Raw genomic sequence first — 57,671 nt, 5'->3', positions numbered from 1 at the left:
GCCTTTTTGTTTTTTTCAGAGCCGTCATCTTTCAGCTCTTCCAGTTTAACATCTATTTCACGTCTGCGTTCTTCAAGCCGGATCCGTAAACTGTCCCGCTGTGCTTCCATATATTCCCCGGCTTTTTCCGCCGCTTCCCTGACATCCTGTCCAATTTTCTCCACACCTTCCTTCAGCTCTTCTTTTTTTTCTTCCGTCCGGCTGTTTTCCTGACATGCCAGGAAAGCCAGTGCTGTCAACAGCAGCAGTATTCTTTTCATAAGTAGGCTTTTAAAGTGAATTTTTTGTATCCGAACCCGTCAACCACCCCTTTTTTACAAATGCCATTCCAGTTTTACCTGGGGCAGCTACTCACCGTTTACCACAGACCGTATGGCGCTTATTAAAAAAATAGCTAGGTTTGAGCCTGCTTTTTAAAAACGATACCAATTATGAAGAAAAATCTCCTGATCCTTCTGTTACTGCTGGCGGCACAATTCGCCAAAGCAGATGAAGGAATGTGGCTGCCCTATTTATTGGGACAGCAAGTGTACAATGACATGGTGAAGAAAGGCCTGAAGCTGACGAAAGAACAATTGTACAGTATTAACAAAGCGTCTCTGAAAGACGCCATTATCATTTTCGGTGGTGGTTGCACGGGAGAAATAGTGAGCAACCAGGGGTTGATCTTTACCAACCACCACTGTGGCTATGATGCCATTGCTACCGCCAGCTCAGTAGAGCACAACTATCTTAAAAACGGCTTTTACGCCCTCGACAAACAGCAGGAGATCCCTGCCAAAGGCCTATCCATACAGTTCCTCGTACGGGTGGACGATGTCACCAAACAGGTACAGGACGCACTGAAAGGCATGAGCGGTCAGGAAAGACAGCAGCAACAGCAGAAAACTGTTGCCGAAATCGTAACCCAGGCCATCAATGGCACTAATTACGAAGCAAAAGTATTACCTATGTTCAAAGGCAACCAATACCTGCTTTTTGTCTATGAACGTTACAAAGATATCCGCCTGGTAGGCGCCCCGCCGGAAAGCATCGGTAAATTCGGTGGCGATACCGACAACTGGGAATGGCCGCGTCATACCGGCGACTTCTCCATTTTCCGTGTATATGCCGACAAGGACGGAAAACCGGCTGAATATGCTGCCGGCAACGTGCCTTTAAAGCCCAAACACTTCCTGCCGGTATCCATCAAAGGCATTAAGGAGAACGATTATGCCATGATATTCGGCTATCCCGGCGGCACTAACCGCTACGAGAGCTCTGAAGGCGTAAAGCTGAAAATAAATGTGGAAAACCCTTCCATTGTAGCGCTGCGCAGCGTACGTCTGAAATATATGTTCGAACAGATGAAGAAAGATCCTGCTATCAAGCTGAAACTGGCCTCTTCCTATGCCGGTATCGCTAATTATTGGAAATTCTTCGACGGGGAAACCAAACAGCTCGTGAAATACAACGTGCTGGACGAAAAGCAAAAACAGGAAGCCGCCTTTGAAAAATGGGCGCAGGGTAAAGAAGAATATGCCAATATCTTCCCTGATTATGCCGCATCTTACAAAGCCTGGACTCCATATGCCAAACACCGTATCTATATCAATGAAGGCATCATGGGTTCTCCCCTGGCCGCTTTTGCAGGTAGCCTGATGGCGGTGGAAAAAGCCCTGGTACAATCCGGAGGTTCTGCCGACATGATCAAACAGAGCATCCAGGCGGCAGATAAAGCGCGTACCGCCTTCCTGGAAGAGGAAGATAAAACCAGCGACCAGAAAATACTGGCAGCTACCTGCCACCTGTTCTACACAGATATTCCCCTGGCGCAACATCCAATTGGATTTTATGATGCGATCAAAGCGAAATTCGGTAACCTGGAAGACGATAACACCTACCGCCTCTGGGCCTCTGCGCTGATGTCTGGTTCTATGATCCTGAACGATGCCCGCTGGAAAGCGTTCATCGCCAACCCTGACGCTGTAACCCTGCAGACAGACCCCGCATTCGCTTATTCCAGTGCTTTCATCAAGAATTTCACTACCAAATACCAACCGCTGTACAACCAGTTCGTTACCAAAAACAACGACCTGGGCCGCGCTTACCTGAAAGGAAGAATGGAAATGGAACCAACCAAGAAATGGTATCCTGATGCTAATTTCTCTATGCGTGTTACCTACGGTCAGGTAAAACCATATGCCCCCCGCGATGCTGTTGCATACGACTATGTATGTACGATGAAAGGTGTAATGGAAAAATATGTACCGGGCGACTACGAATTTGACCTGCCGCAGAATTATGTTTCTCTGTACAACAAAAAAGATTTCGGTCAGTACAAAGACCTCAGAAAGAATGATATCGTTACCTGCTTTATCACTACCAACGACATCACCGGTGGTAACTCCGGCTCTCCTGTGCTGAATGCAAACGGAGAACTGATAGGTCTTGCTTTTGACGGCAACTATGAAGCATTGAGCCACAAGATCCAGTTTGATGCTGTATACAACCGCACTATCTGTGTGGATATACGCTACGTACTGTGGTGCGTTGATAAATTGGGAGGTGCAAGTAATATTATCAATGAACTGAAACTGATTAAATAAATTAATTATCCAAATAAAAAAAGGGTTGGTCAACGAAATGATCAACCCTTTTTTTATTTGGATACCAGTTACCGCTCAACGCTCCACGGACGCCTTCTTCCAACGTTTTCTACTCATTTTTTCATTCGGTATCAATACTCAATTTTCATTTTCAGGTATTAATACGCATTGTTAATCCACGAGTACTCCTTATCTTTGCGTCCGATTTATTTGAAATACCAACAGTCGCCGTTAGCTCCATACACTACCACGCGCTGTTTTTAAACCCTGAACCCCAAAAAGAATAATTTTTATGTTTTACAGGAAAATGAGTCTGGCTCTTGCAGCCATGATGATGTGCTGTCTGTACAGTTGTCATGTAAACCCTTCTGCTGAAAAAACATCCTTGCGTATACAGGATACTCTTCCCGCAGGCACTACTGATATAGTATTGACCATTACGGGAAAAGGCTTCAGCAATGTTACAACTGACAACAAAGTAATAGTAGATGACGTAGAAGCGTCAATTATCAGTGCATCAGACAACCAGTTAGTAGTACGCATTCCCGCAAGGAAAGCAGCTAAATTAGCCGTTACCGTAAAGGTAGGTAATGAAGTATCTGATACTGTTTTCGTAGACAATCAGATCGTTATGCTGGCTGGTAGATAATAGAAAAATGTGGCGCATGTCCGGAAAAGCAACAGCCTCTTTCCGGTATGCGCCACATTTATTTTTAAGCATTACTCTTTTGTAACTGCTGCTTTTTTATAGCCATCAAACATCATCGCAATTCTTCCGCTATCACGGAACTGCAATTGCCTTTCTTCAAATTTTATTGTGTAAGTCCGGTCGCTAAGCATGCGCAGGAACGCACTTTCTCTTTCATTAGCCTGTGCGTCGATACATGCCATACGTGTGCTTATTACCTTGCCAAAAGTGATCTCATTGCCATCCAGTTGATACTCGCCGGCTACTTTGTTACAGCCTCCGTTACCACTGAAGCGATGTGTAGCCGTATCAAACTCCAGCCATATAGGCGACTTTTCCTGAACAGTCCCGCCCATATTGACAAGGCTCCATCTTTTGTCCTGGATGCTGCCAATCTGTTGCTTGACCGCCTTTTGCTGATTACAGGTATTGGCAAGCAGTACAAGGAGCATAGCTGTTAATCTGACCATGATCTAGTGATTTTTGGGTGTTATGATACCAGGTCAAGAACAAAAACCACTCCATATCATTTACAGCTTCCTGATCCTGCGCAATACTTCTTCATAATAAGCCCGTTTATCTGACGCCGAAATTTCTATCACCTTTACATCGTTGGCTACCAGCATCTCCAGCTTGAATTTTGCGCCCGGCACAAATTCCGCCGGAATGTAGTAATACAATGCATTCTTCACGGGGATAGTATTCTTCTGGAACTTCTGCCTGGCTCTGTAAGTCAACAGCCACCACAGGTCTGTTTCTACAAAGTCGAGCGACAGGCCGAATATGTGAATATCCTGCATAAAGAAAAGGTCCAGCCAGGAATCCTCATTTACCGGCAAGTGCTGACTAATACGCTGTACCAGCGATTGGCGGGGTGCCTGCGGACTTGTATACGTCGTGCCGGACACAACATAGTTCCGCATTTGCTGCAACTGGCCGCCATAATGCTCAAACCCAAGATTAATGCTCAGCGGGTTCAGGCAATCGCCATGAATATGCCAGTAATCTGTATTACCTACTTTATATTTTCTGAAGATGCTGAATATCCTTTCCAGGATCAATCCATCGTTCTGGGAGGGAATTTCTCCTTCCAGCGTGAACTCATAATTCGTGGTCAGAATATGCGCGGGCGCCAGGTCGCGGATGGCGGCATGAATATCATTCTCTTCTATTTTGAGCGTCTTCTCTGCAATAAATGATTTCAATTGCACTTCTCTGATATGTTCCTGGCGAATAGCGGTCAGGAAGATCTCTTCATACAATAAGGGGAATGGCTTTCTTTCGTCAAGTTGTATACAACCGTCCGGAAGACAGAATTTAACAATGTCATTAAGAAGGTCTTTCCAGCTCTGGCCCTTCGACATGTTATTAATATCGTTGCCAATCAACAAGATGGGATTTTTCATAATCAATGTCTTCGTAGGTTATCTATTGCACGCTCTGTATCACCCTGAATGTGAGGTTAATTCTCTCTCCTGATACTTTGGTTGTTTTCGGCACCTGGTGTTGCCAGTGATGTTGCAGGGCGCCTTTCATGATCAGCAATGAACCATGCTGTAACTCCAGTTCATACTTCAATCCGGCCTGCGGGTGACGTAACATAAAACGCCTGGAAGCGCCAAGGTTAACGGAAGCTATGACAGGATTCAGCCCAAGTTCCGGCTCGTCATCTGCATGCCATCCCATGGAGTCTTTGCCGTTACGGTAACGGTTCAGCAGCACGCTGTTAAAACGTACACCAGCTTCGGGTTCTATCCGCTTTTTTATTTGTAACAGCTCTTCTGTCCACTCCTGCGGCGTATAAGTATTACCGGAAAAAGCATAGGTGCTGCCAGCATCTCCATACCATGCCATCAGGCGGGGAAACAACACTTCTTTGCCATACATCTTCATACGCTCCTGCTGCCACATGATCTTTTCTATCAGTACCTGCAAATATGATGTAGCCTCCTGCAGGGAAAAGAACTGCGGATAATAAACCAGTTCGCCATCTTTCAGGGTAATATGCTGACTGGCGGGATCACTGAATAATGGTATTTGCGGCTCCATCAATACAAAGATACAAAGGGGCTGCGCATCCAACATGCGCGCAGGTACAACAAAAAAGCCGCCCCGTGCATCACGGAGCGGCTTATATCTTAAGAACAGTCATGCTTACGCATCTGCTTTCATTGATTTAGAAAGTCTCTTTCTTTCTTCTTCATCCAGGTGCACTTTACGCATACGGATGTTGTTTGGCGTTACCTCGATACACTCATCGTGCTGGATGTACTCCATACACTCTTCCAGTGTCATCAGGGTCTTAGGCGCAATGCTGGTTGCAGCATCACTACCGCTCGCACGCATGTTGGTCAGTTTCTTACCTTCATTCGGATTCACTACCAGGTCACCAGGTTTGTTGTTTTCACCGATGATCATGCCTTTGTACACTTCTTCTCCCGGATCTACGAAGAAGAAACCTCTATCCTGCAGTTTATCCAGGGAGTAAGCAGTGGTAGTACCCGCTTCTTTAGCCAGCAGTACACCGTTGTTACGACCAGGGATAGCACCTTTCCATGCTTTATAATCATTGAAACGGTGTGCCATTACAGCCTCACCTGCAGTATTGGTCAGCATCTGCGTACGCAGACCGATCAGACCACGGGAAGGAATTTCGAATTCCAGGTGTTGCATATCACCTTTGGTTTCCATGATCAGCATTTCGCCCTTACGACGGGTTACCAGGTCGATCACTTTACTTGCAAATTCCTGAGGAACGTCAACTACCAGTGTTTCGTATGGCTCACATTTTTTACCATCTATATTTTTCAGGATCACCTGAGGCTGACCTACGGTCAACTCAAATCCTTCACGACGCATGGTTTCAATCAATACACCTAAGTGCAGGATACCACGGCCATATACCAGGAAGCTATCAGCGCTGTCTGTATCAACTACGCGCAGTGCCAGGTTCTTTTCAGTTTCTTTTACCAGACGGTCACGCAGGTGACGGGAGGTAACGAACTTACCGTCTTTACCAAAGAACGGAGAGTTGTTGATGCTGAACAGCATGTTCATGGTTGGCTCATCCACGCTGATAACAGGCAATGCTTCAGGAGCATCGAAGTCAGCGATGGTGTCACCGATATTGAAATCTTCGAGACCAACTACAGCACAGATATCACCTGGCTGTACTTCAGTCACTTTCTTTTTACCCAGTGCTTCAAAGGTGTACAGTTCACGTACACGGGACTTTTTAATAGTACCATCTGTCTGCACCAGAGAGATAGGTTGACCTTCTTTAATGGTACCACGCGCTACACGTCCTACAGCAATACGGCCAAGGAAAGTAGAGTAATCCAGGGAAGTGATCTGCAGCTGCAGGTTACCCTCAGGGATCTTTGGTTCTGGTACATGCGTCAGGATACCATCCAACAGTGGAGTGATATCTTCACACTGCGTCAATGAATCGTTGAACCAGCCATTCTTACCGGAACCGTAATAGGTTGGGAAGTTCAGCTGATCTTCAGTGGCATCCAGGTTGAAGAACAGTTCGAATACCGCATCATGCACTTCGTCAGGACGGCAGTTCGCCTTGTCAACTTTGTTGATCACCACAATTGGTTTCAGGTTCAGCTGCAGCGCTTTTTGCAGTACGAAACGGGTCTGAGGCATCGGACCTTCAAAGGCGTCTACCAGCAGGATCACACCGTCCGCCATTTTCAACACCCTTTCCACTTCTCCACCGAAGTCGGCGTGGCCTGGAGTATCGATCACGTTAATTTTCACCCCTTTGTACTCAACAGAGACGTTCTTACTCAGGATGGTGATACCACGTTCCTTTTCCAGGTCGTTATTGTCCATGATCAACTCACCTGTTTCCTGGTTTGCCCTGAAAACGTTGGTGTGATGCAGGATTTTATCAACCAGGGTAGTTTTACCGTGGTCTACGTGCGCAATGATTGCTATGTTACGGATATTCATAAATCTTGTTCAATTTGTTCTGGCTGGTTGACACAGGTCGGCCAAAGAAGGCGCAAAGTTACAATAAAATGTGGAAAAAGTGGGGATACGCTTTTAAATAATTGTGATCATTTCTCCAAATGATTCACTAAAAATCTAAGCATTCAGGTGGTAAGGCTTTCTACTGCAATACTTTACATCGGAAACAGGGCAGATTAATCTTCTGTTAATTATGATAAAAAAACCAGGCGGGTACAGATTTGATTTTTTATTATTTATAGTCCCGTCCGGTGTCTGAGGGGTTTTTATGATGCTCCTCTGTCAGCAGCGGTCGGCCCACCATATTCATCACACTGTCAAATGATGCCTGGTTGGTAGGATTATCCAGCGCGCCTGCAATGTCGATCTTTTCACGGGAGGTCAGGTGCCAGCTTAATGCTGCCGCTTTATCTTCTTTCTGAGGCACATATTGGAAGATCACCCGGTGGAATTTTCCAGGGAAGTATCCTTCTAGATAGGTTAGTTCATTGTCCTGTACAAAGTCCTGCATAGCACTCCAGTGCGCCTGCATAGTGAACAAAGGATCAAACATCATGTCGTTCAGCTTCATGGACTGTTTGATAGACTTAATATCGTTCTTACGGGTATCTCTCACCTGGATGTAAACAATACCATCTGTATTTTCATTGACCCAGTTACGGAAAGTATGCAGGAAACGCATGGAGGATTCCTGTCCGAAGTTGTCCCTGATACCCGCATCCATTACGTCCACAATAGGTCTGCTGGGCAGAAATACGTTGGGTAATACGTATGGGAATGTAGCACACATCCTGATCGCACTGGTGATACGCAGGTTTGCTGCATCCTGGTTAGCGAAGTACTGCGAGAAGTCCACCCCATCTATATCCCGCACGCTTCTTACCAGCGGTGAATACTCCGGAGCACACAGGTAACTGATCGGCTGTGGGGAAATGATCAGGCGGCGGCCATCTGCATTGATCGTAGCATTCCATATCAGCATAGGGATCAGCGCATTCTGTTCCGGTTCCCGGTAATCCTTAATGGTGCCGGCCAATACATTTCCCGTATTACTGTTCAACTGCATTTCAAAGGCAAATCCCCTGTCTTTCGCGTACCGGTTATCCTCAATTTTAAACGAGCGGAACGGCGTAATAAAATCGTTCACCGCCAAAGAAGTGAACACACAGTTCAGCAGGTCGCGGGAAATGCGTTCCGTGTAGCTGCTATCCTGCATATTGACAGGCTTTCCCTCCTGCTTTTCCATGTATAAGGCCCGGAAATACGACGCCCCGATCATGCCACCGGAAGCGCCCGTCATCAGGAACGTGTTGTTCATCAGCTGCCCTTTCATCATAGCGTCCAGCCGCTGCAAGACATTCATGCTCCAGGTAGCGGCTCTTAAACCGCCTCCGCTGAAATTGATAACGATCATCTTCGGCTTACCTGGACCTTTATATTTCGCCTTCCAGTTTTCCAGGATCTTCAACGTATGTTGCTTATCCTGCTCCGCCCGCTCCCAGGTAAAGAATTGCTGTAGCGCTGTTACACTATACTCGGGCCTTTCCTTTCTTTCACCATAGTCAAGTCCGTAGGCCTTGTTACGGTTGTCGATCAGGTCTTGTTCCACCAGCCAGTTCAGTCCAAACAACATTACCAGCACCATGGGAATGGCCCAGCTTTGCAACAGGTAGGCATAGGCGCCTGCTATCCCTATCAGGAAAGCGAAAAAGATCATTACACTTGCGCCCGCAGGTATCCTGAATACAGGATAGTCCATCAGGAAGGCCAGTATAACCAGAAAGATGAGCGCACACCCTACTGTGATCATTGCGGCAAAGTGGTGCTGTTTCAATATGCTGTCCAGGTAATGCTTATTGTAGTGGTCTACATTCCTGGCCCGCCTGATCTTCCAGGGTGAAGTGAAATAGTTGTGTACAGGCAATGCATTTTCGTCTTTTTCCTGCGTAGGCTTTAGCACCAGGCGCAGGAAATTGCGGGGATTGCCAAACTTCTTTTCGAGCCTGCGGCCAATATTTTTGTCGGCGTTAAAAAAGTAAAAGAAACTGAAAAAGACAATAAAGAGATATCCGCAGATAAACCCTTCTGTCAGCAATAATATTTCAGGCACTGAGCTCAACTGCTGATAACGCTGGTATTCCCAGCCACGGAACAGCAGGTTCAACATAAAGGTTATCGGGAAAATGGAATTGTTGAGGCAGTATTTAAAAAAGGGCTGAGAGGTAGTAGCAAGAAATTTAAAACGGCCGGTATGTAAAATAAAAGTGGTTATGTTCCAGCTCATTGCAAACAAACCGGTTGCCAGCCCCAGGATGGATGTGCTGTAAAAACTCACGTCACCCAGGTATTCCGGGGCGAGAAATAAAGCGTCGCCACCAAATACCTTGGCAAATTCCCCATTTATAGTGCTGAAAAGTATAGCCCAGAACACCAGTAACACCTGGTACTTGCGGAAATGAAGCAAGAACAGTTGTATAGGGAACGAGTAAAAGATCCTGACCAACAAAGATTTCACTTTCATCCGTTACGCTAATTACAATAAACTTACGAAAAAGTTTAACATGTTACCGGCCGGATATTCGATCTTCTATACTTTGACTGTCTTATTTCTGCTTAGGTATAAAGTCCATACCAGAGAAAGTAATAATAGCATGCCTACTCCCTGGTGAAGTATCCCCTGCAGCAATGGGATCTTCACCTGACTGCCAAGCAGCGTAAGCACTCCCAGCATTACCTGCAGTAATACCAGCAGTAAAGGCAGATAGCGGATGCGGTGCAGCAGGCTGTTCTCAGGAGCTTCCGAAGCTTTCCACCACCAGATTACCACCAGGATAGTAATGAGATAGGCCAGTCCGCGGTGAATGAACTGTATCGTGATCGCATTGTGCGTGATATCTGTCAGCAGGCTACCCTTGGTAAACATGCCCATTGGCCACCACATGCCGTTAATATCGGGCCAGGTATTGGCAACAAGGGCAGCGTGCAGCCCCGCCATGAAAGCGCCAAAAATCAGCTGTAATGTCAATATTCCCAGCAGCCAGCCGTTCAGCTTACGCAGGCCGGGCATCACTAATAGCTCCCGTTTATCAGTACTCAGTTTCAGAGCAAACCAGAATGTATAACACAACAATACCAATGCAGCGATGAAATGCACTGCCAGTCTTATATGACTTACATACAGGTCTTCCGTATTCAGGCCGCTCTGTACCATGATCCATCCTATAGCGCCCTGTAAGCCGCCCAGAATGAACAGGATGATCATTGGCTTTACCATGGAAGCATCCAGCTTCTTTTTAATAAGGAAATAGATAAAGGGGATCGCAAAAACCACCCCGATGAGACGTGCCCAGTTACGGTGCAGCCATTCCCAAAAGAAAATGGCTTTAAAATCGGACAACGTAAAATGCCGGTTCATATATTGGTACTGGGCAATTTTCTGGTATTTTTCAAATGCCACCTGCCAGGCGTCCTGCGTCATAGGCGGTAAGGCTCCCATAATGGGTTTCCATTCTGTAATTGACAGTCCGGATCCGGTCAGCCTGGTGATTCCACCCAGCAAAACCTGGACGATGATCATTCCCACCCCTATATATAGCCAGATAGCCACCGGCCGCTGCTGTTGTAATCTCGATTTTTCCATAAACGCCAGCAAAGGTAGCTATCAATTAACAATTAAGAATGACATTCGTCATCTCTTCCTGCCCGTTTCATAATCCTATGTTAACCTACCCGTAACTTTCTGTTAATGTATCCCACCGATCTTTGCGGCGATTTAAGGAACCATGTATTAGCTAATACAAACAGACAACATCATCTAAACAAAAACAAACATTTTTGTATGAAACGCATATCGTTTTTATTAGCCGCTATCCTCGTAAACGTATCTTTTTCGAAAGCCCAGGAGACTACCTATGCATACAACGACACCAGGGTAAGCATGGTAGCGAACAATGATGAAACCCCTGCTCCCGTAACGGCCTTCAAACTGAAAGTTGCTCAGCTCGAACCTGAAGCACTTGTATTTAAGATCACTGTTGAGAATCCCGGCGTTGAAAAAGTAACACTGAGCATCAAAGATGCCAACAACTACGTACTGCATCAGGAATCATTACCTGTTACCATGCTGTATGTGGCCAAATTCAACATGCAGGAACTGCAGGACGGCGCTTATACTTTCGAGATCAGAAGAGGCAGGAACAGACTCGCAGAAAAGATCGTGAACATCAGGACAGAAACAAGCATCAACAGAACAGTATCAGTACAATAAACTATCCGTACGAAAGATATTGCTATCCATAAAAAAGATAGTGCCAGATGAATGGCCATTAAGGCATACTTCACCTGGCACTATTGCCTATTTATCCCGCTTCTATACCTATTTCTTTCCTCCCATTGCCTCGTACAGCACTTCCATGATATTCTCCCGCACGTGATGGGTCATCAGCTTTTTATTATCTCCGCCGGCAGGACATACCCGGTTGCTCAGGAAGATGAACACCAGTTGCGACTGTGGGTCGACCCATATGCAGGTGCCCGTAAAGCCGGTATGGCCATATGTAAGCGGTGAAGCGCTTTTACATGGATACGCTTCTCCGTGGCGGCCATTGTCTTTCTCCGGTTTATCAAATCCCAGTCCACGCCGGCTCAAATTGCTGCTGTAACCAGTAAACAATTGCAGCGTCTCAGGTTTGATATATTCTTTTCCATCGTATTTACCACCGTTCAGGAACATCTGCATGAGAATAGCCAGGTCTCCGGCGTTGGAGAACAATCCGGCATGCCCCGCCACACCGCCAAACATGGCTGCGCCCGGATCATGTACATCTCCACGGATCCACTGGCGACGGAAGATAGGTTCGCTCTCTGTAGGCGCCAGTTGCGACAACTGGAAGCGTTCCCGCGGACGGAAGCCTGTATTTGCCATACCCAACGGCTCATAAAACGTTTCCCGCACATATCGGTTCAGTTTTTTGCCTGTCAGCTGCTCAACGATCTCTCCCAGGAAGATGAAGTCATTGTCGCTATATACATATCCCTGTTGTGGTTTTAGCGGACTGTCCAGGATGCGACGGTACATGGTATCCACGTAGTCGCTTCGCATATACAGGTGTTCTGCCACACGCACTGAATACACCGAATCTGCATAGGTATGGAATAATGCCGTATCCGGAATGCCTTTTGCATCTATCACTTCCCTGAAGAAAGGAATAAAGGACACCAGGCCTGCCTGGTGGAGTAGCACATCACGGATGCGCAGACCAGCTTTGTTCGTACCTTTCACCCAAGGCAGGTAATCTCCCAGGGTAGCATCGAGGCTGAGCTTTCCTTCATCGTACAGGCGCATCACAGAAAGCGTGGTAGCACAGATCTTGGTCACCGAGGCAAGGTCGTAAACAGCATTGGCTGTAACTGGTTCACGCGTGCTGTAATCGAAATGTCCGAAGTTCTTATCGTACACGATCTTACCGTCTTTCATGGCCAGTATCTGGCAACCTGGTGCGGCGCCTTTGGCGATCATATCTCTTGCCAGCACATCGATCTTCTGTAATACCTGGCTGCTCATACCCACTGTTTCGGGTTTAACATGCTGCAGCTCCGCTTTCATCACAGGTGGCGGTGGTGTCTGTATAATACCGGTGCCATATGGGAAGTTAGGGCATACCGTTACCGGCAGTTTACCCTTCGCTGCCTGCTGGCCAAATAAGATAGCAGCCGCTGTCCGCTGGGTAATATCATCATCCTCATAAGCTGCGATAATAGTTGGCGCATCGCAGAAGTACTGGATAGCATAAGGATTACCAAATACGACAGTAGCCGAAGGCATTTCCTGTTGCAGCTGCTGGATAAGCAGACGCTCTGCCGTACTGATACCGAAACTGTTGGCCGGACGTCGGCCATAATTATGCAGGCTGATGATAACTGCCTGGTAGTCCCGCTTCAGACGTTCTACCACCTGCGATACCTGTGTTTCCGATTGACGGGAAGTGAATATGAAAGGATCCACATCCGGCCGGAGCACCTTCACCGTTTGCAGGAAAGCATTATTTACATCCGCTCCTACCGCAATAACGGCTAGCTTACCAGGCGTATGCACGGTGAACGGAATAAGATTGTTATCGTTCTTCAGTAAGGTAATAGCGTGCTCTCCAATGCTCTTAGTAAGAGAATCTGTTGCCGCATTCAGATCACTGGTCAGATTGTTCACATCTATGACCTGCGGCTTGTTCAATCCCAGTTTATATTTCGCCAGCAACACCTTCTTTACCCGCTGGTATACTTCCTCCCTGGAGATCTGTCCTCTCCTGATCGCCCGTTTGATGGCATCTACACTTCCTGCAGCTGTGGAAGGCAGCATCATCATATCATTTCCTGCCAGTAATGACTGGGCAGCCTCTTCGCCACCGGAATAAAACTTAGCAATTCCTTTCATCTCCAGCGCATCAGTGATGACGATGCCTTTATAACCGAGCTCTCCCTTCAGGAAATCGGTGATAGCTTTATGTGAAATGGAAGTAGGCGTATTAGGTGTACTGTCAAGTGCCGGGATGTAAAGATGGGCCATCATGATACTCTGTACGCCGGCTTCTATTGCCCTCCGAAAAGGATAGAGCTCCAGCGAGTCCAGCTGCTCCCTTGTTTTACGGATTACAGGCATATCCAAGTGGGAATCTACGTCAGTGTCGCCGTGGCCGGGAAAGTGTTTGGCCACCGCCATCACGTTCTGTTCCTGCATGCCTTTGATGATCTGCACACCCATGCGGGCCACTTGAAATTTATCCTGACCGAAAGAACGGTCATTGATCACCGGATTGTTAGGATTGTTATTCACATCCATATCAGGCGCATAATCCACATGGATACCCAGACGCCGGCATTGCATAGCCAGTACCTGACCATACCTGTAGGCCAGCGAGCTGTCCTGCATGGCGCCGAGCATCAGCTGACGCGGCAGTGGTGTTACACTGTCCAGGCGCATACCCAGCCCCCATTCCCCGTCTATCGCGATCATGAGCGGGGTCTTCGAGATGGATTGGTAATAGTTGGTTAGATTAGCCTGTCGTACCGGGCCTCCCTGAAAAAAGATGAGTCCCCCTACTTTATTCTCCTGAATGTCTTTCGCTACTTTTCTAACATGGTCTGCCCCTAAGTTGGAATGCGCCCTGATCATGATCAGCTGGGCGATGCGTTCGTCATCATCCAGCGATTCGAACACACTGTCCACCCAGCGGGCGGCGTCATCATCCTGCTTTACCTTTACTGGTTTGCTGCTTTTTGCTTCCTTTAGCACCTGTTGTTTTGGTGTTCCGGGCCCTGGTTCCTTTCCCGGCGTTGTCCGGGGCACACCCCCTCCTATCATACATAGAGAAGAGAGACCTAAAATCATTAATTGCTTCATCATCATCGACTAAACTTACAAATTATTACTCCATAGTACATAGCATTCCGACCATGGATCCGAACATTTTTATGTTTAAACAACTAAATTTTTTTACTTGACAATTTGATCGTGGACATCATACGGCAGTAGAATTGTTTATATTTACGTTAACCTGTGATATGATTTATTTACATAATGCCTGTAAAAGCGATGCGTTAACCATTACACATCAACAGTGAACTTCTTAAAAATAATCCATTATTTACAGCAAATCATTAAAACATATCTAGGAAATTTCTTAAATATTTTACGTTATTCAAGCAATTGCAATTTTAGTTACCAATACATTCAATTGTTTGCTATATTTGCATTCTTGCTAAAGCATTTTTTAAAACATGGTCAACATCATTTTATTTGGCCCTCCCGGTAGCGGAAAGGGCACTCAGAGTGCTAACCTGATTAATAAATTTGGGCTCATTCACCTGTCCACCGGCGATTTGCTGCGCAGTGAGATTGAAGCCAAAACACCACTTGGCCTGGAAGCCAAAAAAGTGATGGACCAGGGTATACTGGTGCCAGATGAGGTGGTGATCGGCATGATCAGCTCCAAACTGGATGCCAACCCGGATGCAAGAGGTTTTATTTTCGACGGGTTCCCCCGCACTACCGCCCAGGCAGAAGCACTGGATAAATTACTGGCACTGAAGAAGACTTCCATCTCCGTTGTACTGGCACTGGAAGTACCTGAGCATGAGCTGATCAGCCGCCTGTTAGGCAGAGGCGCTACCTCCGGACGTCCGGACGATGCAAATGAGGACGTGATCAGGGCCCGTATTGTGGAATATCATAACAAGACCGCTCCTGTAGCTGACCACTATGCCAAATATGGCAAGTTCAAGAAGATCAAGGGAGAAGGCTCCGTTGAGGAAATCTTTGAGCGCCTGAGCAAGGAGATCGACAGCCTGGTAGTAGAGGAAAAAGTATAACAGACTACTCCGATATATTTTAAACGCAAAGATTGTAAGTAAGCATTTTAGCGCCTTATGCGTAGTTAAAATGCCCGAACTTAACGATCTTTGCGTTTTTATATTTACGCGTTACCCACTGAGATGGGAACGCGTGGCATTAAGCATAAATCAAATACTTTGGAAAGAGGCAACTTTGTTGATTACATAAGGATCTACGCCAAATCTGGTAAAGGTGGCGCAGGTAGTGCACACTTCATGCGTACCAAATACAACCCGGAAGCCGGTCCCGACGGTGGTGACGGTGGCCGTGGCGGACACATTATCCTGAAAGGGAACTCCCAGTTGTGGACGCTGCTGCACCTGCGCTGGTACAAGAACGTGGTGGCAGAAGATGGCGGTAATGGCCGCGATAATAACAGTACCGGTAAGAACGGAGAGGATATCATCATTGAAGTGCCCCTCGGTACCCAGGCATTTGATGAGGAAACGGGGGATATGGAGGCGGAGATCCTGCACGATGGAGAAGAAGTGATCTGGATCCCCGGCGGACAAGGCGGACGAGGAAACAGCTTCTTTAAGTCAGCCACCAACCAGGCTCCTGATTATGCACAGCCCGGCATGCCTAGTATTGAAGGCTGGAAAGTGCTGGAGCTGAAAATATTGGCCGACGTAGGGCTGGTAGGATTCCCCAATGCCGGAAAGTCTACCCTGCTGTCAACCATCACGGCCGCCAGACCTAAAATAGCAGATTACGCATTTACTACCCTTACCCCCAACCTGGGTATGGTGCCTTACCGTAATGACCGCTCATTTGCCATAGCCGACCTTCCGGGTATCATTGAAGGGGCACATGAAGGGAAAGGCCTGGGACACCGTTTCCTCCGTCATATTGAAAGGAATTCCGTGCTGCTGTTCCTGATCCCGGCGGATAGTCAGGATCATAAAAAAGACTTCGAGATACTAGTCAATGAGCTGGAACAATACAATCCTGAATTGTTAGATAAACAGTTCCTGCTGGCTATCAGCAAAAGCGACATGCTGGACGATGAGCTGAGAGAAGCGATCACCGAAGAGCTTCCTGATAATGTGCCGCATGTCTTTATCTCTTCCGTAACCCAGCAAGGCCTGTCTGAACTGAAGGATATGCTGTGGCAGGCGTTGAACAATAACACAGAGAAATAAATAAAAAAGGAATCAGGAATTGAATAAGGCGAACTTGTCGCTGTGTTCAATTCCTGATTCCTTTTTTTATCGTTTAGTCAATTTCCGTTAGATAAATCGTGTATACTAAACAACATTACATTTCTGGTTATTTAGTTTAGTCCTTCAACCCCAGGTACTTCTGCACTTCTCTATAATTGTTCCAGTCAATCTGCGCTTTACGTGCAGCAGTTCCTCCCGGTATCAACACATACCTGTACTGCCATACCTGAACACCACCCTGAGCCGGTCCGCTACTAGCGTCAATAGTGGCATAAAGGTCGATCGTGTTCAGATAGAATGCCGGACTGATATTCCAAAACGTGTAGGGATCGAAATATGGTAGCGGAAATATAACCGGTTGCTCTGCACTGCCGCGGTTCCAATATACCTTGATCTCACCATTAGTCAGCATTTCCTGATCAATTTTAGGTGCATCAATTGTTGCAAAATAACCAAGAGTATCAATGGTGCCGTCCGTGTTATGAACGGTATCTACCTCGTAGGTTACATCCAGCCAGTCTGAATAGATCACATTGGCAGTACCAGCGGGACCGGCAGGGCCAGCGGGACCACCAGGACCGGCAGGACCAGCAGGGCCAGCGGGACCGGCAGGACCAGTATCTCCATCTTTACCGCACGATGCGGCAAATAATGCGAAGGCCAGCAAAAAGCAGGAAAGGATGTTGAAAGACATTCGTTTCATGAAGTAAAATTTTGGTTGTTATCAAATTTGGGTAAATACTACTGTACTACTATGCTCGAAAGAACAGATAATGCAGGCGATACAGGGGCCGCAAAAACTACGTTGCTTACAGAATTATTACTTCACTAAATATACAAAAGAAACGGTGAGTTTTGAATATCTTGTAAATAGAAATTATTCATGTCATGAATGAACGTTCTATGAAAAATACCCTGCAGGAAACTACCCTGTTAAATACCCGCCTGCGTGAAAAACTTGAAAAGACCGGCAGCCTCAAAGGCCGGCTGAAAGCGGAATTTACGTCTACCCTCCTACTCTCTTTAAGTTGTATCAGGACCCGGGATAATAAATCCATGTTAGTATGGGATTTCGATTATCCGTTACAGAAAGCCATCAGGGATTATATGGAAATATGCGCCCCGGATACTGCTGTCCTCGAAGTGGATATAGATCTGACTACAGATACTTTTCATTACTCCTACCTCACTATAGCACAACAACAGCAACGCAAACAGGAGGCCGCCATGGAAGCAGAACAGGAAGAACTGCTACGGAGACAGGCCCTCAAAGAGCAACTGGCAGCTGACACTATACCTGTAGGCATAGCACTTGCCACTAAAGTAGCCGATGCGCTGCTGCATGGCCGTATCGGGCACAGCCACCGGGATTTCTGCGGAATGGGGCTGGAATACGAGAATGGACGCTACAACTATGGCGCTGTATGGGACGGAGGAATGGACAAGCCGGAGCAATCCTTCAGCGACCGGCACGCGTTCATCGACTGGCTGAGCAAACAATCCAATGCGTCCCTGGCTAATATTCAAACGGAGGAGGCTTTTTACTGGGGTAACCAGGTGATCACACGTAAGCGGCTGGAACAATTTCTCATTGATGGTCATGCATAAATCTGCATTTATTAGTTACTTTACAAAAAAATACCCTGTGAAATATATTATAACAGCATTCATTGGTGCATGTTTTATCAGCGCATGCCAGCCATCTACCCCGACCAATACTGCTACAACTGATAGTACAGCGACTACGACAACCACAGCGGAGGTGCCACCCCTGGAAGCCAGGATCATGGGAACCTATAAGGGCGATTTTGGCGGCAGCCCCATTTACATTACGATCAACTACTGTAGCGGCAATAAAATAGCCGGTTATAATACACACAAAGGTCTCAGAAGAAATGTGAGCGGCAGCATCACCAACAAAGGAGACAACCTGGATATCCAGCTTTTCGAACCCGGCGATCATGAGTTTGACGGTGTTTTCTCTCTGATGATGGATACCTCACTTACCAAAGCTACCGGCGCCTGGAAACCGGTGAACAACAAATCGCTGAGCGAAAAACAACTGGCACTCACCAGACTCATAAAGGATGCTGAATCCCTTGGCTACATGACTGGAGACCACAGCGATATTTCCTTTAACTCCGACGGCAGTTGTACGCTGAACTACTATGAGAAGATAAACGATTCTACCTTTTCTCAGCAAATGAACACCCTGAGAGGCACCTGGGAAAAGCAATCAGATACAGTAGTAGTCGTGAACTGGCAACCTAACCCGGTTTATCAGCAGCGGTCCACGGCGTTTGTCGTCAAATACCCGTCCGAAGAAGGGTCATCTATTGAGCTTACGGAGGCTAACGGAGGTTTTTTCAGTTTTTGGGAGAATGACCTTTGATCTATGCCTTCTCTTGCAAGACGTATAGCCTATTACCTGTTTGCTGCCATCATCCTGTATACTTCCTGGCTGATGCTGTTATTGAGTCTTCCCTATACCTCCTTTGACCGGTATGTGGACTTTCTCATGACGAAACAGCTGGTATATCATATCCGGCACTGGCGGATCAGCTTTTATGTGCATGTTTTTACGAGCGTTATCGTACTGGTAGCGGGGCTTTTACAATTCAGTAACTATTTGCTAAAAAAATATCCCGGCCTGCACCGCAGGTCCGGGAAAATATATGCAATAGTCATCTTGTTATTCAGTGGTCCTGGTGGGCTGGTCATGGGCTTTTACGCCAATGGCGGATTACCTGCCCGTATCAGTTTTGTGTTGCTGGGATCCTTATGGCTGCTCACTACCTTCCTCGGCTGGCGCTATGCCCTGCAACGCAGGTGGCGTTTACACACGGGCATGATGATCCGGAGTTATGCGCTCACCTTATCTGCCATTTCATTACGCCTGTACGCTTTTCTGATCGGCACATTTAACTTGCCACTGCACCCGGTGCAGGCTTATATACTGATCTCTTGGCTCAGCTGGACATTGAACCTGCTGATAGCAGAAATGATTATCCGCAAAGGACTGGGATATCTTAATGATTCATTCCCAGCAGATTCTCCTTCCTTACAAAATGGCCATCGGGTGTGATGTTATACAGTTGCTTTTCCAGCAATTTCACATCCACCAGTTCATTGTCTTCATAACCATGATTTTCAGGATCACGTTTGTACTCCTGTTTGAACAACCCGATCTCAATATTGCCGTTTTCCGTTAATGTGGCGACACGGAAAGGATCCGCCAGCTTCTCATGTCCTCCTATCAGCAACTTGTCCACCAGCTTTCCAACATGATCAAAGCTAACAATATAGTACTCAGGAGGAGCGTCTCCACCCATGATCACATTCTTCACTGCATAAATAAGCGTCTTAACACTATCCGTTGCTTTGGCCAGGCCTACATGATAGAATTCATATCCCACTTCCCGGGAGAATTTTTCATTGTTACGCATTTCCGCCACAAAACGTTCATACTCGTACGATATATAGTCTTCTCCCAGCGTCTTACCATACCTCTCATCCAGTACCACGGGGTACGAAACTGGTTTGAACTCATGCCAGAAAAGGTTCCATTGTAGTTTATCGGGATCTGTAGCACCGCTCAGGGCGATAGCAACTGTGCCCTTGAAATCCCACATGTTATCTCTCAGGTATTGAAGATCTTTATCCTCAAAAATGTTTTTAGCATTGCTATACCCAAACTCAATAGCAGAAATAAGATAATAACGGGCAGACTTGTCATCCTCCGCCCTGGAATATACACAGGCAAGGTTATACAATACTTTTGAAGTCGGCTTGTAATCCAACGCTTCTGCAATCTGATATGCAGACACCGCATCCTTCAGATAATTCATGTCTGCAAGCGCATTTCCCAGCTCAAAATAAGCCCTGGCTTGTGGCTGCTCCATAATGGACTGCTTGAACAGTTTCATCCCCTCTTCCAGGTTCTTCTGATTTCTGTATGCATCCACTCCCTTCAGGAAATATTTGTCGGAGATCTTACTCTTTCCTTCAGTGATAGAGACTGCTCTCAGGATCACCTGTTTGTCGAATATCTGGTCTTCGCTGATCACAGCGGTGAATTGTCCCTGCTCCGGATGTTGGGGATCTGCTTTTGTTTTAGCGTCCGGGGTGCTTGGGGCATTGCAGGCAAACAGGGACATACCTGCTGCCAGCAGTAATACATAGCGCATAGGAAGTTCTTTAATCATATAAAGATAATAACAAGTATTAAAATAATACGTCAGCCGTACGCTCTTTCTTCAAAGGGTAAAATCATGTTCTTATCAGGCTTCTGTGATTACTGCATCTCATACTTAACCCATCTTCTACTCACATATAACCCATATATAACCCATACCTTTTAGATATGGGTTATATATGGGTCATATATGGCTTGTATATGGGTTATATATGGGTTATATCCGGGAGCAAGCCATAGTAGCGACATTACAAGGAATATTTAAAATCTTTTGACTGTAAAATATTGGAAATGAGCAGTATTCATCTTAGCCCGACCTTGTATAAGTAGCAAAAAAAACCACTGGCAATAAAAATTACCAGTGGTTTTAACGATGTTGCTATGGAGCCAACCATGGGATTCGAACCCACGACCTACAATTTACGAAACTGTTGCTCTACCGGCTGAGCTAGGTTGGCATACAGTCCAAGCAATTTAAGCCATTCAGCTGCAAGGGAGCAGCATTACGATTAAAACAGACCGCCTAAAGGTCCCAGCATACCACCAGCGATTCCTTTCATTTCAGCTTCCCAGGCATTTTCTGCGTTCTTCAGTGCCCTGTTCAGTGCTGTGATCATCAGATCTTCCAGCTCTTCTTTGTTGTCTTTTTCGAGCAGGCGTTCTGCTATGTCAATACTTTTTACCTCCCTGTTTCCGGTCACAACTACCTTTACAGCGCCGTCTCCAGCCTCGCCGTCAACAGTGATCAGGGACAGGCGTTCTTTAGTTTCTTTCATTTTAGACTGCGCTTCCTGCAGCTTTCCAAATAGATCTCCGAACATGGTTAATTGATTTTAGGCCGCGAATATATTCCTCTTTTCTTTATCTTAACAGCTTAAACGTACAGGATGTTGGAAACTAAAGTATGTATTGTTGGAGCTGGCCCCGCCGGAGCTGCGGCGGCCCTTCAACTGGCACAACTCGGTATTGAGTGTATCGTAGTGGATAAAGCAGTTTTCCCGAGGGATAAGGTTTGTGGCGACGGCCTGAGCGGAAAAGTCATCACTGCGCTAAACCGTATCGATCCTGCCATCGCAACACGGCTCAAAGAAGCCAATTTCAAAGTGAACAGCTGGGGCGTGACATTCGTTTCACCCGGCAGGCACAGCCTGGATGTGGGTTACAGGCCTGACTATAACAGCAATAATAACGGCCATAAAGAAACGCCTATTGGTTATGTGTGCAAACGCATAGACTTTGATAATTTTCTGGTAGATGAGATTAAACGCAGGCCTGAAATAAAGCTGCTGGAAGGCGTTACTGTGGATAAGTATGAGCTGAAGGAAGACGGTTACATTGTAACCGGCAGCAACGGTTTCCAGGCGAAGGCGCAGCTGCTCATCATTGCCAATGGCGCTCATTCTTCTTTTACAAAGGAAGTGGCGAAGATCAGTATGGAGCCGAAGCACTATGTGGCCGGTATCCGCGCTTATTACAAAAACGTTAGTGGCAACAACGCCGACAACTTCATAGAACTGCACTTCCTGAAAGATCTGTTACCTGGTTACTTCTGGATCTTCCCGCTGCCTAACGGAGAAGCCAATGTAGGCGTAGGCGTGCTCAGCGAAGATGTACGTAAAAAGAAGATGAACCTGAAGAAGTCAATGCTGGAGATCATCGCCAATGACCCCGTGTTTAAAGAGCGTTTCAAAAATGCAGAACTGATCAGCAACATTGAAGGGTATGGTCTGCCGTTGGGCAGTAAAGTAAGGGTCATTTCCGGCGAGCGTTATATGCTGGTCGGAGATGCTGCCTACCTCATTGATCCATTCACCGGTGAAGGTATCGGCAATGGTCTTTACTCCGGTCGTATTGCCGCTTTAAAGGCTGCAGATGCACTTAAGGCTAATAACTTCTCAGCTGCGCAACTGGCGGCTTATGACGCCGAGGTATACCGCGTAATGGGCCCTGAACTGAAACTGAGTCACCGGCTGCAAAAGCTGATCAAATACCAATGGCTGTTCAATACCCTCATGAAGGTGAGCAGTCGTAACAAGCAACTGCAGGAACTGTTGTCCTGCATGTTCTATGAGGTAGATCTGCGTAAGAAGCTGGCCAAACCTTCATTCTATGTAAAACTGTTATTCAATCGCCAGTAGTGAAGAAAACATTTATTCTGATATCCCTGATAACCGGTTCCCTGATGCCAACTGCGTCTGCACAACAGGCATTTTACACACGCAAGAGCAATGGTTTGCTGGATCTTACGCCGGCAGGGGCAACGCATCTTGCAGAATTGCCCTTGCGCTGCATGCAGCAGGAATTCCCTTATAAGACCGGGATTGTCTTCTCAGACACGTCCCTTGTAACTGCGCCGAAAGCCTATCATCCGGCGTTCTACGGCTGTTTTGACTGGCACAGCAGCGTACACGGTCACTGGATGCTGGTACGCCTGTTGAAGTCATTTCCTGATCTGTCAAAGAAACAGGAGATCGTTACAAAATTGTCGCAAAACCTGACAGCGGCCAACATCGCGCAGGAACAACGGCTGTTTCAGAATAAGGAAAACAAAAGCTTTGAACGCATCTACGGATGGAGCTGGCTTTTACAGTTGCAAAGGGAACTTCTCACCTGGAATGATCCCCTGGGCAAACAGTTAGCCGCCAACGTACAACCGCTTGCCACCCAGTTCTCTAAAGCTTACATAGACTTCCTGGGCAAGCTGGTATACCCTATTCGCGTAGGCGAGCATACCAATCTGGCATTCGGACTGTCGCTGGCATGGGATTATGCCGCTACCGCGAATGATACAGCCCTGCAACAGGCGATCCGCCAGGCAGCCATGCGCTTCTATGCAGCAGACAAAAACTGCCCGGCCGCATGGGAACCTGGTGGTTACGACTTTCTCTCTCCCTGCCTGGAAGAAGCAGACCTGATGTGGCGTATTCTGCCTGCAAAAGAGTACCAGACCTGGGTCAAAGCCTTCCTGCCAGAACTGTTTGCGAGAGACGTAACTGTGTTCAAAGTTGCCCAGGTAAAAGATATAACAGATGGTAAACTGGTACACCTGCATGGGCTGAACCTGAGCCGTGCGTGGTGTCTGTACGGTATTGCGCGCCATGTTACAGAAAACCGGGCCGCCATTCTGCAGTTGGCGAACCTGCACCTGGAGTCTGCCATTCCGCATGTTGCCAGCGGCAACTATGCGGGCGAACACTGGCTGGCATCCTTCGCAGTGTATGCGCTGACGACAGAAAATAACTAATTGCCTATTTATTCCTATGCACCGGATATTGCTGCTCATTCCCTTACTTATCTGTTGTTTCTATGCGGGGTCCAATGCTCAGCAAAAAAACTTTTCCATTACACCTGCGCCCACCTGGCTGGTACCTTATCAACCAGATCTGAAGCAGGTACCCGATGCCCGCGACGTGAGCAACGGGTATTATATACTGCTGTTTGAAGAGCAGCAACATGTAGAACAATCCGCCGTATACCATCACATGATCAGGCAGATCGTGTCGGAAGCCGGTATCCAGAATGGTGCAGAAATAACTGTCGACTACGATCCGGTATACGAAAAGCTACATTTCCATAAGATCCTCATCCGTCGTAACGGGAAAGTGATTAACCAGTTACAGGCGTCGAAGTTCAAAATATTGCAGCAGGAAGATGACCTCTCCCGCTTTATTTACAGTGGCCTTTACACCGCATACTTCATCCTGGAAGATGTGCGGAAAGGCGACCAGATAGAGTTTGCTTATACGATAGAAGGTAGTAACCCCATCTTTGAACATAAGTTCACCAGCCTGTTTTACCTGGCATTTCCAAACCCTGTAGTGAACTTTCATAAAAGCATTATTGCCTCTCCTAACCGGGAGATCCGCTTTAAAACCTTCAATAGCGCCCCCATGCCCGACAGACAGATAATGAACGGCATGCAGGTATACAAATGGGAAATGACCAATATTCCCTCAATGGAAGTGGTGGATGATACACCGGCATGGTTTGACAACTTCCCCTCTGTACAGGCTACAGAATATAAAGACTGGCAACAGGTGATACAATGGGGAGACAGGGTAAATATGGTACCTCCTCCTGGTCCCGCACTGAAAGCGAAAATCACTGAGTTTAAGCGGGAGGCAGGCAATAGTAAGGAAACATACATGCTGAAGGCCATCCGCTTCGTGCAGGATGATATCCGTTATATGGGTATCGAAATGGGCGAATATTCCCATCGTCCCAATACGCCCGACAAGATACTGCTGCAGCGTTTTGGCGACTGTAAAGATAAGTCGCTGCTGCTGGCCACCATACTCAAAGCCAACGGCATCTACGCGAATATGGCCTATGTGGATACTTATACCAGGGGCCATGTGGTGAATTATCTGCCGGCGCCTGATCTCTTTAATCATGCCATCGTTTATGCAAAACTGGAGGGCCGGGAATACTGGATAGATCCCACTATCAGCTATCAGCGGGGCAACCTTTCCATGCTTACTGTACCGGATTACCAGCAGGGCCTTGTCATTGACCCGGCGGGAAAGAATGGCTTCACGCCTGTGACAAATATCGGCAAAGGCAAAACCGTTATTAACGAACATTTCCAGCTGCCTTCCGATCGGAAGAACAAAGGTTCGCTGACAGTTACTTCTGTTTTCACCATGCAGTATGCAGATGACCAGCGTGACGGATTAGCCAACAGCAGCCGGAAGGATAATGAGAACACTTTCGTCAATTATTATAAAAATGCCTACGGTAGCGTCAGTATTGATTCTCCCCTGCAGGTAACAGATATTCCTGACAGTAACCGCATCGTCCTGAAGGAAAGTTACATCCTGCAATCTCCCTGGAAGAGTGACAGTACGAAAGATTACGGGGCCAACTTCAATATGAAGGCAAATCTGCTGAGAGACGCATTGCCGGAATATGCAGAAGAAGACCGCGAAGTAGCGCCGCTGGACTTACGTTATCCATTCTCCCTCGACTATACGATCACGGTGGAAATGCCCTCTCCATGGACGGTAGACGAGGAAGAACTGCATATTAAGAACGACTACTACTCCATTCATTTTGTGCCCTCGGTGAGGAATAACGTGGTGACGATGCACTACACGTTTGAGACTTACCAGGACCATATCCCGGCCAGTTTTATCAGCACCTATATCAGGGAAAGAAAACAGATCGACGGATTCCTGGGGTATAATTTCTACTGGGATACAGGCGATGGCGCACAGGGAAATGCTCCTTCACGGGGATGGAATTGGCTGGTGATCGGTCTGGCAATATTCTTTACGGCCGTATTTACACATCATGCCTTACGTTTCAACAAGGTATCGATACAACCGGCTGGCGCTTATGCATACCCGCCACAGATCAGTGGATGGCTGGTGGTAATGGCTATTGGGGTTTTTATCAGCCCTTTAAATATCTTCAACGGCCTGATAAGAGCTTCGATATTTGACAATGATGTTTGGCTGCAACTGGATAAGGCCACCAATGCCACGCATAATGTTTCCATTCTTCAATTGCTGCTGGTCACCGAGCTGGCGAGTGAGATTGGCATGCTGGTATTCAGCCTGCTGCTGGTATCGCTTTTCTATAATAAGAGGGATACTTTCCCCAAAGCAATGATTGCCTTCCTTGCGTTCAACCTGACGTTTAATGTGATAGACAATCTGGCGTGCAATTATATTTTTGAAAAGAAAGGTTGGGATACAGAAGCTATCAGACAGATTATGCAATCGTTCATTGCCGCGGCTATCTGGATACCTTACCTGATAATGTCGGAACGTGTGAAGGAGACATTCATTATGCCACACGAGAAGGAAATGGCTGAATAAAAAAGGGCGCACTGATAAAGTATGCCAAACGGGAACTGTTCATGGCTAAGTAAAACAAAGGACCAGTGATGAAGCATGCCATACAGCAACGGTATACCGCATTGCAAGACCTGATCACTGATCCTTATTTTACAAATACTGATTGTTTAAATCGTTTCTGAATCGTAGATCAGCACCTTTTCCCACAGGTGTTTGCAGTTTTCCACAAACGCCAGGTGTATAGGATGTTGCTGGTAAACATCGTGTCCTGCTTCGTCGTTGAACACAGTCAGCTCGCAATAGCTGTAACTTCTGTCTATTACCGGACGGTCAGTAGCTGCAGGCTTACCTACATTGAACATTACCAGTGATTCGATCGCTGAAAGCGATTGTACTCCTTCTTCAAACTTTTTGATATCCGCTTCTGAAAGACCTGGCTTCAGCCAGAAATTTACGACGTGTACAAACATCTCAATATAATTTAAGTGTATAAAACAATGTTATCAGCTGATAGCGTTGATGTACTTCCTGACATTGACCCTATTCACGATATATACCAGCACCAGTACCAGCAGAGCGGCGCACGCTGTGCCCACGGCGATCCACGGTGAAATGAACATATCATGAACAGCCAGTTTTGTGGAAGCCCACCATTGCAATGCGGCCACCAGCAACAAGGCTGCTATTCCAATGGCAATATACAGCGGAACAAACTGGCGCATCAGGTAACGTTGTAACTGGCGGGGCGCAGTACCCAGCGTCACCAGCAGTTGTATCTCTTTTTTACAACTGGCAATGACCAGCTGGATGAACATACTGAACACCAACAGCGCAAACACCAGTAGGATGAGCCCAAAGAAACCTATAACAGATACGATGGTCTGTACGATCAGTTTTGTCTTGCTGTATTTGATCTTGTCCTGGTTGGTCGTATAGCCTTTTTCTTCCAGGTACCTTGACAGTAAAGGATTGGAAGGATCTTTCGTTTTGATGATCACACGGGAGGGCGATGGCGTCTGTCCGGCACCAAACTTACCATTGGCCCAGTCCATAAAACTCACAGGCACCAGGAAGGAAGAGATACGGTCGGAAAAACCGACAATACGTCCTGTAAATTCCTCCGCCATCAATCCCTGTGAGATGGTAATCTTCATCGGTAATGCTTTCACTGTTTCCTGTGAGATCTGTGGCAGGTCCTGGCTCAATGCAAACCCGAAGTTATAAAGGTTCAGGAAGTCGTTGGGAAGGATGATAGGAATGGTATTATCACCAGGTGTCCATTTCCACTCATCATTCTTTACATCGATAAATGAGTCGGGCACTGATTCGAAGAACATATCTGTATAGAAATGCAGGTCTCCGGGCGCAGCGGCGGTTACTTTATATTGATTGGAGGTAATAAAACCAAAAGCCTCTGTGAAGGGTTGTTTCTGCAGATCTGTTATTTCTGCAGGAGTGAATTCACTTTTGGCATTTTGTCCCATCATGGCATTGGTGATCTTCTTGTTGATGATCAGGAAGTCTGCACTTTCGTTGGCATTCCGCTGGTTGTGCAGCAGCTGGTCGAAGTCAGTATGTGCCTGTATAGCGATGAGCAGGAGTATCATGGCAATACCCAGCCCCCCGGCAGCCATGATCAGGCGGGACTTGCCGATGCCGGTCTGTATGATCTTTTTGAGTAACTGGTAGAAAGATGGCATCATAAGTTAAAGTGTGTGTCATATGCAAACCTGGTATCGTTGTCCAGGTCTGTTAAAATGAACCCGGCCTTGCGGGCTTTACATTCTTCTGCAATGAGCTGGGCAGCGCGGTTCGCATTATCTTCATCAAGATGACTGAAAGGCTCATCCATGATCAGCCACTGGAAGGGCTGTACCAATGCGCGGATAATAGCGACGCGCTGACGTTCTCCATAGGAAAGCGTTCTTCCGCTCTGGTTCAGTACATGGGTAACATTCAGCCTGTCGGCCATTTCTTTCACCTTCTCTGCGGTGCAGTAGGGCTGGGCATTCATCACTCTTTTCAGCTCGATATTTTCAAGGGCGGTCAGCTGTTCAAAGATGCGCAGGTCCTGAAAGATCACGCTGATCTGTTCCTGCCGCATACCTGCAATGGCTCCTTTGGAATAGGCAGTCCAGGGTTGGCCGTTCACCAGGACCTGCCCGGTATAGTCTGTTCTGATGTGGTACAGGTAGTGAACAAGGGTTGTTTTGCCGGTACCGGAAGGGGCTTTTATTTTAGTAAAACTACCGGGCGTAAATGCGACGGGCCTGTTCCAGATATCGGACGATCGTTGCACGATCTTATCGCGCAGGGGAACGGGCACCAGGTTTTCTAACTGTATCTGCATGTAACTGGTGTTCTTAATGATGCCCCAATATAGAGCTTTTTCCAAATGAAAAATGTCCATGGCAGTTGTAACCACCATGGACATTCTCCTTCAATATGTTATTAACATTAGTGCATGTCTTCTGCAGGAGCAGCTTCTGTTGCCGCAGCAGTAGAATCTGCAATAACAGCAGCAGCAGCTTTAGCTGCGTCTGCCTTTTTCTTTTCCTCCATGTATTTTGCAGCCTCTGTGCCGAGGTTTACCAGCTGCACCAGGCTGTTTTCTGATTCGTTCTTGAAATTCAGCACGATCTCAGAATGCTGGGTTTTACCATCGAAAGAATTACTAACCGCAGTCATGTCTTTCAGCAGGTTCTTGAATTTACCGGCCAGTGGCTTACCCTCTTCAGGAAGCTCTTCATCAGGAATGTTGTTCATGATCTTTTCGAAGTTCACATAAGCGCCCATTGGGTTGCCTTTGATCTTGCCTACGAAATCGTTGTCCAGACCACCTGCTTTGCCTTTACCGGCCAGGTATTCCTGCAGTAAGGCAGAGTCAGATGCACTTGTTACCAGTTTGTCGGTAATAGAGATAGCTGGCATACCAGGAATGTTCTGTGTCAGTACATATGTATCGCCTTGTTTAGCAAAGAAGCCTTGCAGCATAGAAGAAGACATCACTTTGTCAAAAGCGGCCTTATCTCCTACTTTCATAGCAAATACCCATTTTGATTCCGGAGTGGTGGTAGAATCGCCCTCGATGTACAGGCTTGGCTTTTTCTTTACTTCGAAGTCGGAAGCAACAAATACCAGCTGTCCTTTAAAGGCGTTCAGGATATCGTCCAGGGTCAGGCCTGAGCTTTGCAGACTCATGTTAGCAAGACCGTCCAGGCCGGTACTTTTCACGATATCGCCGATCATACGGAAATCAAAACCGTATACCACAAAGCCGGTGATATTCTGTGAAGGATATTTTTCCAGCATGGACAGATCGGCTTCCATGTTACCATATTTCTTGTAGATGCCTGCGAGATCTTTACCTACGTAGGAAATACCATCTACCAGAACCTTCCCTTTCTCAAAGTTTACAGCACCGGTGTAATAGCAGCCGGCCAGTAATGTTTTGAGGTTAGCAGGCATCATACCGGCCCGTTCGGTGTACACCGGTTCCGGATTGATGTATACGCTCAGATCCGCATTATTTTTCAGCAGATCATTGAAGGCTTCAATAGAACCGGCAGTTTCTTCCTTTTTCAGGTGGAACAGGCGATCTACTTCGGTTACCCAGGTCTGCATATCATCAGCAGCTGTAACCAGGCTTGCCGGCTGAGCATTGTTGGTGTCTGAAGACTCGTCGCCGGAGTTGGTATCGGGTGTCGGGAGGCCAGTTGGAGGCATTGCTTTCTCCATAGCATCGCCCTCAATACCTTTCAGGTAGATAACGGTACCCTTATTCCAGGCAATTACCGCTTCCTGTTTGTCTTCCAGGACATACTTAAAGTCAGACTTCGTCTGCAGGGAGAAGTTGCTGACATTCTTTTTCAGGTACTCCTCAAACTTGGCGGCATCTTTCAGTCCACCGGTCAGGGTAATGTAGGACTGATTCTTGCTGTACACGACAGACACAAAGGAATTGGCCTGCAGGTCTAGTCCGGAGTTTTCGATATCTTTCCAGAATTTCTGCGCTTCGCTGGCGCTATCTTTCTCTTGTACTGCAGCAAAGAGTTTGTCCATTGTGATACCATTGGTAATCAATTTCTTGCTGATCTGTTTGCTGTTTACGCTGAGTACAAGGCTGGCTGTTTTGGGGATGTATTTGCTTTGCTCCGGCACCTTGGAACAGGAGGTAAGCAGGATAGCTACCGCCGAGATAGCTAATAATACCTTTGAAAACATTTTTCTCATAATAAGGGGATCAAAATTAATAATGAGTGAATAGGACGCTAAAATACTTTCTTTTTCGTTTACTACCTTATAGAGCTCTACTATAAATTAATGATTTTATTCATATATTAGCGTCTGGGACGTTTACGCCGGGCTATACGGGAATACGGCGATAAAACATTCATTTCTACGCTATTATTATAAAAATAAAAGCTGCAATAGTTTTATACCTTTGTGCAAAGAGGTCAACATGTTTATAAATCCTATTATTGAAGCGCTGTTATGTACTTAATCCTTTTACAATACATCCGTCCGGTAGCTGCCATCGAGCATTATATGGAGCAGCATAGAGCTTTTCTGGAGAAGTTTTATAAGAGCGGGCAATTTATTCTGGCGGGACGCCGCAAGCCAAAATCCGGAGGGTTGATTATTTGTAAAGCTTCAAGTCGCAAAGAAGTGGAAGCGATTATCAGCGAAGATCCGCTGGACAAATACCAGCTGGCGCTTTATGAGATTATCGAATTTGAGCCAACATCTTACGTCAACGAGTTACAGTCTTATCTTTCCTAGTCGGGATGCCTGATTACGTTATACCGCTTTTTACAGGGATATCCGCAATCAGGCATTTACTTCATTACTGTTTCCCCTTAAAGTTTTTGTCGGCTTCCTTAGCCTTCTCAAAGTCCAGTATTACGGAATTGATACAATAACGTAAACCGGTAGGCGGAGGACCATCATCGAATACATGTCCGAGGTGTGCCTTACAACGGCCGCACATTACTTCGGTACGGTGCATGCCATGTGTATTGTCGGGCGCATAGATCACACTTCCCTTTGTAACCGGCTCAAAGAAACTGGGCCATCCGCAGCTGCTTTCAAACTTGGCGTTTGATACAAACAGCGGGTTACCGCAGGCCGCGCAATAATAAGTACCAGCGTCCTTACTGTTCCAGTATTTACCCGTAAATGCGTATTCGGTGCCCTTTTCACGAGCAATATTGTATACTTCCGGCGATAAGCGCTCTTTCCATTCTTCGTTGGTGAGACTCACTTTGCTGGTATCCGTTCTTGAGTATACATCACTCTTTTTCTGGTCTTCCATGTGCTTATTTTTTGGCTCCTGTTGAGAGTAGGTGCAATTGCTTACTAAGATGGAAAGGCTCAAAATTATCAGATTCCTCCACTTCATAACTGAAATATTTTATGATTAACGTCTTATTAACAAGACTGTCGTGTGAATAAGTTATATTCCTACGCTATAAATAAAGGTACGAATTGCGGGCTGCTCCGGTTCAGATGCAGGCGGGAACAAACATTCATTTAACAATTCTATAGCAACTGATCCATATATACGCATTGTCTTCTACTACTTCTTACCCCCACTTTACCCCCATCTTCGGTATCAAACATTAAACTTTCCTAACTTTACAGCAAAAGGCACATAATAAGTGGCGGATATCATCAATCTATTACCAGACAACATAGCCAATCAGATAGCAGCAGGGGAAGTGATACAAAGGCCTGCTTCAGCAGTCAAAGAGCTGCTGGAAAATGCCGTGGACGCAGGTGCTTCGGAAATACAGCTCATCATCCGGGATGCCGGTAAAGAACTTGTACAGGTAATCGATAACGGGAAAGGAATGAGTGAGACGGATGCGCGCATGTGCTTCGAAAGACATGCTACTTCCAAAATACAAACCATAGACGACCTTTTCTCTATCCGTACGATGGGTTTCCGGGGTGAAGCACTGGCGTCTATTGCCGCCGTTTCACAGGTTGAACTGAAAACCCGTATGCGCGGTGCAGACATTGGCACCTATATAGAAATTGACAACAGTGCGGTAAAAAAACAGGAGATCTGCCAGACAGCAGAAGGTACCAGCATCGCTATGAAGAACCTCTTCTTCAACGTACCTGCACGCCGTAACTTCCTGAAAAGCAATGCAGCAGAAATGAGGCATATCGTGGATGAATTTATCCGTGTAGCCATGGCTTTTCCGCAGATCCAGTTCACCCTCACCAGCAATACTCAGCAGCTGTTCTACCTGGAAAAAGGCTCGCTGAAACAACGCATCATCGCTATTCTTGGGCAGCATTACAATGCCCGCCTGGTTTCTGTAAAAGAAACGACAGACTATATGGATGTGTATGGATTTGTGGGTAAACCTGAGACAGCCAAAAAGACAAGGGGAGATCAGTTCTTCTTTGTGAATAACCGCTTCATCAAGAGCCCGTACCTGCACCATGCCATCATGAATGCTTTTGCGGAAATGATACCGGCAGACAGCTACCCGCTGTATGTATTGTTCATCGATCTGGATCCGGGCCATGTGGATATCAACGTGCATCCTACCAAACAGGAGATCAAGTTTGACGACGAAAAGGTGATGTACGCGTTCATACAATCGGCCGTGAAACATGCACTGGCACAGTTCAACATCACTCCTACACTGGATTTTGAACTGGACCCGGGCATCCAGCAACTGGATGCGGTGAGCAAACCGTTCACGGAGCAGCAGCAGGCCAAATCAGTCAACACCTCCCTATACAAAAGCTTTACACAGGCTAATCAGGCACACACCATAGACACCACCAGTTCCAGTAACCTGAAACACTGGAAAGATCTGTACGATATTGGTAAGCCTGTAGCAGCCCCTGTAAATGATACCATTGGAAGGATACAGGAAGAAGCACGTTTTACCACCTCCGCTCCTGTAGAGAACCGTCCGTCTGCAGCATCTATGATAGACGAACGCTGGCAGGATACTACCATTGACCAGAAAGTACCGGTACAGGTACATCAGCAATACATCCTCTCACAGATCAAGTCAGGTTTTATCCTGATAGATCAGCAGGCTGCTCACGAGCGCATTCTGTATGAACGCTATCAGCGCGCCGTACAGGAAAGTCCTATGGCTACCCAGCAAAGCCTGTTCCCGCAAACACTCCCATTGCCTCCGGCAGATGCTGCCCTGCTCACAGAGATGCTGCCCGACCTGCAGGTGCTGGGATATGACCTGGAGCCCTTCGGCAACAATACATTTGTTGTAAGAGGTACGCCGGCAGATATCCAGAGCGGCAATGAGCAGGCAAGCATAGAAGGATTGCTGGAGCAGTTCAAGAACTTCAGTCATGAGCTCAAGGTGCCCCGCAGGGAACAGCTGATCCGCTCCATGGCCCGCAATAATGCCATCCCTACAGGTAAGTCATTGTCTACCCGCGAAATGCAGAATATCATTGATGAACTGTTTGCCTGTTCTATGCCCAATGCGGCGCCGGGTGGCAAGTACACGTATATTTCCTTTAAGCTGGCCGACCTGGCAAAGATGTTTGGATGATTGGGAATATATCGCTGAGTGCTGCATATAACTTCCCATGCACTGCATAGGCATTTTTATAGACTTCCGCATGTTCTGCTGCCGGAGAAAACACTTTTTCTCCCACGGCAGTGAAACTCGTGGGAAGTTTTAATGCCTGGAATGCCAGTAGCACAGCCCCCATGGCCGAAGCATCACTCTCATGACGCAGGTGCATCGGGCGCTGAAACACATCCGCCATGAGCTGTACCCATTCCGGGGAGTGGGTAAATCCTCCGCTGACAGAGATCTTCTTTACTTTTCCAGCCGTTTCTTCCAGCGCCTCCGTGATGCTGAGCAGTCCGAACGCCATCCCCTCCAATAAGGCACGCAGGAAATGCCAGGTAGTATGATGCGGTTGTACGCCAATAAAAGCACCTTTGGCATGCCCATCCCATACCGGGGCACGTTCGCCATGCAAGTATGGCAGACATAGCAGGCCCTCTGCCCCCGGAGGAGTGTTCAATGCCTGTTGTAAACCCGCGTCCACTTGTAATGGTCTATCGGAAACTGTTTGCAGGAAAGCGTCCAGGTACCATTGCAATACTACTCCCCCGTTATTGATCGCTCCACCGGTTACAAAATGCCCGGGTGTGAGCACATAAGTGAATAACCTTTCCTGAGGGTCTGTCAGCGGCTGATCAATGGCCATACGCACCGCCCCGCTGGTACCGATGGTCAGCGTTGCATGCCCCTTATCCAGCGCATTACTGCCCAGTTGCGCGAGGCAACCATCACTGGCGCCGGCTACAAAACGGGTATCTGGCCGCAGGCACAGGTCGCGGGCCACATTCTCCAGCAATCCCTCAATAATGCTATCGCTGCTGACCGCCTCTGGGAGTTGTGCGGCTGTGATACCCGCTGCTTCCAGAGACGCCTTATTCCATGTCAGGTCATGGATATTAAACAAACCGGTAGCAGACGCTGTTGAATGGTCTGTAATGTACCGGCCAAAGAAATGATAAAAGATATACTCTTTAATCCCGATGAAACGGGCAGCTGACTGAAAGATATCCGGCTCCTGTTCTTTCCACCAGATGATCTTGCATAAGGGAGACATCGGATGTACGGGAGTGCCGGTCTGCTGATGTAAGGTGGCTGATAAAGGCGTTCTGCGCAGACGATCGGCCACTGGCTGACTCCGGTTATCCGCCCATATGATCAGGGGCGTCAGGGCTTTACCTTCCTTATCCATTGCCATTACACTGTGCATGGCCGTACTGAATGACACTGCCGCGGGTGGATCTTTCATAATCGTGACCACGCTCCTTATCCCACTCTTTACTGCTTCCAGTATCACATCCGGATCCTGGGTGCTATGACCAGGTTCAGGTTGATCAATAGGGTATTCCTGCTGCGACTGGGCCATCACTTTTCCGTCCTGCCTTACTGCGATCACTTTAGCACTGCTTGTTCCAAGATCCACTCCTATTATATATTCCATTACTATGATTTTATAAATTTCCTTTTATACTTTTTTCCTATTAACCTTAGAAAATAATTTATAGATTTAAAATCACTTTAGCTCAATTAAATTATCCACGATTATGGCTTTTCAGATCAAACAGAAAGGACCTGTTTATGACATTTGCATTGTTGGCTCAGGTGCAGGTGGCGGTATGGCTGCTAAAATACTATCTGAGGCCGGACTAAAAATAGCCCTTTTGGAAGCAGGGCCAAAATATGATCCGGCAGATCCACAACAGATCACTCAATTGAAATGGCCCGATGCCTCACCACGCAGAGGCGCCTCTACGACCCGGCCCTTTGGCGATTTCGATGCAGCTTATGGCGGCTGGGAAATAGAAGGGGAACCTTACACTACCAGTGGCGGTACTAAATTTGACTGGTTCCGCTCCCGTATGGTGGGTGGACGTACCAACCACTGGGGACGTATCTCCCTGCGTTTTGGTCCGCGGGACTTTAAGCATAAAAGCTATGATGGTCATGGAGATGACTGGCCGATCAGCTATGAGGACGTAGCGCCTTACTATGACCGTGTTGATAAAATGATCGGTGTATTCGGCACCAAAGAAGGCATTGCCAATGAACCAGACGGTTATTTCCTGCCACCACCAAAACCAAGGCTGCATGAACTGATGCTGCAAAAGGCGGGAGCAAAACTGAACATTCCGGTTATCACTGCACGTATGTCCATGCTGACACGTCCGGTGAATAAAGAACGTGGCGCCTGTTTCTTCTGCGGACAGTGTAACCGTGGCTGTCAGGTGTATGCCGATTTCTCTTCTTCGTCCGTACTGGTGAAGCCTGCTATGAAAAGCGGACATGTAGACCTGTATGATAACGCCATGGCACGCGAAGTGCTCACAGATAAAGAAGGTAAGGCCACCGGTATTTCCTTTGTGGATAAAACTGATCTCCAGGAATATACCGTGAGGGCAAGAGTAGTCATACTGGCTGCCAGCGCATGTGAATCAGCCCGTCTGCTGCTGAACTCAAAGTCGGCGCAGCACCCGAACGGATTAGCCAATTCGAGCGGCGTAGTTGGTAAGTACCTGCACGATTCTACCGGCTCATCGCGTGCCGCTTTCATGCCTAAACTGATGGATCACAAGCGCTATAATGAAGATGGCGTGGGTGGTATGCACGTGTACATCCCATGGTGGGAAGATAATAAGAAACTGGACTTTGCCCGCGGTTATCACATTGAATTTGGCGGCGGTATGCGCATGCCTTCCTATGGTGGTTTCTCTGGTGTTGAACGCTTCAATGGAAAATACCCCGGTAAAGATGGTAAAACCAAACCAGCAGGTGGCTACGGAGCATCCTTAAAAGAAGATTACCGCCGTTTCTATGGTGCTACCATTGGCTTTGCCGGCAGAGGAGAATGTATAGCGCGGGAAGACAATTACTGCGAAATAGACCCGAAAGTAGTGGACAAATGGGGTATCCCTGTATTGCGCTTCAACTATACCTGGAGTGAGCATGAGATCAAACAGGCCAAACATATGCAGGATACTTTCGAACAGATCATCCATGAAATGGGCGGCGTTCCGCTGGGTACCAAACCCGGCGCTGAAACCATGTATGGACTGGAAACACCGGGCAGGATCATCCACGAAGTGGGTACCACACGTATGGGCGATGATCCCAAACGTTCTGTGCTCAATAAATACAATCAGGCACACGATGTGAAGAACCTGTTCGTTGTGGACGGCGGTCCGTTTGTATCGCAGGCTGACAAGAATCCTACCTGGACTATCCTCGCTCTATCTATGCGTGCTTCAGAATACATCATGGGCGAAATGAAGAAACAAAACATTTAACACGACTCAATTCACTTGAAATATGGACAGAAGGGAATCACTCAAAGCGCTGACCATTGGCTCTCTCTCGGTAGGCGCTATTCTGACCGGCTGTGATGATAAAAAGACGACAGCAAAAGAAAAAGACGGCGCAGGAAAGCTGCCATCTTATGGCCGTACCGAACCGGAAGCTGCAAGAGACGCAGCGTTGATGGCGGAAACGTTCTTTACTGCTGCAGAAATGAAAACGATCACAGTGCTTGCAGATATTATTATTCCAGCCGATGAACATTCCGGCAGTGCCTCCGAGGCGAAGGTTCCGGAGTTCATTGAGTTCATGGCCAAAGACCAGCCACAGTTCAAACTACCGCTGCGCGGAGGCTTACGCTGGCTCGATGTACAATGTGCGAAACGTTACAATAATGCCTTTGTAGATTGTACGCAACAGCAACAGCTTGAACTGATTGACCAGATCGCGTATCCTGAACAGGTAAAACCAGAGATGGTACAGGGTGCTGCCTTCTTCAGCCTGATGAGAGACCTGACTGCCAATGGTTTCTTCACCACCCAGATGGGCATCAAAGATATTGGTTACAAGGGCAATGTGCCGAATGAGTGGGATGGTGTTCCGGCAGATGTATTGCAGCACTACGGACTGTCGTACGATGAAAAGCTGCTGCCACTCTATGTAAAAATGGAGGACAGAAGTAAGATCATGACATGGGATTAATACCATTCAATCCCCCGTACATCATTATTTAACAGGCATTTTCTCTCATTTCTATTATATTGATCGGTAAATTTTGTTACATATGGTCCAGGAAAAAAACAATCAGGGAAGTCATGAATCCCGCAGATCATTCTTAAAGAACGGCGCACTGGCGGCGGCCGGCTTTATGATCGTTCCACGTCACGTATTAGGAGGTAAAGGTTTTATTGCACCCAGCGATCGTTTACGCGTAGCCGGTATAGGTGTGGGTGGTAAAGGAGAAAGCGATCTGTCCGAGATCGCCAAAGGCCCGGCAGACATCACCTACCTCTGCGATGTCGATACCCGCAGGGCTGCCAACTCTGTTGCCCGTTTTCCCAAAGCGAAATTCTACAAGGACTTTCGGGAAATGCTGGATAAAGAGCATAAAAATATCGATGCCGTTACTGTATCCACTCCAGATCACCAGCATGCCGTAGCTGCTATGGCAGCCATGCAACTGGGTAAACACGTATACGTTCAGAAACCGCTCACCCACGATATCTTCGAGGCCCGCGCATTGACATCTGCGGCCAGGAAACACAAAGTGGTGACCCAAATGGGTAACCAGGGCGCTTCCGGCGACGGTGTACGCCAGATGATGGAATGGTACAATGCAGGCCTTATCGGCGATGTGCATACCGTATACTGCTGGACAGACCGTCCGGTATGGCCACAGGGTATTCCCTGGTCCAACCTGAAGGCAGAAGTGCCAAAAGAACTCGATTGGGACCTCTGGCTGGGTACTGCTCCTTACAAAGATTATATCGATAAACTGGTGCCTTTCAACTGGCGCGGCTGGTGGGATTATGGTACCGGCGCACTCGGCGACATGGGATGCCATATCATAGAACCTCCTTTCCGCATACTGGGTCTGGGCTATCCTAAATCAGTAGAGTGCAGCGTAGGTAGTGTTTATGTAGACGAATTCAAACGCGGTTATTTCCCTGAAAGCTGTCCTCCGTCTTCACACGTGATCCTGAAGTTTGACGGCAAGAACGGTAAAGAGATCACCCTCCACTGGATGGATGGTGGTATCCAGCCGGAGCGTCCGGAAGAACTCGGTCCTAACGAAGTAATGGGCGACGGTGGCAACGGTGCTATCCTGATCGGCGACAAAGGCAAGATGATGTGCGGTACTTATGGCAGGGATCCGCAGTTGCTGCCTACCAGCAAGACCAAACAGACCACCGTTAAGCAAACTATTGCCCGTGTACCGGAAGGACACTATGTGCAGTGGGTAAATGCTGCAATTGCTGGTTTTAACAGCGATAAGAATAAAGCCATCAGCTCTCCGTTCTCTATTGCCGGTCCGCTCACAGAAACTTTATTGATGGCTAACCTTGCTATCAGAAGCTTCGACATCAAGAAAGAAAAAGATGGAAAAACATCATTCCCAGGCCGTTACATCAAGCTGCTGTGGGATAGTAAAGAGATGAAAGTCACCAACTTTGATGATGCCAACCAGTTTGTAAAAAGAACATACCGTCAGGGCTGGAGCCTCGGTGTATAACCTTATGCAACTAAATGATAATCAAAGGGGAAGGCCGGAAGGCTTTCCCCTTTTTCTTTGGAAATCAGCTGTTTAAGTACTATATTTACTATGACGGATCATAATCCCAATCCCCAATACATATGTACTTACGAAGATTGTCCCCTGTAATGCCAACCTTACTGTTCTTACTGATGCTCATAGTAAGTGGATGTAAAAAAATGCTTTCTGAGGAGGGCCCTCCGCCAGATTATACCCCACCTGTTCAGATCGTGCAAACGAGTATAGAAGGCCGTGTGTTGAATGAACAATCGCAACCCGTACAAAATGCATTTATATCCGGCGGAGGACAGATCACTACGACCAATGAAGACGGGCATTTTCTGCTCGAAAACATCCGCGTACTCGACGATGCAGCTGTGGTCAGTGTGCAAAAGAACGGCTACTTCAGAGGTTACAGGACGCTCATGGTACGCCCTGACCAGTCGCAATATGTCCAATTGGAGTTATTACTTAAAAACGAGAATAAAATCAGCGCCACCACCGGCGATCTTATTCCCTTCCCCGAAGGCACCCTCACCTTTCCCCCCAATGCTGTTCTCACGGCTGGCAACCAGCCTTACGATGGAACAGTAACCGTCCGTTCCTTTTATATACATCCTATAGCCAGCACTGTGGCAGACCAGATGCCGGGAGACCTGCGTGGTGTTGATAAGAATAACAAACAGCTAGGCCTGCGGGCGTTCAGTATGATCGTTTTCACGATGGAAGATGCCGCCGGTACAGCTCTTCAACCTGATCCCGCGAAGCCTGCCAGCTTCCGGATCATGATACCCAATGAACTGACGTCCAGCGCTCCGCAGCAAATACCTTTATGGCGTTTCGACGAGGCTACCGGTTTCTGGAAGGAAGAAGGACAGGCCACCCGCCAGGGAAATGACTATACAGGTACTGCAGGACAAACAGGATACTGGCTGTGCGCAACCACTTTTCCGCAGATTACGCTCACGGCCCATGTAAAGGATCAGCAGGCAGCGCCGCTCTCCAATACCCGTGTCACCCTGCTTACGAAACCAGACTTTATTCCGACCTTTGGATTCACCAATGTTGAGGGAACATATTATGGTAAAGCCGCTGCCAATACACCAATGACGATGATCCTGACAGACAATTGCTTCAATGTACTCCGCCAGCAGGAGATTGGTCCCTTTAGCGTAGCCGCGGAGATCAGCAATGTGAACGTGACCCTCGCTGAGAATGAGACGCTGATCATTAACGGAACGGCTAAAGACTGTGATCAGTTCAATGTGATAAGCGGTAAGGTGATCGTCAACGTGGAACAGCGGAACTATACCGCAAGCATTTCCAATGGCAATTTCAGCGTCACAGTCCTGCGGTGCAGTAGCCAGCCGGTCAGTGTCACTTTTACTGCCACAGACAGCCGCACTAACCAGACATCGACCACAACCATACGTGCAGGCGCCGGAACCATCACTCCTGCGCTGGAAGTGTGTAACTGACTTTTATTTTAATGACACACAATAATTTATCATTTACGCCGCCATTACTTTTTTACTACATTACGGCCCGTACGATCCTATCTGCCCTATACATTCTATAACTATTGCGTCCATTTATGTTGTATAGGTCTCTGTTTTTTGTCGGAGCATTATCCATATTCTCTATGTATGCCTGCCGTAAAGAAAGAAGTCTTGAAGGCACCATCATTGACTATCATTGTGGCTACGCGCCCTATTCCGCCGGGTCTTCTTTTACCTATCAGTATACCAACAGCAGTGGGGATACCTCACATTATGAGCTCCTGGTAACTGGTGATACGACCATTAATGGCCACCTGTATTCCGTCCTTAGTGATGGATCTGCTGACCAGTTCGTGCGCTGTGACAATGGCAGTTATTTTCTATATGAACAGGCCTTGTCCCTGCCGGACTATCAACTGGAAGAAGGAGACAGGTTATTCCTTCATGACAATTACAGTGAGGGAAGCAGCTGGAACGATACGGTATCAGTGACCATTGCCGGTGTTGAACAGACGGGCCTACTGCAATACCATATGCTGAAGAAAGAGGCCGTTCATACTGTGTTGGGTAATGATTATAAAGATGTTATTGTCGTACGGCAGGACGCCGCCGTCCTCATTGGAGAAACCGCATATCCCGCTGGCACCATTGCGACGTATTATTATGCGCTGGGAGTAGGCTACATAGAAACCGCCTCACCTACTGATACTATCCGTCTGCAACACTATGCTATCCGCTAGTATTTTTCCCATACCTGCGTCAGGAAACGTTCTACCGTTCTTCTGACGTTGGTAGCGCTGTTGTTATGATTATTTACAAGTACGCTGAATACAAGCGTCTTGTTTTTCTTAGTAACGAGGTATCCGCTTAATGCCACGCACCCCGACAAGGTACCGGTCTTGGCGTGCACAAACTGTTGTTTGTAATAGTTTTTCAGCGTGCCTTTGCCTCCCGTGGGGAATAAAGCATAGAGTCTTTCGGAAGGATAGGTTTTATACATATCCGACAATACACTTACGAAGTCGCGCGGGGTGAAGAGGTTGTATCTCGACAAGCCGGAACCATCCACCCATTTAGGGGTATCGGGTAAATTGGTCAGATAGCTCTTCTCCATGAAATCGATCGTACGGGCGGTACTGATCGTGTCCCAGAGCCGTGCAGCGCACATCATCAGCGTTTGTTCAGCAAAGAAGTTATCACTTCTGTGCATCATCGGCAGGAACAGGGAATCTGCCGGTATGCCTTTCAATAATGTAAATGCGCCTGGTGGAAGTGTTGTTCCATCGGTCAGTACAGTTACCGGCTTGTGTAATGTATCCTGCAGCCTGTAGGCAAGATCGCCTGTGTGGCCTGTTATGAAGGGGACTTCTGCTTCCTGCAGGCTCTTATCATTTCCGTTGAAGGTCAGCGAAAAACGGTTACTGCGCTCATCTCTTTCTGCGAGGAGTTCCTCCAGCTTATCATCTCTACGGAAGGTAAAATGAGCGGTGTCATTGAACATACGCGGCCAGATCAGTGTCATATCCCCATGGTGGCGGATGCGGGCTACGTTGCCGTACATAGGCCATTCATTTAATTCAGGCTGGTAATAGTCGGCGTAATCACTCCACGCCCATCCATAGCCGAAACGTTTATTTTCAGATACAGCAGGAACGATCATAATACGTTTAGAAGTTTGCTGCAGTAACTGCCAGGCAGGTTGCACCGTATAATCCGGATGAAGGAATGCCGGATCTGCCGTGCCTTTTACATACAACACGGAATCTGTTTCCAGGTAGCGTAATGCCGGCAGAGAATCGCCCAGCAGGCGCATGGCGGTATATAATGTAAATATCTTGGTATTGGATGCCGGGGTAAAATAATGATCGTCCTGGTAGCTGTACCAGTATTTTCCGGTAGCTGGTTCATAGATACTGATACCTGTATGTGCCTGTCGTAAGGCGGGGCTGCTCAGTAATTCCTCTTCTGCCCATTTCCTGATCTGGCCATACTGTGCGAAAGCTGTCTGCTCCATCAGCAATAACAGGCAACCTGATAAAACGATCCTGAATAATCTCATATACTTCCTGTAAAACGAAGGCCCCTTGCCGGGGCCTTCAATATCCTTTTTTATAAATATACTACGCCTTAGCTAAAATATCTAGTGATACCCGGTTTTGCATAAGCATAGTTACCAGATGCATCCGGTACTATCGGAGGTGCTGCATCAAATGCATAAGTAGCCGGCTGCAGGTTCAAACCTGAATTAAGTGCCTTGTCAAATGCAATAGTCTGTCCGGAATAGGTAGCCAGCCTTCCGATGATAGCCGTCAGCGTTGTTTTAGCGGCCCTCTCCGTATCCCAGAACTTGTATTCACCTTTGGCAATAGCGGCAAACAATTCATCGTGTTCCGCCTGGTAAGGCTGGTTCTCATTTTTCTTGTCAAACTGGTAAAGCACTTTTCCCTTATGATCTTTGATCACTGCCTTATCCATCAGCATACGGCCTTTTATACCTACGATCTCTTCATCTACCCTGCTGTCGGAATCTTTCCAGTGCCGGCACTGGCTGTTCATCACTACGCCATTGCCATAACGATATTCCACAAAGTGGTGGTCATAGATCTCGCCGAACTCTTTGCCGGTGCGTACGGAACGGCCGCCCATTCCTACCGCGGTTACCGGGTAATCGTTCATGAACCAGTTACCAACATCAATATTGTGGATATGCTGTTCTACGATATGATCTCCACACAGCCAGTTGAAATAATACCAGTTGCGCATCTGGTATTCCATTTCCGTATACTCAGGTTTACGTGGTCTTACCCACAATGCGCCCTGGTTCCACCATACCTGCATAGACACCACGTCGCCGATTATGCCGTCCTGGAAACGTTTGTACATTTCCCGGTAAGAGGTCTGGTAACGACGTTGCAAGCCAACCACCACATTCAGTTTCTTTGATTTTGCCACTTCCGCCGCATCCAGTACTCTTTTGATACCTGCCGGATCTGTAGCTACAGGTTTCTCCATGAAAACGTGTTTCCCCTGTTTAACCGCTTCCTCAAAATGGATAGGGCGGAAACCCGGAGGCGTTGCCAGAATGACAACGTCAGCGAGCGCGATGGCCTTCTGATAGCCGTCAAAACCTACGAACTTGTGTTCTTCTTTTATATTCAGACGGCCGGGCTTATCCCCAACTTCGTCTTTGATATTATTATAGCTGGCGTTCAACCTGTCAGCAAAAGCATCCGCCATTGCCACGAGCTGCACATTTTCTTTTGTACTGAGCGCCTGCACAGCAGCACCGGTACCGCGACCGCCGCAGCCAATCAGGGCTACTTTGATAACATTGTCTGCGCCTGAAAAGAAGTTTGCCTGTGACAGCATAGGAGCCGCGAGCAGTCCGCCGGCTAAAAGAGACGATTGTTTCATAAAGTCTCTGCGGTTTTTTCCGTGGAATTGATTTAGTTCTTCCTGTTGCATGATAGAGTTTTTTATGAGTTAATGTGGGGGATATCTACTAAGCTGTAATACAGCAATTTTTTACCGGCTTATCTGGCGCCTTTATATTGATCGATGACGTCTTCAAAAAACTGTTCGGCCTCTTCCTTTGTAGGCTGCTTCAGCGGGCGGACTACACGAAAGCCTACGAAGGGTGCGTCAGCATTCCACCAGTAACTCTTAGGGATCTGTGGGTCCCGGCGGTTCCAGTTCGGATCAGATTTCAGGCGGCTGGCGCTGCGCAGCATCGCCACGTCATCATGATAATTTCCTCCTTTGATGGTTCGCGGCGTTTTGGCTGTTGGCTTATTCCATGGGTCTGTATCTGACACATGCTGAAGGTATTGTTCATCGTATTGGTCCAGCGTCCATTCTGCTACGTTTCCCAGCATATCGTACAGTCCCCAGGCATTGGGTTTCAACTCTCCTACTTTATGATACTTGTTATCGCTGTTGGCGGCATACCAGGCGTACTCTTTCAGTTTTGATACATCATTGCCGAAAGGATAGGCTGTAGCTGCGCCTGCACGGCAGGCATATTCCCACTCAGCCTCTGTAGGCAGGCGGTAGAACACGCCAGTTTTCGCATAGAGCCATTTACAGTACATCAGTGCGCCATACTGGCTCATACTGTTAGCCGGATAACCTCCTACTTTCCCCATGCCAAGTGTCAGATCTATATAAGGAGGGCTGGGCCGTGTCATGCCATCAGGAATGGGAGTTTTGTCTTTTTCCGGATCAGAATATACGTCATACTGCTCGAAGGTCACTTCGTATGCGCCCATCCAGAAGGCGGCGATCTTCACTTTTTTCTGAGGGCCTTCGTCGGCGTCTCTTCCTTTTTCACTTTCCGGACTTCCTATTGTGACCTCCCCGGCCGGAATAGGCACCATTTTAAATGTGAATGTAGTTCCGGGCAACTTCTCTTCATACGCGGTAAACGGCTGGTTGATAGTTTCCTGTGCGAAGGCAGTGCCGGTCAGCATAGTTCCCAGCGATAACGCCAATAGTCTGTTTTTCATAACACTTCTTGAAAGATAAAACCTGTAATGCTGTGAATTTATTAAATCAAATAATGGAATGCAACGTTTTTCTGTTGAAGATGCGTCAATTCTACACTTTTCCTCTCCTCCCCTTGCAACAGAATCAAAAAGCGATTACATTTAACATTCATGCAATCAACCCTTGGAACGTTATGGAAAGAAGAAAATTCCTTCAGCAAAGCACATTAGCGGGACTATCCACGCTGGCTATCGGCAACACAGCCGCAGCGATGCACAATGATCTCACAAACCCGGAATCTGCAGGTAAGACATTTAACCTGAACTATGCCCCCCACGACGGGATGTTTAAAAACAGCGCGGGCGCCAGCTTTTTAGACCAGATCCAGTTTATGTATGACCAGGGCTTCCGTGCCATAGAAGACAATGGGCTGATGAAACGCGATCCGGCAGAACAGGAAAAGGTCGGAAAGCTCCTCAGCAAGCTCGGTATGCAGATGGGCGTTTTTGTGATAGATGCCGGAGACAACTGGAAAGTATCTCTCACCACTGGTAAGCAGGAGTTTAAGGATGCTTTTGTAAAGGTATGTAAGCAGGCACTGGAAACGGCTAAACGTGTAAATGCCAAATGGGCCACTGTGGTACCTGGCTATTTTGAAAGAAATCTGCCTATTGGTGTACAAACCGCCCATGTAATCGAGGCTTTTCGTATGGGAGCAGACGTACTGGAAAAAGAAGGACTGATCATGGTTATGGAGCCATTGAGTGACAATCCTGACCTGTTCCTGCGTACAGCAGAACAAAGCTATGGCATCTGTAAAGCAGTGAATAGTCCAAGCTGTAAGATCCTTTACGATATCTATCATATGCAGCGCAATACCGGCAACCTGATTCCCATCATGGACCTGTGCTGGGACGAGATAGCCTATATTCAGATCGGTGATAATCCGGGTCGCAAAGAACCTACCAGCGGCGAAATCAATTACAAGAACATATTCAAGCACTTACATAAAAAAGGCTTCAAGGGTGTGCTGGGCATGGAGCACGGCAACGCCAATCCAGGCAAAGAGGGTGAACTGGCCCTGATAAAAGCTTACAGAGAAAGCGATGATTTTCTGTAAGCCGGTATAGCTCCAATTTGTTACCTTCCCAAAAAATTTCATTACATGAACTTTCTCATCCGCTTACTTGTAACGGCGCTGGCAGCTATGCTTTCTGCATACGTGTTGCCGGGTGTAACTATCAAGGATTTTACGACTGCCCTTGTGCTCGCATTAGTATTAGCTATCTTGAACCTGTTGGTGAAACCAATACTGATAATACTAACACTTCCTGCTACGATACTTACACTGGGATTGTTCCTGTTAGTGATCAATGCTATTATTATACTGCTCGCGTCCAACCTTGTAAGAGGATTCAAGGTGGACGGATTCTGGTGGGCGCTGATATTCAGCCTGGTCCTCACCGTTGTTAGTGGTATCATGCATAGCATTGCGGGAGGCGATAACGATTGAGCTTAATACCATGTATTTTGAACGTGCACATATCAGTGACGGGGAGCTGCTGACTTTTTATAAAGCCCTGTTGTATCCGCGGCTGGTTGAAGAGAAAATGTTACTGCTGCTGCGACAGGGAAAAGTCAGTAAATGGTTTTCCGGCATCGGTCAGGAAGCCATTGCTGTAGGCGCCACTTTAGCGTTAGACGCCGACGAGTGGATCCTGCCCCTGCACAGAAATCTCGGTGTATTCACTGCCCGGCAGCTACCGTTACAGCAGCTGTTCCATCAATGGCAGGGCAGTCCGCTGGGATTCAGCAAAGGACGGGAACGTTCCTTTCACTTCGGCACCCGGCAGCATCATATCTGTGGTATGATCTCCCACCTGGGACCACAGCTTTCTATTGCTGACGGCATTTCTCTGGCACATAAATTAAAAAAAGAACACAAGGTATCCCTGGCCTTTACCGGTGAAGGCGGTACCAGTGAGGGCGAATTCCATGAGGCCCTGAACGTGGCGGCTGTATGGGATTTGCCCGTCATCTTCCTGATAGAGAACAATGGCTATGGACTGAGTACACCGGTAGAAGAACAATACCGTTGTGAACAACTCGTACAAAGAGCCGCCGGATATGGCATGCGCGGCATGCGTATTAACGGCAACAATCTCCTGGAAGTATATCATGCCGTAAAGGAAGCGAAACGTCATGCCCTGCAGGAGCAACAGCCCGTATTAATAGAGGCGATGACCTTCCGCATGAGAGGCCATGAAGAAGCCAGCGGCACTAAATACGTCCCTCCTGCCCTGTTGGAGGAATGGGCTAAACAAGACCCCATCCAGCATTTCGAAGGGTTCTTATCCTATCTGCAACTTATCAACGAACAAGACATTCACGATATCCGGGAGGCACTGAAGCAGGAAATAGACCGGGAAATAAATACCGCGCTGGCAGCTGTATCTCCGCCGGTCAGTGAAGCGGATGAGCTGAAGGATATTTATGCCCCTGCCCCCGCGCCGGTCTCACCGGCGGCTGGTAGTGCCGTTCATGATAAAAGATTCATCGACGCTATTTCCGAAGGACTGGACCAGGCCATGGTACAGCATCCCAACCTCATATTAATGGGACAGGATATTGCGGAATATGGCGGAGCGTTTAAGATCACAGATGGTTTTCTGGCAAAGTATGGAAGGGAAAGAGTGAGAAACACGCCTTTGTGTGAAAGCGCTATTGTAGGAACGGGACTTGGACTCTCCCTTATGGGATATAAAAGTATGGTGGAGATGCAGTTTGCCGACTTTGTAACCTGCGGCTTCAACCAGATCGTCAATAACCTGGCAAAGATCCACTACCGCTGGGGACAGACCGCCGATGTCGTGATCAGGCTTCCCGCAGGGGCAGGTGTTGGCGCCGGACCCTTCCACTCCCAGAGTAACGAAGCCTGGTTCACACATGTACCGGGGCTGAAAGTAGTATATCCCGCCACCCCGGCAGATGCCAAGGGATTATTGCTTGCGGCATTTGCCGATCCCAATCCGGTATTGTTCTTCGAGCATAAAGCACTCTACCGCAGTATCAGCGGCCCCGTGCCGGAAGCACCTTATACTACGGAGATCGGGAAGGCCAGCCTTGTACGGGCAGGAGAAGATGTCAGCATCATCACTTATGGCGCCGGCGTACACTGGGCGCTGGAATATGTACAGCAACACCCGGACGTATCACTACATATACTTGACCTGCGTACTTTATTACCGCTGGACTATACCGCCATCCGGGAAGCAGTGGCCGCTACCGGCAAAGTATTAATTCTTCATGAAGATACGCTCACCGGTGGCCTGGGAGGAGAGATCAGTGCGTGGATAGCAGAACATTGCTTCCATCTGCTGGATGCACCCATACTGCGCTGTGCAGGACTGGATACCCCGGTTCCGTTCGCCGCACCACTGGAGAAAAATTTCCTGGCTAAATCACGTCTGCATCAATATATAGAGCAACTCACGAACTATTAGACGGGTACGTATGTTGGGATTTTCAAACAGAATGCGCTAACTTGCAGCCCGGACCACTAAACATCATTTTTATGTTGCTTGAAGTAATTAATAACGTAGAGACTACCGATTTTTACAGAGCGGGAGACAAGATTGCCCATTATCTGACTTATGCAGTTATTATCCTGTTTGCGTTAATGTTCCTCTACGCAGCTATCAAATACGCTAAGCGCTAGTATCCAACTTATTAAGATATTAAAAAGGCTGTTTTACTCCAAGGTAGAACAGCTTTTTTTATGTCTTATTTTACTCTGACGTATACCAGCTTCCCCATTTTACGGCTGCTTTCCCGGATATCTATTTCGAAATCCTCAAAGCTTTTAATCAGCTGTATCAGTTTGTTATACCCATAGTTACGGGCGTCGAAGTCGGGCTGTTTCTTCAGCAACAGGTTGCCCAACTCTCCCAGGTAGGCCCAGCCATCTTCATCTGCAATATCATTAATACTGGACGCCAGCAGGTTGATCACATATTTATCGGCCTTACTGATGGCTTTACCATTCCCCTTGTCTGCCTTCCGTTTGGTAGACGCTTCCTTACCATTATCGGCCAGGATCTCCAGGTAGATAAATTTGTCGCAGGCAGCGCGGAAAGCGCTGGGCGTCTTCTTTTCTCCAAGTCCGAACACACGCATTCCCGCTTCCCGCAGGCGGGTTGCCAGACGTGTAAAGTCGCTGTCGCTGGTGATAAGGCAGAAGCCGTCCACCCGCCCGGTATAAAGAATGTCCATGGCGTCAATGATCATAGCCGAGTCTGTTGCATTCTTGCCGCTGGTATAGCTGTATTGCTGCACAGGGGTAATGGCATTATCCAGCAGGACCGCCTTCCAGCCGGTCAGGGTAGGTTTCGTCCAGTCTCCATATATCCGTTTGAAAGTCGGGATGCCGTACTTGGCCACTTCTTCCATCATGGGCTTTACGCCGGCGTACGGAATATTATCTGCATCGATGAGGACTGCCAAACGGAGCTCTTTATTTTCCATACCTGTAGATTGGGGTGTATGCAAATTTACTACCGCCCGGCCGATAAATAATATAAGTTGTATTTTTCCCATTAACCGGCTGGGGTTCTGCCCTTTATTGTAACTTTGCGGTATGGAACAGGATCAGTTGCCCGGGAGAATTTACACCTTCCATTTTATAATGTTATGCCTCAGCAATGCACTGTTTTCCGCCAGCTTTAACATGTTGCTACCGGAATTGCCTGCCTATCTGACCCGGATGGGTGGTGAGGATTACAAAGGATATATACTTGCGCTTTTTACGCTAATGGCCGGCTTGTCCCGTCCCTTCAGCGGAAAACTGACAGATACGATCGGTCGTGTGCCAGTGATGATCTTCGGCTCGCTGGTGTGTGTGGTGTGCAGCCTTTTGTACCCATTGGTCAGCTCTGTAGGCGCCTTTTTATTACTCCGCTTCTTTCACGGTTTTTCTACCGGCTTTAAACCGACCGGTACCGCCGCTTATGTTGCCGACATCGTGCCCTCCACCCGCAGGGCGGAAGCCATGGGTATGGTTGGCCTGTTCAGCACAATAGGTCTGGCTATGGGACCAGCTATCGGGGGTTATATCACTAACCACTGGGACATACATATCATGTTCCAGGTATCTGCAGTGTTTGCCTTATTGTCTGTCGTGATCCTGGTGGGCGGCATGCGGGAAACCTTACAGGACAAACAGCGCTTCCGTTTATCCACATTGAAGATCAGCAAAACTGAAATATTCGAGCCGCTGGTACTGGCGCCTGTGATCGTCATCTTCCTGACATATCTCAGCTATGGCGTATTGTTCACCATCATTCCGGACTTCAGTACCTATCTGGGCATTGAGAATAAAGGCTTGTTCTTTACCTTCTTTACCGCCGCTTCCATCAGTATCCGCTTACTGGCGGGTAAGGTGTCTGACAAATATGGCCGCGTACCTATTCTGAAGATATCCACCATTACCATGGCCATCGGCGTTTTCCTGCTGGCCATAGCACACACGCCGGCAATGATGCTGACGGCGGCTGTCGTTTATGGAGTTTCTGTCGGGATGAACTCTCCCGCCATTACCGCCTGGACTATCGACCTGGGCCATCCGCAGCACAAAGGCCGCGCACTGGCTACAATGTACATTGCGATGGAAGCCGGCATCGGCCTGGGCGCTTACCTGTCAGCCTTTGTCTATCACAATGATGCCCGCTTCTTCCCTGTCACGTTCTTTTGTACAGCAGTCGTGACCCTGATGGCGGCCCTCTATCTACTGTTTATTTATCACAACCGCCGCCTGCAGATCATGTGGCGTTTTGTTCATATGCGGGCGCCCGTTCCTATCAGAAGGTTCCTGCCATAAGCTTTATAAAAAAGCCCCCTGCAGCAAACAGGGGGCTTTTTTATAAGTAGTGATTTCTTCCCTTATTACAACTGCTCGTACAATGCACGGAGGCGTTCACGTGTCATCTGTTCCTTCCAGTTTTTACCCAATGCGTTCTCCCACAGTGGCGCCATTCCCAGAGAAACGTCAATCATAGCATTGAACTGCTCGTCAGACAGGCCCTTGGTAATACCCTGCGGGATATCGATATTATGCTTCTTCACCATCTGCTTGAACTCCTTCACTCCATCCGGATAAAACTCTTCGAGCTTATCAAACACGATACAGTTACCAATACCATGTTTCGTACCCAGCAGGTAAGACAGGCCATAGCTCACGGCATGTGCCACACCTACCTGTGAATAGGCGATACTCATACCACCGGCATAAGACGCCATCATCAGTTTTTCGTCTGCATCATCATCCCAGGTATTTTTCTCCAGGAAGATCTCCTGGCAGAGACGCAGTGCTTCCTCACCGTAAGAACGGCTGAACGCATTCAGGTAAGTACCCTGTAAAGATTCGATACAGTGGATATAACAATCCATCGCTGTGTAGAACTGTTGGTTTACCGGTACACCTTTTATCAGGTCCGGATCGAGTACGATCTGGTCAAATGGCGTAAAGTCAGAGTTCATTCCCAGTTTACGGGTCGGTCCGGTCAACACGCAGGTACGGCTTACTTCAGCCCCCGTACCGGAGAGCGTAGGAATACCTACTTTATACACACCGGCTACTTTTACGAGGTCCCATCCCTGGTAATCAGCAGAAGAACCAGGGTTCTTCATCATCAATGCTACGGCTTTGGCCATGTCCATTACAGAACCACCGCCAATACCAATGATGCCGCTTACTTCACCAAATTCCGCCTTCAGCTCATCTCTTACCTTATCCACATATTTGGTCTTCGGCTCATCAGTAACATCGATATATACGATCTTATCTTTACCTCTCAGGGGAATACGTTTGGCAAAGGCTTCATTACCCTGGAAGAAATGGTCTACAAAGAATATCATTGGCGCATCGCCCTTACGGCGGGGAGCCAGTATCTCATCAAGCTGGTCAAACGCACCACGGCCAAACACCACATAATCGACCATTTTAAAGTTCCTGAATTTCATCTCAGTCGTTTAATGATTTAGTATTACAGTAATTTTTCCGCCTTCAGCAGATCTTCCGGCGTATCGATCTCCACACCCATATATTCTGTCACTACCATTTTCATGGGAATACCATTTTCCAGGTAGCGCAGGCATTCTATTTTCTCCGCAGCTTCCAGGGGACTTACCGGCATTTTGGTAAAATCCATCAGCGTCTGTCTGCGGAATGCATAGATCCCGATGTGCTCATAATATACGGTCTGGATGTTCTTGTCGCGCGGGTAAGGAATGACAGAGCGGGAAAAGAAAAGGGCATTGAACTTCTTATCCACCGCCACCTTCACATAGTTTGGGTCTTCGATAGATTTTTGGTCTTTCAGTACCTGCATCAGGGATGCCACCTGCACCTGTTTACCTTCTTCTCCTTCGAATACTTTCAGCAATTTCTCCAGCGGCTCTTTCTGGGTAAAGGGTTCGTCGCCCTGTACATTCACAACGATATCAACATCCGCACGGTCTTCAATAGCTTCTGCTATACGATCGGTCCCGCATTCATGTTCCTTTTTGCTCATGATGGCTTTACCGCCATTATTCACAATTTCATTGTAAATGATCTCGCTGTCGCACACCACCATTACCTCGTCAAACACGCCTGTGTTCACGGTGCTTTCGTAGGTACGCAGAATGACAGATTTACCTCCCAGCTTAGCCATCAGTTTACCCGGGAAACGGGTAGCCCCATAACGGGCGGGAATCAAGGCTACTTTCTTCATGCTTATCTTTTATAGGGCGCTCTTTACTGCATTCACCAATTTCTCAGCCCGCTGCTGAACTTCTTCGTCGCTCCAGCTAAGGCTGATAGGCGTACAAATGCAGCGGCTCATGATAGCGTCTGACACAGGGAACTGCTTTACCTTGTACAGTTCCATTGCCTGCTGCAGTCCCGGTGCAAAGCGGAAAAGCACAGTGCTTTGTTTGAAATGCTCCCAGTTACGGATATAGTGCCAGTTGTTGTCATACCAGTAGAATGTTGGTAAACCAGCAGCTTTCATCGCAGCAGCAGCGGCGCGTGCCTGACTTTCTTCCGGCAGGAAAAAGGCCAGGAAGGTTGCGCTGTCACCATCAGCATCTGGCAGACGGCGGAAAGTTACGCCTGGTACAGTAGCCAGGGCATCTTTGAAGATCTTTTTTGTTTTCCGGTGGATGCCCAGGAAGGTATCCAGCTTGCGCACCTGGGCAAGCCCCACAGCAGCATGCAGTTCGGAGATACGGTAGTTATACCCGATATATGGGTGCAGGTCAGCGCCCCGGTCTACTCCCATGTGGTCGTGACCATGGTCGGCATATGCATCACATTTTAGATAGATGTCTTTATCGTTTGTTACAACAGCGCCACCTTCTGCACAGGTAATTGTTTTTACGAAGTCGAAAGAGAATGCACCGGCATGACCGATGGTTCCCAGCGCTTTGCCTTTATAGCTACCGCCAAAAGACTGGCAGGCATCTTCCAGTAAGATCAGATTGTGTTTGTCGCAGATAGCCTTCAGCGCATCCAGGTCAGCCATGGCGCCGCACATGTGTACGGGCATTATCGCTTTGGTGCGGGGAGTAATAGCGGCTTCCACAGCTTTAGGGTCCAGTGTCAGGGTATCGTCCACATCTACCAGGACAGGCGTTGCCCCTACAGAAAAGATACACTCAAAGCTGGCCACAAATGTGAAGGTGGGCATGATCACCTCATCCCCGGCGCCGATTCCCAATGCTGCCATAACTGTTGTAAGGGCGGCGGTACCGCTGGATACCAGGTGGGTGTGGGCTACGTTCAGTTTTTCAGAAATGGCCTGTTCGAGTTCTTTGGCTTTCCAGATACCTTTACGGGGACCATCAAAGCCATAACGCATAAAAATGCCTGTTTCCAGTACATCGTTTATCTCTTTGCGTTCTTCCGGGCCAAAAAATTCATATCCGGGCATAAGTTGTTGATTTTTGCAAAGGTAGTATAATCAGATTGCCCTGCATCGCAAAAACTGTTTATCTTTTACTAAAAATTACCATGCGTTTATTATTGTTCCTTATCCTGTTGGCAACTCCGTTTACGGCCGTACGTGCACAACAGCAGCAGTCTGCTATCAGGGCTTTACTGGCTAAACAAACCGCCTCCTGGAACCAGGGCGACCTGGACGCCTTTATGACTACTTACTGGCAGTCGGATTCCCTGATATTTATTGGTAAGAGAGGCGCCACCTACGGCTGGCAGGCCACACTGGATAACTACCGGAAATCATATCCAGACACGGCAGCTATGGGTAAACTGGTCTTCAATATACTGGAAATGAAGCCCCTGGCAGCGGATATCTATTTTGTGGTAGGCAAATGGCACCTCCAAAGAACAATAGGTGATCTGCAGGGGCACTTCTCGCTGATCATTAAACGCATTAAAGGAAGCTGGAAGATCATTGCTGACCATAGTAGTTAAAAAAAAACCATCCCATGAATGGGACGGCCTGCTATACACCACAACATTAAAGAAGAATGTTACTAATCGTTTTTTCCTCCGTAGGAAATACCATATTGTGTCAAGAGGTCAATCAATAAAAAAATATGGTAACGACTTAGTTTTTAGTATCCTGATCGCGCACTGCTGCATTTTCTTCCTCGGGTTTCTCTGAAAGGTCTGCATGCAGTGGACTGCGAGTATTATCTGCTTTATCTGTTTTTAAAATTTCAACGGGATGCTGTTCTTTCTGCTCATATTCTTCGGAAGGCTTTTTATCCTTTCCGGATTCTTTTTCGCTTAGCATAATATTCCGTTTAAGGTTGTTATCGTATCATCGTTCAATTAATACGTTGCAAAGTCTGTTCCATGCGTTAAATCCTTGCCAATTACGCATTACACAGCAGTAATGAGTAAACCATTCCACACAAGGCACCCCAAACCGTTGTAATGGATGTGCAGCGCATTCCACAAAGCGGCAGAAGTCGCGTTTGGTGCAATAGATTGCACTTTTGCCCGTCTGATGCGTTTTAGCACTTTTTTAGCAACCCTCCCATTAACAATATTATAATATAGTTTGTCCAAACTCAATACTGCAAAGGAATAGCGGGTTAAAAGACTAACATTGCTTTAACTTTCAGAGCCCTGCTAATGGCATAGATATTGAACATATTATCGTCCAGCCGTGTTGATAACCATGATAGTTATACCTCAGCAATAGTGTACAGTTACCCTGACGCAAAACACGGACGAGAAATCGAAAATTGGCAACTTGGATAATCTACAATATAAATTCTATAACAAATAAATATGCTACTATGAACATCCGGGGATACCAGTGGTCGGTACTGAAGAAACTGCTCAAGCAGCGTTTCACTGAACTTTCAGACGAAGATTTAGTGTTTGAAAGAGGTAAAGAGAGGGAGCTGTATAGCAGACTTGAACGGAAAACCGGCAAGTCGCAGGAAGATGTTGCCCGCATTATCAAAGGTATGCAACAAGCATATTTGCAGCAGTCCACATTGCTGTAGGTTCGTAAAGTGATCAATTATATGTTACCCATATGGGCCAAAAGCCCGTAGGAGTGATGCTATAATTGATCACTTCTTTTTTAGTCATAGTTATCCTGCACGTGGCCGGCATTCTTCCACATTTTCCTGACTATGAACAGGTAGCCTGCCAGTGAAAGCACCAGAAAAGTGTAAAAGAAGATCATCCTGCCGGGAGTAGATTCCTCCGGTATAGCAAACCCAAGGTATAAGCCCAGAAATACGTTCACCAGCATCCAGAAAAATCCAAGGAACACCGTTCGCATGATCCTGACAAAATAGTACACGATCCTCATATCGAATTGTTCCTTTCTGTCCTGCTGTGGTTCCTGATTTTCCATGTGAATTTATTATGTTAAGGGAGGCACAATTTACGAAGCGCCAGGCTGTCTCCTTTGAAAACGTTGAAGTCGACCGTTGTAGAGATCCCATTCACTCTTCCGATATCGCTGTGCTGCCAGAACAGCCAGTGGCGTTGTGTGGATGGCCGCTCTTTCTGATAGTAGTGGGCCACCCATAAAGGATACCGGTCAAATTCCTCTCCAAGATATGTTTCGTAGAAGTGCATGTTGGTATAGATGATCGGCTTCACACCATAAGCTTTTTCCATCTCTTCCAGCCAGATCCTGGCAGTAGACCTGATCACAGCCGGAGGTTGATTATTATGTACTTCTATGTCCAGCACGGGTGGAAGATCACCGGACTCGAGCTGCACGACATTCTGAAAATTGATCACCTGCTTCAGCGGGTCACGGGTAGAATAGAAAAAATGGTATGCCCCCCTGACAATACCGGCTTTTTTGGCCTTTTGCCAGTTCTGCTTAAATAAGGCATCCTGACGGGTAATACCCTCTGTTGCCTTAATAAACGCAAAGGAGATATGAATACGGTCTACCTGCATCTGTTCCACCGCCGACCAGTTGATGTTTTTCTGGAATTTTGACACGTCAATCCCGTGAATGGAGTAGTTTACCGGCATGTCGATCCCAAATTCTTCATACCTGACAAAGTTCAGGGCTTCCTCTCTCTCCCGCCACCATAGCCAGGCTCCAAATGTCAGACATAGGAGGAATAACAGGGCGAAAATTAAACGCCTGGATTTCTTAATTCGGAGTTTTGGCACTTTTTATTTATTCGGCTTTCGCAATAGAGTGACGGCTTTTAATGCTCACATTTTCAATCTTCTTCCCAATTTCACAGCAAGTATAATTATTATTATACATAACCGGT

General features: G+C 47.4%; 52 protein-coding genes and 1 tRNA gene (1 of these 53 running past the window's edge). 25 read left to right on the top strand and 28 right to left on the bottom strand.

The features are described from left to right. Nucleotides 1-260, bottom strand: partial view of a hypothetical protein gene (locus L3C95_RS03815; protein ID WP_236385370.1) — the 5' portion only. The gene continues 172 nt to the left of window position 1, outside the view; only the first 260 of its 432 coding nucleotides appear in the window; its start codon is at nt 258-260; the stop codon falls past the left edge of the window. Nucleotides 261-431: 171 nt separating this feature from the next. Between L3C95_RS03815 and L3C95_RS03810 the strand changes: the two genes are divergently transcribed. Both L3C95_RS03810 and L3C95_RS03805 read left to right on the top strand, forming a co-directional pair. Next, entirely contained in the window at nt 432-2,588 is a 2,157-nt protein-coding gene (locus L3C95_RS03810) for a S46 family peptidase (protein WP_236385369.1), read from the top strand. A gap of 292 nt (nt 2,589-2,880) precedes the next feature. Next, a complete protein-coding gene (locus L3C95_RS03805; protein WP_236385367.1) occupies nt 2,881-3,237 on the top strand; it encodes an IPT/TIG domain-containing protein in 357 nt (118 codons plus the stop codon). A 71-nt stretch (nt 3,238-3,308) separates the two neighbouring features. Here the strand turns inward: L3C95_RS03805 and L3C95_RS03800 are convergent, their stop codons facing one another. The 6 genes from L3C95_RS03800 to L3C95_RS03775 all read right to left on the bottom strand — a co-directional run bounded on the left by L3C95_RS03800 (nt 3,309) and on the right by L3C95_RS03775 (nt 10,897). After that, a complete protein-coding gene (locus tag L3C95_RS03800) occupies nt 3,309-3,746 on the bottom strand; it encodes an META domain-containing protein (RefSeq protein WP_236385365.1) in 438 nt (145 codons plus the stop codon). A 60-nt stretch (nt 3,747-3,806) separates the two neighbouring features. After that, nucleotides 3,807-4,682 carry a hypothetical protein gene (locus L3C95_RS03795; RefSeq protein ID WP_236385364.1) on the bottom strand — a complete coding sequence of 292 codons (876 nt, stop codon included), beginning with the start codon at nt 4,680-4,682 and terminating at the stop codon, nt 3,807-3,809. Nucleotides 4,683-4,704: 22 nt separating this feature from the next. Then, a complete protein-coding gene (locus L3C95_RS03790; protein ID WP_236385363.1) occupies nt 4,705-5,325 on the bottom strand; it encodes an alpha-ketoglutarate-dependent dioxygenase AlkB family protein in 621 nt (206 codons plus the stop codon). A 105-nt stretch (nt 5,326-5,430) separates the two neighbouring features. Then, nucleotides 5,431-7,239: a translational GTPase TypA gene (gene typA, locus L3C95_RS03785; RefSeq protein WP_236385362.1), complete on the bottom strand. Its 1,809-nt coding sequence runs from the start codon at nt 7,237-7,239 to the stop codon at nt 5,431-5,433. A 250-nt stretch (nt 7,240-7,489) separates the two neighbouring features. Continuing rightward, complete coding sequence (locus L3C95_RS03780) at nt 7,490-9,778, bottom strand: patatin-like phospholipase family protein (RefSeq protein ID WP_236385361.1); 2,289 nt, start codon at nt 9,776-9,778, stop codon at nt 7,490-7,492. Nucleotides 9,779-9,844: 66 nt separating this feature from the next. Next, the gene (locus L3C95_RS03775) at nt 9,845-10,897 is read right to left on the bottom strand and encodes a COX15/CtaA family protein (RefSeq protein WP_236385360.1); all 1,053 of its coding nucleotides are present in this window, start codon (nt 10,895-10,897) and stop codon (nt 9,845-9,847) included. A 198-nt stretch (nt 10,898-11,095) separates the two neighbouring features. Between L3C95_RS03775 and L3C95_RS03770 the strand changes: the two genes are divergently transcribed. Beyond that, nucleotides 11,096-11,524: a hypothetical protein gene (locus L3C95_RS03770; protein ID WP_236385359.1), complete on the top strand. Its 429-nt coding sequence runs from the start codon at nt 11,096-11,098 to the stop codon at nt 11,522-11,524. Nucleotides 11,525-11,632: 108 nt separating this feature from the next. Here the strand turns inward: L3C95_RS03770 and L3C95_RS03765 are convergent, their stop codons facing one another. Then, nucleotides 11,633-14,653: a glycoside hydrolase family 3 N-terminal domain-containing protein gene (locus L3C95_RS03765; protein ID WP_236385358.1), complete on the bottom strand. Its 3,021-nt coding sequence runs from the start codon at nt 14,651-14,653 to the stop codon at nt 11,633-11,635. 377 nt (nt 14,654-15,030) lie between these two features. Between L3C95_RS03765 and L3C95_RS03760 the strand changes: the two genes are divergently transcribed. Together L3C95_RS03760 and obgE are read left to right on the top strand one after the other, a co-directional pair. Beyond that, the gene (locus tag L3C95_RS03760) at nt 15,031-15,621 is read left to right on the top strand and encodes an adenylate kinase (RefSeq protein WP_199654482.1); all 591 of its coding nucleotides are present in this window, start codon (nt 15,031-15,033) and stop codon (nt 15,619-15,621) included. A gap of 159 nt (nt 15,622-15,780) precedes the next feature. After that, nucleotides 15,781-16,785, top strand: a complete 1,005-nt coding sequence (gene obgE, locus L3C95_RS03755) for a GTPase ObgE (protein WP_236385356.1) — start codon at nt 15,781-15,783, stop codon at nt 16,783-16,785. Nucleotides 16,786-16,921: 136 nt separating this feature from the next. Here the strand turns inward: obgE and L3C95_RS03750 are convergent, their stop codons facing one another. Next, nucleotides 16,922-17,509 carry a hypothetical protein gene (locus tag L3C95_RS03750; RefSeq protein ID WP_236385355.1) on the bottom strand — a complete coding sequence of 196 codons (588 nt, stop codon included), beginning with the start codon at nt 17,507-17,509 and terminating at the stop codon, nt 16,922-16,924. Nucleotides 17,510-17,694: 185 nt separating this feature from the next. On the opposite strand from L3C95_RS03750, the gene L3C95_RS03745 reads away from it, so the two are divergent. Genes L3C95_RS03745 through L3C95_RS03735 form a run of 3 tightly spaced genes read left to right on the top strand, consistent with a single transcriptional unit; the run spans nt 17,695 to nt 19,891 of the window. Further along, nucleotides 17,695-18,414: a hypothetical protein gene (locus L3C95_RS03745; protein WP_236385354.1), complete on the top strand. Its 720-nt coding sequence runs from the start codon at nt 17,695-17,697 to the stop codon at nt 18,412-18,414. 37 nt (nt 18,415-18,451) lie between these two features. Next, complete coding sequence (locus tag L3C95_RS03740; RefSeq protein WP_236385353.1) at nt 18,452-19,198, top strand: hypothetical protein; 747 nt, start codon at nt 18,452-18,454, stop codon at nt 19,196-19,198. 3 nt (nt 19,199-19,201) lie between these two features. Then, the gene (locus L3C95_RS03735; RefSeq protein WP_236385352.1) at nt 19,202-19,891 is read left to right on the top strand and encodes a DUF2306 domain-containing protein; all 690 of its coding nucleotides are present in this window, start codon (nt 19,202-19,204) and stop codon (nt 19,889-19,891) included. Here L3C95_RS03735 and L3C95_RS03730 read toward each other — a convergent pair. The 3 genes from L3C95_RS03730 to L3C95_RS03720 all read right to left on the bottom strand — a co-directional run bounded on the left by L3C95_RS03730 (nt 19,836) and on the right by L3C95_RS03720 (nt 21,822). Continuing rightward, the gene (locus L3C95_RS03730; protein WP_236385351.1) at nt 19,836-21,011 is read right to left on the bottom strand and encodes a tetratricopeptide repeat protein; all 1,176 of its coding nucleotides are present in this window, start codon (nt 21,009-21,011) and stop codon (nt 19,836-19,838) included. The two genes, L3C95_RS03735 and L3C95_RS03730, sit on opposite strands and share 56 nt — an antisense overlap. Before the next feature lie 372 nt (nt 21,012-21,383). Continuing rightward, a tRNA-Thr gene (locus tag L3C95_RS03725) sits at nt 21,384-21,459 on the bottom strand. 51 nt (nt 21,460-21,510) lie between these two features. After that, nucleotides 21,511-21,822 carry a YbaB/EbfC family nucleoid-associated protein gene (locus L3C95_RS03720; RefSeq protein WP_236385350.1) on the bottom strand — a complete coding sequence of 104 codons (312 nt, stop codon included), beginning with the start codon at nt 21,820-21,822 and terminating at the stop codon, nt 21,511-21,513. A 66-nt stretch (nt 21,823-21,888) separates the two neighbouring features. Between L3C95_RS03720 and L3C95_RS03715 the strand changes: the two genes are divergently transcribed. Genes L3C95_RS03715 through L3C95_RS03705 form a run of 3 tightly spaced genes read left to right on the top strand, consistent with a single transcriptional unit; the run spans nt 21,889 to nt 26,823 of the window. After that, nucleotides 21,889-23,139 carry an NAD(P)/FAD-dependent oxidoreductase gene (locus L3C95_RS03715; RefSeq protein WP_236385349.1) on the top strand — a complete coding sequence of 417 codons (1,251 nt, stop codon included), beginning with the start codon at nt 21,889-21,891 and terminating at the stop codon, nt 23,137-23,139. Beyond that, a complete protein-coding gene (locus tag L3C95_RS03710) occupies nt 23,139-24,245 on the top strand; it encodes a DUF2891 domain-containing protein (protein ID WP_236385348.1) in 1,107 nt (368 codons plus the stop codon). The genes L3C95_RS03715 and L3C95_RS03710 overlap by 1 nt, the downstream gene beginning before the upstream one ends. Nucleotides 24,246-24,261: 16 nt before the next feature. Beyond that, nucleotides 24,262-26,823: a DUF3857 domain-containing protein gene (locus L3C95_RS03705; protein ID WP_236385346.1), complete on the top strand. Its 2,562-nt coding sequence runs from the start codon at nt 24,262-24,264 to the stop codon at nt 26,821-26,823. A 146-nt stretch (nt 26,824-26,969) separates the two neighbouring features. Here L3C95_RS03705 and L3C95_RS03700 read toward each other — a convergent pair whose 3' ends face one another. From L3C95_RS03700 to L3C95_RS03685, 4 genes are all read right to left on the bottom strand, one after another. Then, nucleotides 26,970-27,272 (bottom strand): Dabb family protein, encoded by a 303-nt coding sequence (locus tag L3C95_RS03700; protein WP_236385344.1) that lies wholly within the window; start codon nt 27,270-27,272, stop codon nt 26,970-26,972. A gap of 33 nt (nt 27,273-27,305) precedes the next feature. Beyond that, nucleotides 27,306-28,505, bottom strand: a complete 1,200-nt coding sequence (locus L3C95_RS03695) for an FtsX-like permease family protein (RefSeq protein ID WP_236385343.1) — start codon at nt 28,503-28,505, stop codon at nt 27,306-27,308. Further along, nucleotides 28,502-29,152: an ATP-binding cassette domain-containing protein gene (locus tag L3C95_RS03690; protein WP_236385342.1), complete on the bottom strand. Its 651-nt coding sequence runs from the start codon at nt 29,150-29,152 to the stop codon at nt 28,502-28,504. The genes L3C95_RS03695 and L3C95_RS03690 overlap by 4 nt, the downstream gene beginning before the upstream one ends. 107 nt (nt 29,153-29,259) lie before the next feature. Then, complete coding sequence (locus L3C95_RS03685) at nt 29,260-31,035, bottom strand: DUF4836 family protein (protein WP_236385341.1); 1,776 nt, start codon at nt 31,033-31,035, stop codon at nt 29,260-29,262. A 261-nt stretch (nt 31,036-31,296) separates the two neighbouring features. Here L3C95_RS03685 and L3C95_RS03680 point away from each other — a divergent pair, with 261 nt between their 5' ends. Continuing rightward, nucleotides 31,297-31,584, top strand: coding sequence for a YciI family protein (locus L3C95_RS03680; RefSeq protein WP_199654467.1), 288 nt, complete (start codon nt 31,297-31,299; stop codon nt 31,582-31,584). A gap of 64 nt (nt 31,585-31,648) precedes the next feature. On the opposite strand, the gene msrB is transcribed toward L3C95_RS03680, so the two are convergent. Then, nucleotides 31,649-32,116, bottom strand: a complete 468-nt coding sequence (gene msrB, locus L3C95_RS03675) for a peptide-methionine (R)-S-oxide reductase MsrB (protein ID WP_236385340.1) — start codon at nt 32,114-32,116, stop codon at nt 31,649-31,651. 346 nt (nt 32,117-32,462) lie between these two features. Here msrB and mutL point away from each other — a divergent pair, with 346 nt between their 5' ends. Next, a complete protein-coding gene (gene mutL / locus L3C95_RS03670) occupies nt 32,463-34,352 on the top strand; it encodes a DNA mismatch repair endonuclease MutL (RefSeq protein ID WP_236385339.1) in 1,890 nt (629 codons plus the stop codon). Here mutL and L3C95_RS03665 read toward each other — a convergent pair. Continuing rightward, nucleotides 34,318-35,814: a gluconokinase gene (locus tag L3C95_RS03665; RefSeq protein WP_236385338.1), complete on the bottom strand. Its 1,497-nt coding sequence runs from the start codon at nt 35,812-35,814 to the stop codon at nt 34,318-34,320. The genes mutL and L3C95_RS03665 overlap by 35 nt on opposite strands. Nucleotides 35,815-35,917: 103 nt before the next feature. Between L3C95_RS03665 and L3C95_RS03660 the strand changes: the two genes are divergently transcribed. The 5 genes from L3C95_RS03660 (at nt 35,918) to L3C95_RS03640 (ending at nt 42,157) form a co-directional block, all read left to right on the top strand. Next, a complete protein-coding gene (locus tag L3C95_RS03660; RefSeq protein ID WP_236385337.1) occupies nt 35,918-37,657 on the top strand; it encodes a GMC family oxidoreductase in 1,740 nt (579 codons plus the stop codon). 22 nt (nt 37,658-37,679) lie between these two features. After that, nucleotides 37,680-38,366, top strand: a complete 687-nt coding sequence (locus tag L3C95_RS03655) for a gluconate 2-dehydrogenase subunit 3 family protein (RefSeq protein ID WP_236385336.1) — start codon at nt 37,680-37,682, stop codon at nt 38,364-38,366. A gap of 82 nt (nt 38,367-38,448) precedes the next feature. Further along, a complete protein-coding gene (locus tag L3C95_RS03650; RefSeq protein WP_236385334.1) occupies nt 38,449-39,897 on the top strand; it encodes a Gfo/Idh/MocA family protein in 1,449 nt (482 codons plus the stop codon). Between the two features lie 122 nt (nt 39,898-40,019). Continuing rightward, a complete protein-coding gene (locus tag L3C95_RS03645; protein WP_236385332.1) occupies nt 40,020-41,396 on the top strand; it encodes a carboxypeptidase-like regulatory domain-containing protein in 1,377 nt (458 codons plus the stop codon). 164 nt (nt 41,397-41,560) lie between these two features. Beyond that, nucleotides 41,561-42,157: a hypothetical protein gene (locus L3C95_RS03640; RefSeq protein ID WP_236385328.1), complete on the top strand. Its 597-nt coding sequence runs from the start codon at nt 41,561-41,563 to the stop codon at nt 42,155-42,157. Here the strand turns inward: L3C95_RS03640 and L3C95_RS03635 are convergent. The 3 genes from L3C95_RS03635 to L3C95_RS03625 all read right to left on the bottom strand — a co-directional run bounded on the left by L3C95_RS03635 (nt 42,154) and on the right by L3C95_RS03625 (nt 45,922). Beyond that, the gene (locus L3C95_RS03635) at nt 42,154-43,476 is read right to left on the bottom strand and encodes a D-alanyl-D-alanine carboxypeptidase/D-alanyl-D-alanine-endopeptidase (RefSeq protein WP_236385326.1); all 1,323 of its coding nucleotides are present in this window, start codon (nt 43,474-43,476) and stop codon (nt 42,154-42,156) included. The genes L3C95_RS03640 and L3C95_RS03635 overlap by 4 nt on opposite strands. 68 nt (nt 43,477-43,544) lie before the next feature. Then, nucleotides 43,545-44,831: a Gfo/Idh/MocA family protein gene (locus L3C95_RS03630; RefSeq protein ID WP_236385320.1), complete on the bottom strand. Its 1,287-nt coding sequence runs from the start codon at nt 44,829-44,831 to the stop codon at nt 43,545-43,547. Nucleotides 44,832-44,950: 119 nt separating this feature from the next. Next, complete coding sequence (locus tag L3C95_RS03625; protein ID WP_236385318.1) at nt 44,951-45,922, bottom strand: formylglycine-generating enzyme family protein; 972 nt, start codon at nt 45,920-45,922, stop codon at nt 44,951-44,953. Nucleotides 45,923-46,095: 173 nt separating this feature from the next. On the opposite strand from L3C95_RS03625, the gene L3C95_RS03620 reads away from it, so the two are divergent. From L3C95_RS03620 to L3C95_RS03605, 4 genes are all read left to right on the top strand, one after another. Beyond that, on the top strand, nt 46,096-47,022 hold the full coding sequence (locus tag L3C95_RS03620) for a hydroxypyruvate isomerase family protein (protein ID WP_236385316.1): 927 nt from the start codon (nt 46,096-46,098) through the stop codon (nt 47,020-47,022). 45 nt (nt 47,023-47,067) lie between these two features. Then, nucleotides 47,068-47,415 carry a phage holin family protein gene (locus tag L3C95_RS03615; protein WP_236385314.1) on the top strand — a complete coding sequence of 116 codons (348 nt, stop codon included), beginning with the start codon at nt 47,068-47,070 and terminating at the stop codon, nt 47,413-47,415. Nucleotides 47,416-47,425: 10 nt separating this feature from the next. After that, complete coding sequence (locus tag L3C95_RS03610; protein WP_236385311.1) at nt 47,426-49,405, top strand: thiamine pyrophosphate-dependent enzyme; 1,980 nt, start codon at nt 47,426-47,428, stop codon at nt 49,403-49,405. A 71-nt stretch (nt 49,406-49,476) separates the two neighbouring features. After that, nucleotides 49,477-49,620: a hypothetical protein gene (locus tag L3C95_RS03605; RefSeq protein WP_236385310.1), complete on the top strand. Its 144-nt coding sequence runs from the start codon at nt 49,477-49,479 to the stop codon at nt 49,618-49,620. Between the two features lie 65 nt (nt 49,621-49,685). Here the strand turns inward: L3C95_RS03605 and L3C95_RS03600 are convergent, their stop codons facing one another. Beyond that, nucleotides 49,686-50,426 carry an NYN domain-containing protein gene (locus L3C95_RS03600; RefSeq protein WP_236385307.1) on the bottom strand — a complete coding sequence of 247 codons (741 nt, stop codon included), beginning with the start codon at nt 50,424-50,426 and terminating at the stop codon, nt 49,686-49,688. Nucleotides 50,427-50,538: 112 nt separating this feature from the next. Between L3C95_RS03600 and L3C95_RS03595 the strand changes: the two genes are divergently transcribed. Next, nucleotides 50,539-51,777, top strand: a complete 1,239-nt coding sequence (locus L3C95_RS03595) for an MFS transporter (RefSeq protein WP_236385305.1) — start codon at nt 50,539-50,541, stop codon at nt 51,775-51,777. 65 nt (nt 51,778-51,842) lie between these two features. On the opposite strand, the gene L3C95_RS03590 is transcribed toward L3C95_RS03595, so the two are convergent. Genes L3C95_RS03590 through L3C95_RS03580 form a run of 3 tightly spaced genes read right to left on the bottom strand, consistent with a single transcriptional unit; the run spans nt 51,843 to nt 54,871 of the window. After that, nucleotides 51,843-52,919: an iron-containing alcohol dehydrogenase family protein gene (locus L3C95_RS03590; protein WP_236385302.1), complete on the bottom strand. Its 1,077-nt coding sequence runs from the start codon at nt 52,917-52,919 to the stop codon at nt 51,843-51,845. Between the two features lie 23 nt (nt 52,920-52,942). Beyond that, nucleotides 52,943-53,671: a 3-deoxy-manno-octulosonate cytidylyltransferase gene (gene kdsB / locus L3C95_RS03585; RefSeq protein ID WP_236385300.1), complete on the bottom strand. Its 729-nt coding sequence runs from the start codon at nt 53,669-53,671 to the stop codon at nt 52,943-52,945. 9 nt (nt 53,672-53,680) lie between these two features. After that, nucleotides 53,681-54,871, bottom strand: a complete 1,191-nt coding sequence (locus L3C95_RS03580) for a DegT/DnrJ/EryC1/StrS family aminotransferase (protein ID WP_236385299.1) — start codon at nt 54,869-54,871, stop codon at nt 53,681-53,683. A gap of 80 nt (nt 54,872-54,951) precedes the next feature. Between L3C95_RS03580 and L3C95_RS03575 the strand changes: the two genes are divergently transcribed. Further along, a complete protein-coding gene (locus L3C95_RS03575; protein WP_236385296.1) occupies nt 54,952-55,374 on the top strand; it encodes a YybH family protein in 423 nt (140 codons plus the stop codon). A 136-nt stretch (nt 55,375-55,510) separates the two neighbouring features. Here L3C95_RS03575 and L3C95_RS03570 read toward each other — a convergent pair whose 3' ends face one another. Continuing rightward, on the bottom strand, nt 55,511-55,699 hold the full coding sequence (locus L3C95_RS03570; RefSeq protein ID WP_236385292.1) for a hypothetical protein: 189 nt from the start codon (nt 55,697-55,699) through the stop codon (nt 55,511-55,513). A 511-nt stretch (nt 55,700-56,210) separates the two neighbouring features. Between L3C95_RS03570 and L3C95_RS03565 the strand changes: the two genes are divergently transcribed. Beyond that, nucleotides 56,211-56,423, top strand: coding sequence for a hypothetical protein (locus L3C95_RS03565; protein ID WP_236385291.1), 213 nt, complete (start codon nt 56,211-56,213; stop codon nt 56,421-56,423). Nucleotides 56,424-56,503: 80 nt separating this feature from the next. On the opposite strand, the gene L3C95_RS03560 is transcribed toward L3C95_RS03565, so the two are convergent. Beyond that, nucleotides 56,504-56,782, bottom strand: coding sequence for a hypothetical protein (locus L3C95_RS03560; RefSeq protein WP_236385289.1), 279 nt, complete (start codon nt 56,780-56,782; stop codon nt 56,504-56,506). A gap of 14 nt (nt 56,783-56,796) precedes the next feature. After that, the gene (locus tag L3C95_RS03555; RefSeq protein ID WP_236385287.1) at nt 56,797-57,564 is read right to left on the bottom strand and encodes a glycoside hydrolase family 25 protein; all 768 of its coding nucleotides are present in this window, start codon (nt 57,562-57,564) and stop codon (nt 56,797-56,799) included. Nucleotides 57,565-57,671 lie beyond the last annotated feature (107 nt).

The sequence above is a fragment of the Chitinophaga filiformis genome (genome assembly GCF_021646545.1).
In the GTDB taxonomy this organism is placed as follows: Bacteria; Bacteroidota; Bacteroidia; order Chitinophagales; family Chitinophagaceae; genus Chitinophaga; species Chitinophaga filiformis_A.
The sequence above is the reverse complement of the archived record's forward strand: the minus strand, read 5'-3'. Positions and strand labels throughout refer to the sequence as shown.

Coding starts and splice junctions, on each gene's coding strand:
- L3C95_RS03680 (WP_199654467.1), top strand. CDS start 31,297: ATGTACTTAATCCTTTTACAATACATCCGTCCGGTAGCTGCCATCGAG.
- L3C95_RS03660 (WP_236385337.1), top strand. CDS start 35,918: ATGGCTTTTCAGATCAAACAGAAAGGACCTGTTTATGACATTTGCATT.
- L3C95_RS03575 (WP_236385296.1), top strand. CDS start 54,952: ATGCGTTTATTATTGTTCCTTATCCTGTTGGCAACTCCGTTTACGGCC.
- L3C95_RS03630 (WP_236385320.1), bottom strand. CDS start 44,831: ATGAAACAATCGTCTCTTTTAGCCGGCGGACTGCTCGCGGCTCCTATG.
- L3C95_RS03605 (WP_236385310.1), top strand. CDS start 49,477: ATGTTGCTTGAAGTAATTAATAACGTAGAGACTACCGATTTTTACAGA.
- L3C95_RS03695 (WP_236385343.1), bottom strand. CDS start 28,505: ATGATGCCATCTTTCTACCAGTTACTCAAAAAGATCATACAGACCGGC.
- L3C95_RS03770 (WP_236385359.1), top strand. CDS start 11,096: ATGAAACGCATATCGTTTTTATTAGCCGCTATCCTCGTAAACGTATCT.
- L3C95_RS03720 (WP_236385350.1), bottom strand. CDS start 21,822: ATGTTCGGAGATCTATTTGGAAAGCTGCAGGAAGCGCAGTCTAAAATG.
- L3C95_RS03800 (WP_236385365.1), bottom strand. CDS start 3,746: ATGGTCAGATTAACAGCTATGCTCCTTGTACTGCTTGCCAATACCTGT.
- L3C95_RS03690 (WP_236385342.1), bottom strand. CDS start 29,152: ATGCAGATACAGTTAGAAAACCTGGTGCCCGTTCCCCTGCGCGATAAG.
- L3C95_RS03620 (WP_236385316.1), top strand. CDS start 46,096: ATGGAAAGAAGAAAATTCCTTCAGCAAAGCACATTAGCGGGACTATCC.
- L3C95_RS03775 (WP_236385360.1), bottom strand. CDS start 10,897: ATGGAAAAATCGAGATTACAACAGCAGCGGCCGGTGGCTATCTGGCTA.
- L3C95_RS03570 (WP_236385292.1), bottom strand. CDS start 55,699: ATGCTAAGCGAAAAAGAATCCGGAAAGGATAAAAAGCCTTCCGAAGAA.
- L3C95_RS03580 (WP_236385299.1), bottom strand. CDS start 54,871: ATGCCCGGATATGAATTTTTTGGCCCGGAAGAACGCAAAGAGATAAAC.
- L3C95_RS03805 (WP_236385367.1), top strand. CDS start 2,881: ATGTTTTACAGGAAAATGAGTCTGGCTCTTGCAGCCATGATGATGTGC.
- L3C95_RS03650 (WP_236385334.1), top strand. CDS start 38,449: ATGGTCCAGGAAAAAAACAATCAGGGAAGTCATGAATCCCGCAGATCA.
- L3C95_RS03610 (WP_236385311.1), top strand. CDS start 47,426: ATGTATTTTGAACGTGCACATATCAGTGACGGGGAGCTGCTGACTTTT.
- L3C95_RS03700 (WP_236385344.1), bottom strand. CDS start 27,272: ATGTTTGTACACGTCGTAAATTTCTGGCTGAAGCCAGGTCTTTCAGAA.
- L3C95_RS03810 (WP_236385369.1), top strand. CDS start 432: ATGAAGAAAAATCTCCTGATCCTTCTGTTACTGCTGGCGGCACAATTC.
- L3C95_RS03600 (WP_236385307.1), bottom strand. CDS start 50,426: ATGGAAAATAAAGAGCTCCGTTTGGCAGTCCTCATCGATGCAGATAAT.
- msrB (WP_236385340.1), bottom strand. CDS start 32,116: ATGGAAGACCAGAAAAAGAGTGATGTATACTCAAGAACGGATACCAGC.
- L3C95_RS03730 (WP_236385351.1), bottom strand. CDS start 21,011: ATGATTAAAGAACTTCCTATGCGCTATGTATTACTGCTGGCAGCAGGT.
- L3C95_RS03635 (WP_236385326.1), bottom strand. CDS start 43,476: ATGAGATTATTCAGGATCGTTTTATCAGGTTGCCTGTTATTGCTGATG.
- L3C95_RS03780 (WP_236385361.1), bottom strand. CDS start 9,778: ATGAAAGTGAAATCTTTGTTGGTCAGGATCTTTTACTCGTTCCCTATA.
- L3C95_RS03655 (WP_236385336.1), top strand. CDS start 37,680: ATGGACAGAAGGGAATCACTCAAAGCGCTGACCATTGGCTCTCTCTCG.
- L3C95_RS03645 (WP_236385332.1), top strand. CDS start 40,020: ATGTACTTACGAAGATTGTCCCCTGTAATGCCAACCTTACTGTTCTTA.
- L3C95_RS03615 (WP_236385314.1), top strand. CDS start 47,068: ATGAACTTTCTCATCCGCTTACTTGTAACGGCGCTGGCAGCTATGCTT.
- kdsB (WP_236385300.1), bottom strand. CDS start 53,671: ATGAAGAAAGTAGCCTTGATTCCCGCCCGTTATGGGGCTACCCGTTTC.
- L3C95_RS03705 (WP_236385346.1), top strand. CDS start 24,262: ATGCACCGGATATTGCTGCTCATTCCCTTACTTATCTGTTGTTTCTAT.
- L3C95_RS03795 (WP_236385364.1), bottom strand. CDS start 4,682: ATGAAAAATCCCATCTTGTTGATTGGCAACGATATTAATAACATGTCG.
- L3C95_RS03640 (WP_236385328.1), top strand. CDS start 41,561: ATGTATGCCTGCCGTAAAGAAAGAAGTCTTGAAGGCACCATCATTGAC.
- L3C95_RS03565 (WP_236385291.1), top strand. CDS start 56,211: ATGAACATCCGGGGATACCAGTGGTCGGTACTGAAGAAACTGCTCAAG.
- L3C95_RS03750 (WP_236385355.1), bottom strand. CDS start 17,509: ATGAAACGAATGTCTTTCAACATCCTTTCCTGCTTTTTGCTGGCCTTC.
- L3C95_RS03790 (WP_236385363.1), bottom strand. CDS start 5,325: ATGGAGCCGCAAATACCATTATTCAGTGATCCCGCCAGTCAGCATATT.
- L3C95_RS03625 (WP_236385318.1), bottom strand. CDS start 45,922: ATGAAAAACAGACTATTGGCGTTATCGCTGGGAACTATGCTGACCGGC.
- L3C95_RS03760 (WP_199654482.1), top strand. CDS start 15,031: ATGGTCAACATCATTTTATTTGGCCCTCCCGGTAGCGGAAAGGGCACT.
- L3C95_RS03560 (WP_236385289.1), bottom strand. CDS start 56,782: ATGGAAAATCAGGAACCACAGCAGGACAGAAAGGAACAATTCGATATG.
- L3C95_RS03735 (WP_236385352.1), top strand. CDS start 19,202: ATGCCTTCTCTTGCAAGACGTATAGCCTATTACCTGTTTGCTGCCATC.
- L3C95_RS03765 (WP_236385358.1), bottom strand. CDS start 14,653: ATGAAGCAATTAATGATTTTAGGTCTCTCTTCTCTATGTATGATAGGA.
- typA (WP_236385362.1), bottom strand. CDS start 7,239: ATGAATATCCGTAACATAGCAATCATTGCGCACGTAGACCACGGTAAA.
- L3C95_RS03595 (WP_236385305.1), top strand. CDS start 50,539: ATGGAACAGGATCAGTTGCCCGGGAGAATTTACACCTTCCATTTTATA.
- L3C95_RS03715 (WP_236385349.1), top strand. CDS start 21,889: ATGTTGGAAACTAAAGTATGTATTGTTGGAGCTGGCCCCGCCGGAGCT.
- L3C95_RS03590 (WP_236385302.1), bottom strand. CDS start 52,919: ATGAAATTCAGGAACTTTAAAATGGTCGATTATGTGGTGTTTGGCCGT.
- L3C95_RS03745 (WP_236385354.1), top strand. CDS start 17,695: ATGAATGAACGTTCTATGAAAAATACCCTGCAGGAAACTACCCTGTTA.
- L3C95_RS03665 (WP_236385338.1), bottom strand. CDS start 35,814: ATGGAATATATAATAGGAGTGGATCTTGGAACAAGCAGTGCTAAAGTG.
- L3C95_RS03685 (WP_236385341.1), bottom strand. CDS start 31,035: ATGAGAAAAATGTTTTCAAAGGTATTATTAGCTATCTCGGCGGTAGCT.